The sequence below is a fragment of the Crateriforma spongiae genome (genome assembly GCF_012290005.1).
GTDB classification, from domain to species: Bacteria; Planctomycetota; Planctomycetia; order Pirellulales; family Pirellulaceae; genus Crateriforma; species Crateriforma spongiae.
Genome location: NZ_JAAXMS010000014.1, coordinates 1 through 47,419, shown reverse-complemented (window position 1 = coordinate 47,419; position 47,419 = coordinate 1). Strand labels below are relative to the sequence as shown.

The window sequence follows — 47,419 nt, the reverse complement described above, 5'->3', positions numbered from 1 at the left end:
GTCACAAGACTTTGCCGTGGATTAAGTGCCATTCGGGACGGGGGTATTTTTCGGCTTATTGATCGGACGGAGAATGATCGCGATCCTCGTGCATCTGGGCGCCGGTGGCCTTCCTGAGTAAGTGCATTCCTTCAGTCCAGTAGGTCATGCTCCGCATGATGGGGACACCCCGATCGCGGGCGCTGCTAGGCGACGTCGATTCCGTCGTGCACAGCGTGACCGACTGGTGTCTACGGTCGCGGCCGGTCGGTAGAACTTCACATCCGAAGTTTGAAGACTCCGATGACGATGGAGCGTTTGCGTTGCCAAAGTCCTGCGATGGTTCGCAAAGAAGTTCACTGTCACTTAGTTGGCGACAACCTGATCCGGGCGGTGATAATAGCGTCCGCACTGAAGTTCGGCCTTTCGCCGACGCGATTGAGCTTCGCCGGTGCAATGCAAGCACTGAAAGAGATCGCCGGGTCGCCAAGGTTCGGTGGCGGAGGTTCCCGACAGCAATGGGAGAACCTACTCGAATCCATTACCGAACTTCGTTTGGGAAACCGACCGGGGCGTCAGCACCCCAGGTAATGGAAACGTCGCGCCAAACAATACAAGCTCATGCAAAAGCTCCGTGATCCGGACCGAAACCGTTACGCCACGGTAGCTGAGGACCTAAGTCGACGTTATTTACCCCCGTCCCCTTTTTAGCGGCGGGACTTGGAGGACGGTGTGCGTGCGACGCGTTGGCCGCCGCGAGGTCGCAGGACGAACACCTTGGGATCGTCCACGATGAACGCCGTGCTCCAGTTGCGGCCGTTGTCCGCACTGCAAATATTGTAGAAGAACGTACGGAAACGCTCGGCCCGATAGTCGTAGGGGAACTGGCTGGTGATGTAATCGTCTTCGGTCAAATCATCCACGCCGGGCGACGCATAGTAATGCACCATTCCGTCGGGCGTAACACTCATCCCAAGCGTCCACCATCCGGTCGTGGTGACTTGCGGGCCACGGAAATCGGCGCCACGTCGGTTGCTGCGGATTCGCCAGTACGCATAGTCGTGCGGCTTGCCGGTTTGGCTCTTGTTTTCGAATTCCAAGAACATTCCGGGCCAGTAAATCTCGTTACCCATTTCTTCGCGTTTCATGCCGAAGAATCCGGTTTCCTTTTCGACCATGGCCGTGGTTTCCAAAGCCAAGCGGAAACCGAAGTGCGGACCACTGCGGTCTTCCCACTGGTCGACCGGCGGCAGAAAGACGCGTGTCGTCACGCTGGGAACTTCCGATACCGACAAGCGTCGCTTCAGGCGATACTGGACGTTGCAGATAAAATCGTCCTGGTGCATCTTGCCTTCCGGACGACCGGGGATGCCTGTCATCTTGGACTGCAGCAACAACGATCCCTTGCTGCCCGGCAAACCACCTTTGGGCGTGTCGACACGTTTGACGACATCGGGATGGCCGCGTTTGATGCCTTCGTACCACCGGCCATTGGTGCTTTTGCCCAACGGCTGGCGTTGATTTTCATCGATGTCTTCGGTGCTTTTCGGATTGTTCGGAACGTAGCCCCAGTTGGGGTCTTCGAAGTCATCCGCGACGCCAACGATTTCCGATCCCGTGCCCGGCAGAACCGGACGCTGAGCATTGGCGGAATTGCCAACCACGGTCATTCCCAGACCGATCGCAGCGACGATGGCGGCACGTCGGGCCGACCATTTGGCGGCGCGGCAGAAACTGTGTTGGACGCATAGAGTCAACGACATGGCGTTTGATCCGTAGGCTCGCGGGAATCTTCGGACGAATGATTCAGCGAAGAAGGCCTAGGAATCTGACCGGATCGTTCCGGCGTTTGCGTCGCGCCCGCTGTTGCCGGCGAAGCGTTCACAACCGGCGCACGGGCATCAATGCGTGAAACCCGCGCGGCGTCGGCAGTTTTGATTGTTCGAGGCCCCCCTCGGTTGAACAGGATCGGCAAACCAGGGCGTCAAAATCAAAACAATCGATCGAATCGTCAAAGATTACCGAATCGCGACGTTACGACACACATCCGCCACCGAATCGAAATCGGCCAAGTGGAACGTGGCGATCCGTGCCGCGATCATTGGACCGGCGATGGCGGAGTAGTCGTTGATGTCGTGCGTGTTGACGATAACCGCGACTTCCCATCCGCGGCGAGATAGCCCAATCAACGCCGACGCGGTGGCTTCGTCACACTGTTGCAGAATTACCAACACGGTCGTCTCGTTGGATAAACGGCCTTCGCATTCGGCCAATAATTCCGGCAAGGTCAGACCGTCGGTGGGTTCCAAACGCGCCAAGCGACGCATCACGTCTTTGAACTGAATCACACCTCGGTCCGGCTTCATGATCACCGGACGCATCCGATCGCTTTCGGCCAGCATCTGTCCCGCGCGTGTTGCCGAGTCGCGGACTCGATGATCCCCGCGCCATCCGTCGTGGCGGATCCGGTCGGCCGCATCACGTCCGTTGCTGATTAACCCGAAGGGCTCGTTCTGGTCATGCAGCATCGCGGCAATCGATGCCGCCGCGGTCACCGCCAAATCGCCACGAACCGGTTCGTGCTTGGTCGGGTTGGTTTGGCGGTGAAAGTCCAGCACCAAGGTCGCACCGGCAATCGATGACGGTTCATAGATTTTGCTGTGCAGCGTTCCCGTCCGCGCGGTCGCGGCCCAGTGGACACTGCGCATCGGATCGCCCGGCTGCCATTGCCGGATGCCGCGCAGACGTGTCGGGTCGTCCATCACGTTGTCACGCATGTGGATTTCACCGATCGGTCGACGTGACGCGATGTCGTACCCTGACAGCGGCACCACTCGCGGCAGCACAGTGATGTATTGCGGTTGGGTGCCGACGCGATAACGGCGAAACAATCCCAGAAAGTCCCCTGTTTCCAGCACCGTCGGACCGACTTGAAAATACCCGCGGCGTTTGACACGAATCGTGTAGTGCATCGATGTCGTCTTGCCGGGGGCCAACATCATGACGGCAATGCGGTCGCCGTCGACATCCAAACCAAGCTCCGAACCTCGCATCGCCCAGCGTGGCAACAAATCTTCGACCAACATCCATCCGACCGGGACCTTTGATCGATTGGTCACGGCCAATTCGATCGGCACATTGGAACCCACGGCGACTTCCAAATCGCCGCCGTGCCGAACCGCCGTCGTCGCGTGCGACCACAGACGTGCCAGGTATTGATTGATCGCCAACAACAGCCCGACGACCACGGCCGCCAACAACCACAGCGAAGCGCCGAACAGCCAGCCCAGCAAGACCAGTGCTGCGATGCCCGCCAACCAATCGATCCAGTGACCACGCATCACAGTGCCTAGGGACTTTCGATGGTGGGCACGGCGATCTGACCCAAGATGGATTCCAAGATCCCTTCGGCGGTTTGTTTACGCAGCCGGCTTTCCGGGCGAACGATCAAGCGGTGGCTGATCACCGGTGCGGTGATGCGTTTGACGTCATCGGGCATCACGAAAGCGCGTCCGCGGATCGCGGCCATCGCTTGGCTGCAACGAAACAGAGCGATGGTCGCACGGGGGCTGCCGCCCAGGGCCAAGTCGTCGTGGGAACGCGTTTGCGAAATGATCTGCATCATGTATTCTCGCAGCCGATCGTCGACGTAGACCTTACGGACCTCCGCCTGGGCTTCGACCAATTCTTCCGCCTTGGCGACCGGCTTCAACTTGTCGACCGGGTGGCCGTGCTGTAACAACGTCAGCATCCGCAGTTCTTCTTCCGCCGACGGATACCCCAGACTGAACTTCATCAGAAAGCGATCCAGCTGGGCTTCGGGCAATGGGAACGTCCCTTCGTGATCCACCGGGTTTTGTGTGGCGATGACCAAGAACGGTGGCTTCAACGCGTGCGTCGTCCCGTCGACGGTCACGGCCGATTCGGCCATCGCTTCCAGCAGCGAAGCCTGGGTCCGCGGCGTCGCGCGGTTGATCTCATCGGCCAGCAAGATCTGGGTGAACACCGGGCCGGGCCGAAATTCGAACTCGGCCGTTTTCTGGTTGAAGATCGACGTGCCCGTCACGTCGGTGGGCAACAAGTCGGGTGTGCACTGAACGCGTTTGAAACGACAGCCCACACTTCGCGCCAGCGCCCTTGCCAGCATGGTCTTGGCCACGCCGGGGACGTCTTCCAACAAGATGTGTCCGCCGCTTAGCCAAGCCACCAACGACAGAACCAATTGTTTTCGTTTGCCGACGATCGCTTGTTCGACGTTGGCAATCACGCGTTTGGACAATTCGCTGACCGCCGCGGTGCCGGGGGTCGATGCGGCGGGCGGATGCCCCGAAGCGGCGGACTTTTCGCGTCGGCCGGTCTTCGCCGCGTCGGTGACCGGTCCGGGGGACTGGGGCGGTTGGGGGGCGGACCCGGCGGGTGAATTCATGCGAGGGATTGCCTAAGGTGGTTATGGCACTGAAATTGCGGCTATTATGGTACAGTCACCGAGCCTGCCAGGGTGGCAGTGAATCGAGTGCTGGTTTGTTTGCGGTGTGATTCAAAGTGGTCCCCAACCTTTTGATCACCGACGACGACGCTGCGTTGCGTGGCGTCCTGTCGGATGCTCTGACACGCAGCGGTTTCTGCGTTCACCAAGCGGCCGATGGCCAACAGGCGCTACACGTCCTGGGCGACACGGAAATCCATTTCGCTCTGGTCGATGTGCACATGCCTCGCGTCACCGGACTGGAATTGTTGCGTCGTCTGGGTGACGTTCCGAAACGTCCGCCTTGTGCGTTGATGAGTGCCGATTGGAACGACGAAATCGAAGCCGAAGCCAGGCGGTTTGCCGCCTACAAAGTCGTTCACAAACCCGTGCGTCTGGGCCAAATCCGCGGGATCGTCGCCGACGCACTGCTGGACGTCTACGGCTGGAAACCCGCCTGATCGCTCCGCCTGGGTTGCATACGAAGGGCCGCGATCATCTTCTTCGCTCATTGGGGTTAGCGTTCCGCAGCACTGCGTTGACCGAGTAAAGCGCGACGATCGAGCCCTCATAATCGACAAAGGCCGCAAATTCTGTTTGTGCGGTCGCGGACCCCAGGCATCCCGCCGAACAAGGGCGTCTTTGTCCCCAGCGACCGTGCATTGGCAAGGTAGGAACCGGTACCGAGTTGACATTCTGTTCCCACCCGACGGCATCGCGCGTCGAAGCCTCCTGCACCGAATTCTGAACCCGAATTCCCAGCCGCTGATCCTTTGAGCCTTTTCAGACAAATCGCGATCGATGCCCGCGCCCATCTCATGGGACCGCTGCGACGACGACGCTTGAAGCGGTTGGCCCGCGACGGGGCGGCACCGCTGAATGTCCCCTTTTATCATCGCGTTGCGACCAGCCATCCGAACCCGTGGACGATCCACCCGGATCAATTCCGGCGGCACATCGACTACCTGGTCGACCACATGCAACCGGTCGACTTGGCCACCGTCCAGCACCGCGTTGACGCTGGCGTCAATCACCACCCGACATTCACGGTGACCTTTGACGACGGTTATGCGGACAACATGGACGACGCACTGCCCATGCTGGCCGAACGCCAAATCCCGACCACCTATTTCGTCACAACCGACCACATTTCAACCGGCCGTCCGTTCGCCCACGACGTCAAAGCCGGCCAACCGTTGCCGGTCAACACGGTCGGCCATGTCCGTGAAATCTGCGATGCGGGCATTGAAATCGGACTGCACACCAAACGACACGTCGACTTTGCCAAGATCAACACGACGGCTCAAGTCGATGACGAGATCATCGGCGGCAAAAAGGACTTGGAAGACATCATCGGGCGTCCGGTCCGCTACTTTGCCGTGCCATTTGGCATGCCACCACAGATCACCCGCGCTGTGGTCGACGCCGCCCATCGCGCCGGGCTGAAGGGCCTCTGCAGCGCGTTCGGTGCCTACAACTTGGTCGGTCGTGACAGCTATCACATCCGACGCTTTCATGGCGATCCCCAGTTCGGACGCTTCGTCAATTGGCTCAGCTTTGATCCACGCAAAGCTGCCGCCGAACCGATCGTCGACGTCAGCCCATCGGTTGCGGACGAACATCAATCGAACGACGCATCCGACATCACCCTTCCATTTTCCACGGCCATCGCGCCGGCTTCGCTGCCGCCGACCGCATTGCCCCAGTAAGCCATCGTTTCATGTTTCTTCGTCGACTGTTGACCCCATCGTCTCGATACCGCCCGCGGTGCAGCGGCAATCGCCATCGTCCGCTGCGGTGCCTGTTTGTCATCACCAGCATGCCGGTGGGTGGTGCCGAAACACTGTTGGTCAATCTGATGCGGCGGATGAATCCCGACGTGGTTTGTCCCGAAGTCGCGTGTTTGAAAGATCCGGGGCCATTGGGACAACAAATTGCATCGGAGTTCCCCGTTCACAGCAACCTGATCGGTGGCAAGTATGACATCGGCGTCATCCGTCGGCTGCGGCGTCTGATCATCGATCGAAACATTGATGCCGTGATCACCGTCGGCGCGGGCGACAAGATGTTTTGGGGCCGTTTGGCGGCCGCGGTCGCCGGTGTCCCGGTGATCGCGTCGGCTTTGCATTCAACCGGATGGCCCGACGGCGTCGGACGTGCGAACCGATGGCTGACGGGCATCACCGATGCCTTCATCGCGGTGGCAGACTCGCACGGAAAGTTCTTGCGAGAATTCGAACGGTTTCCCGATGAAAAGGTCCACGTGATCCGAAACGGCGTGGATTGTGAAAGATTCCGGCACGACGAATCGGCCGGTGCTTGGCTGCGGTCCGAACTGCGTCTGGACGAAACGAGTCGCTTGGTCGGGATCGTTGCGGCGCTGCGTGAGGAAAAGAACCACTGCATGTTGGTTCACGCCGCGGCACAGCTGCGCGAAAGCCACAGTGACCTGCACTGGGTCGTCGTCGGTGACGGTCCCCAACGTCCAGAAATCGAAAGCTTGGCGGATCAGTTGGGTGTTGCCGATCGCATTCACCTGATGGGCACGCGGCATGACACGCCACGGATCGTCGCGGGGCTGGATCTATTCACCCTGTGTTCGCTGAACGAAGCGTCACCGGTTTCGATCCTTGAAGCGCTGGCTTGCCAAGTCGCGGTGGTGTCCACCGACGTGGGATCGATCGGCGAAACCGTGATCGAAGGCGAAACCGGAATGCTGGTCCCCAGCGAAGACGTGGACGCTTATGCCGCTGCAATTGGTCGTTTGATCGACGACCCGGCGATGCGACAATCGATGGGCACTGCGGGACGTGAACGAGTCCTTGCGACGGGATCAGTCGATTCGATGGTGACCGGCTATCAAACGCTGATCACCGATGGCTACGACGCGGCGATTCGTCCGCAGAAGGCAACGGCCCGAAAACCGCGTGGGCTGCTTCGCGAGGTCGCGGCGTCTCGCTAGACTGCCGTCTATGACACTGACCAGCCAAGCCATTGTCATTCTGGCCAAACTGTTCAGCGGGTTCACCGTCCGCTGGGTTGATTGCCAGCCTGACACTTGCCAACGCATCTACTTTGCCAACCACACCAGCCACCTGGACGCGGTGGTGTTGTGGTCGGCGCTGCCACGCAACATCCGCGCGGTCACACGACCGGTCGCGGCCAAGGACTATTGGTCCAAAGGCTGGCTGAAGCCCCACATGGCACGCAGCTTCAATGCGCTGTTGATCGACCGAAAAAAGATCAAGGTGCACCACAGCCCGATCGACATCATGATCAAAGAGATCGGCGACATTTATTCGCTGATTGTGTTCCCCGAAGGCGGCCGATCGTCGGGCGAAGAGGTCGGTGAGTTCAAGAGCGGGCTGTATTACCTGGGCAAGAAGCGTCCGGATCTAGAATTGATGCCGGTGTACATCGACAACGTGAACCGAATTTTGCCACGCGGCGAATTCTTGCCCGTACCGCTGCTGAGCTGCATCACCGTCGGCCCGCCGATCTTCTTGGAAGCGGGAGAACCGAAAGCGGATTTCTTGGACCGGGCACGCAAAGCCGTGCTGAATCTGAAAGAGGATTAGTGCGGCGATCGCGAGGGGCTGCACGCCACCGTCGCGGTGCGAACGATGGCGACGGCGATGGCGGACGCAATTAGCGGCCGTCGCGAAGGCGATAACCCAGGAAATTGTCCAAGTCCGGTTCGGCTTCGATCAAACCGACGGTGCGTTCAACGTCATATTCGACTCGCCTGAACTCCACCGAGATCCCGTCAAAAACCACGTAGCAACCGCGTGGGTCACCATCACGAGGCTGTCCGACGCTGCCGACATTGATCATCAATCGACGCGACGGGTTGTCCGTCCCGTAGGGCGACATCAGCGCGGAACTGGCGATGAACTGCAGATCTTGCGTGAAGATGCCGGGAACGTGCGTGTGCCCTTGAAAACACAAGTGCGGAATCATCGAGAACAGCTTTTCCATCTTCTTGCTGTTCTGGGTGTCTTCGGGGAACACGTATTCGTTTGTCGGTCCACGAGGGGATCCGTGTACGAACAACACGTTGCCTTCGCGAACGGTACGCGGCAGGAAGCACAAAAACTCCATCCGTCGCCGCGCCGCTTCCGGATCCCCGTCGGATTCTTCCAATCGATCGCGAGTCCAAAAGATCGCCTGTTCCGCGGCCGCGTTGAAGCCTTCCGGGTCGAACAAGGCGCTGCTGTCGTGATTGCCCAGCACGCAAAATTCGAACTTGCTGACTTTGTCCAGACACTCACAGGGATTCGGGCCGTAACCGACCACGTCGCCCAAACAGACGATGCGATCACAATTCTGCGATTCGACGTCTTTCAGGACGGCTTCCAGCGCAGCCAGATTTCCGTGTATGTCGCTAAGGATCGCGGTGCGTGGCAACGGTTGAACCTAGTTTCGCTTTAACAAATGGAGCAGAGAGATCTGTGGGCGACGCGACGATGTGGGCGGCGACCAGCAGCCCGACACCTTCATCCATACCGCCGATGTGCTTTAACGTCCGTGTTTCAACCGATCGCCCAACGCATCGCTGAGATCCGGGGTGTTGTAAATCTTATTCGCCGTTTTATCGATGTCGTATTCGACACGACGAAACTCGATCGACTTGGCGTCTTTGTCCAAGACGACGTAACACGATTTGTTGTTGTCATCCCGCGGTTGGCCCACGCTGCCCACATTGACCAAGACTTTGGCCGGCCCAAGGGCGTAACGGTGATCGCAATCTTCGGGAGCGATAAATTCGCACTGTGTCGTGAACACGCCCGGCAAATGCGTGTGTCCCATGAAGCAATACTGTTCGACGCGTCCGAACAGGATCTCCATCTTGCGAGTGTCGAAAACGTATTCGGGGAACACGTATTCGTTGGTCGGGTCGCGCGGCGAACCGTGCACGAATTTGAATTCGCCCTCATCGACCAGCCGAGGCAGTTCGCCCAGAAAGTCCCAGCGTTTGTTGACTTGGGCCGCATTGCCGGGGCCATTGTCCAGTTGATCGCGAGTCCAATAGATCGCCTGCAATGCCATCGGGTTGAACCCGTCGGGATCAAACAGAGCGGCCTGATCATGGTTGCCCAAAATCGTCACCTTGGCGTGCCGCATCACCAAGTCCAGGCACTCGCACGGATTGGGTCCGTAGCCGATGATGTCGCCCAGACAATAAATTTCATCCACGCCGACCGTTTCGATGTCCGCCAACACCGCTTGCAGGCCCTCGAGGTTCCCGTGAATATCGCTGATCAACGCTCGCTTCACGGATGAAAACCTTGGCTGCAAATGAAACGGGATGCGGAAGAAAACGGAATGACGGCGGCAACGTTTGGGCGACTCCAAACGCTAGTTTGGAACCGTCTGCGGCGAATTATTTTGCCCCACTCGGCGTTAACGGTGTTGATTCATCGTCAAGCCGAATTGGTCCCCACCAGACGGACTGGCAGACCGTGCGATGCCCCCGGTCGTCGATCCGTCGCAGCGACGTCGAACAAACCAAAAGTGTAACGGATACCAAAATTTAACGGCAATCCCACACAGACTTGAGCATCCCCGAGTGCGACAACCCGGTTTCCGACGCCTACGATTGTCCGACGACCATAGCACCATAGTTCCGCACCATCGCCGCCGATAGAACGCGCTGCGGCAAAACGGCTGCCACGCGATCCAAACCATCTGCACGAACCAAGACGAAATGCCCCAGCGACCACCGCAGGCGGATCCCACGATGACCTTTGACGCATCCGTCCATCACCTGGCCATCGAAACGATCGGCACCACCGCCAGTCTGGCTTTACTGCGAGGCGACAAACCGATCCGCCTGGTCGACTGCAACGACGCCAATACGATGCCACCCGCACAGCCGGATGCACCGTCCCAACCAGCAACCGGCGACCCAACCGTCCCCATGCAGTCTGGCCCGGTCGTGCGACCGGCCGCGCGGCTGGCGGTGGATTTGAAAGATCTGATGGCATGGTGCCGCGAAAACGACGCGATGCCAAAATTCATATCCGTGGCCGTCGGCCCTGGATCATTCACGGGGCTGCGCGTCGGCGTCACCACGGCAAAGACACTGGCCTGGGCCTTGCAGTTGCCCGTCGTGGCCGTTCCGTCGCTGGCCGCGATCGCGGCGAATTTCTTGTCCGCTGAACCCGACGCCGCCGAAGTCCTGGTCGGTCTGAACGCCTATCGCAAGATGGTCTACGCCGGCCGGTACACTCGCGATGACCTGATCGCAAACGGATCGGAACTTCGTGACGGTTGGCCGCAACACATCACCGACCTGACCTCCGTCCTGCAACGTGACGCTTGGCACGAAACGCTTGCACAAACCGACGCTGTGACCCCGTGCATCGGCGATCGCATCGTCTTCAAGAATGCGGTTCTGAAAGATGCAGCGTCGCCAAGATACGTCACCACCACGCGACCGATTGCCGCCGGCGTCGGCATGATCGCATTCACGCTGGCATCGATGGGCTGTGTGTTGGATCCGATTCGCTTGGCGCCGAACTACTTCCGCGAAAGTGCAGCGGAAGAAAAAGCACGGGGCATCGTTTGACGCTGCGCTCGTCACCGACACATCGCGTGAACGTCACGTCGCTGACTCAGCCGGCCTTTTCCAACATGGAATCCGACAGCAGCGGTAATTCCACGGTGTCTTTGCGGATCCCGTCCGGGCCGTAATACAGGATCGACTTTCGCTTCAAGTCACAGATCGCCGTCAGCTTCACGCTACGAGGTCCGTGCAGACAGAAATAGAATCCACATCGGTTACCGCCGCGAATGACCTCTCGCATCGTCAACGGAAACTGTTGTGTCTCCAAATGCCCCAGTTCACACAGCCGGTGTTCCACCAGCATACGAAGCTTGTCGAGGTCGATCTTGGAGGGGGAGAAACCGATCATCAGCATCCGTTTCGAATAAGATTTTCAGCCGGGAAACCAACCCGCCACCATGGTGCCCCGAGGCCCCCGGCAAACGGTCCCGTATCAACGCGGCGTCACAATCCTTGCCGCCAGCAGCCTACGGTATCGGCGGGTCGGTGCCGGAAGATTAGCGTTGGAAAAAGGCTGAAGAACCACCGACGGGACTTTGACCCGACCGTGCCGATTGTGCGGTTTTGGTCCAGTGAACCAAAAAAGAGTAGGCATCAAAGTCGGCCTATTCGGTCCGCCTGGCCCAACGCAGTTTCCCGCCCCGGACCTGCCCCCCGAAGCCTGAGGGATCCTTATGGGTCGCGGATCGCAATTCCACCGCGCGTTGCACAAGGATGCCCTGTCGGTGGCTGTGGCAAATGGCCCCGAGCAATCCAAAAACACGCCATTTCGTCCGCGAGGATTTTCCGACGACTGCAAGATTTGGGTCTCACCCGACACGCCGATCATTTCGACCGACGAAAGCAACGTTTGCCGCTGCGCTAGTGAAGTAGGCCCTGGGGACGATCGGCCTTGGTGATCCGGCCATAGATGTCCGCGACCATACGTTGTTCCAACGCCGCATCGCGACCCAACGGAATCCAACCCAGTGTTTGCGGCCCATCTTGGACTTCCTCCGCGCCCGAAACCAGCGTGCCGTCATGTCGCACCCCGGCGGTCGTTTCGGTGGCATACTGAACGCGATCAGGATCTTCCAAATCTTTTTGAACGACCACTTCCAACCAGTACCCGTTGCCGCTGGGTCGCAACGTCACGATGGCACGACGTCGCACCGATTGAAACGTGCTTTGCCAGCGTTCAAATCCCGGCGTGCTGTCTTTCCGCCATGGTTCCAAGATGGAACTGCCGGTTCGGTACGCCGTTTCCACCTGTCCATCCAAAACAATTTGTCGATTGTTCTGGACCGGTTGTTCTTTGGCAATTCGAAAGTAATCGTCGACGACATCGACCACTTGCAGCCAAACGAAATCATCCGGCGAAGCGGGCAGTTCGATCGGGTTGGGCAACGGCTGGTCGGGCATCGGGTTGGTCAACCGATAGGCCAACTGGCCGCAACCGGCGAACCAACACGTCATGATGACTGGAACGATCCAAGCGGGGCGAACCATCTGTCGCACGGTTGCGATCCGGCTCACCGCAACATCCCCGTCGTCCCCGGCAGCGGCAACGCCCCCGGTGTGTCTTTGGGAAAGATCGACCAAACGGGAACACGCTGGGACAACTCTTTGATCAGTTGTTCCTGCTTTTCGGCGACAATTTTGTTTTGCAACTTCTTCTTGATGTCGTCTTGAACGTCGGCCAGCGGAGTCACACCGGCATCACGACGTTCCAAAACGCGAACGATATGCAGCCCCTCATCGTCTTCGATAATCGGGCTCATCTTGTTCAGCGGCAGTGAAAAGATCTGTTTGTCCAGAACCGACGAACGCAACGATCCCTGTGGGGTCCATTCGTGAACGCCACCATCGGCGGCAAACGGTTCCTGACTCTTCTCTCGCGCCACCGCCTGCATGCTGCCGCCATAATAGGCTTCGGTCCCCATCGCTCGAATGGCTTCGAGCGCCGCATCGCGATTGTCGAAACGATCAAACCGGACCGTCAGTTGTTCCCAACGTGCTTCGGCCGAACGCTCGTACTCGTCGCGATGCTGGTTATAGAAACGAACGATGTCGGCGATCGGGACGTTGGGGTCACGGTCCAGTTTGCTGCTGACGTACAGCTGGCCCAACATTTGGTCGATGAATTCTCGCCGCTGGGCCTTCAGCGAACTGCCCTGCTCGCCCAACTTGGCTTCCAATTCCGCCATGTCCTCGGTGCCGAATTGCTCCTTGAGCTTGGGCAACTGTTCTTCGAAAAAATACTGACGCGCTTTGGCGGCGAGCCGCTGCTGAGCTTCTTCGCGTTTGTCAGCCGCTTCGGTGCCGACTTGGTCCAGCACAAACGATTCACGCATCATCTTGAACTGAATTGCACGTGCCAATTCGCCGCGGACCAGATTCACGCGAGCGATCTTCAACTGCGGCTCGGGAATCGGCTGGCCCGTTTTTGCGGTGACCTCGCGAATCTTCGCGTCCACCTTTGGCAAGACTTCGCCGGCCAAGATGGGTGACTTTCCGACCACCGCCAACACGGCCGCCGGATCATCGGGCAACTGGATCGACGCCAATTCTCGCATTTGTTCGGGCGTCGGACCTTGGGCAGCCGCCGATGCGGCCAGCCAGCACAACAGAGTCGCTTGGCCGACGACGAACGATGCCGTCATCACGCTTCGTGCCGCAGGATTGCGTGAAAACACTGGACGTGAATCCTTCCGATGAATGGTCCAATTTTGCTGCGAAACCGCCGTCAACGCCTGGTCGCCTCGTTGTCAGCACCAGGTGACGCGATGGCGCCCGGTTCCTGACGGCAAAGGCCAGGGCTTCGGCGGGCTGATCGGCTTGTAAGCACTCGGTCCCGGCCGCCGCAAGATCGTTTTTGACCGCCCGCACCCCCAGGCGGCCGAATCGTTGGTGTCGCTATTGATTGCGCCGGCGCAATTTGGGTAAGCATGCCAGGGAACGTCGATCCCTGCTTCATCGACACGGGGTGTGCGTCGCACCCGAGCTTTTCGAACGAGTCCACCGACCCGCCCCGCCCGTTGATGCACACTTCGATCCGCCCGCACCGTCGCCCGCCAGTGATGATGATCGTCATCATGGTCACGCTTGGCTGCGCGTTGGCGATCGACTGGAAATCCGCGTCGGCACAGGACGTCGTCGAAGCGGCACAGGAAGCAGCGTCCGTGCCGGCCAACACGCTTGACGAATTGGCCCAAGTCCGGCGTCTGATCCAAAGCGATGAACTGAGCCAAGCGAGCGACCGCTTGGACAAAGTCGACCAAGCACTTGGTCCCGCCCAATCCGTCAGCCAGGCGGACCGACAACGGATCGGACCGGCCATGGTCCTGACCCATGCAATGCTGGGCCAAGCATTGACACAGAACGGCCAAAGTTCTGCCAAGACGTTTCGTCGTTGCCTGACGTGGTTGGATGACGCCGGAGCCGACTTACCATCATCACGGCGAAACGGCATTCGCATGGCCGCCGCATCCGCCCTGGCCGCCGACGGTGACTTCTCCGGTGCAACGCAGTGTCTCGCAAATGCGTTGGCAGACGCTGATGAATTGGACGAAACGCATCGCCAGTGGATCCACACGTTCCTGATGCGATCAGCCAAACGACAAATGCAAACCGATCCGGCCGCGGCGGCCAGCACCTTTGCCCTGGTATCAAGAACCGCTTCGGCAGAGGTCGCGGCCACCGCCGACCTGGGCGCTGCGTGGTGCGTGCTGTCCAATCCGGACGCTTCACCGGCCGAAATTGGCAAGGCGATGGCCGATTTCGTTCGTAAACACCCCGATCACGGTGATGCGTTGGTCGCAGCCAACCAAGCGATTCAACACTTCGTCCTAGCCGACGACTGGCGTTCCGCCGACACCATGTTGCCTTTTGCGATGACAAAAAAGGCGGACGCGGGGTCACCGCCCACGGATCCGACGGCCAGCCTGACTTCGATGCTTGTCTTGAAGGCAAAGTCGGACGATTGGGATCTCTTAGAACTGGCCGATAGTCACTGGCTGGAACATTTTCGCAGCCAAGCCGAAAGAGTCACGGACAGCGAAGCCTGCGCTTTACTTGTGCTGCTTGATGCGGCCCGCGATTTGCCCGATGCGTTCGATGTGGACGCCCAGCGTTTGATCCGCAACACCGACAACGCGGACACCATCCGCTGGGTCCAGACGAGGCTGTCGAGCATCGGCGACGGCACCTTTGCGACCATCTTATCCAGCAAAATCCTGACGGGCCTGACCGACACCGACATTTCGATCCCCGTCAAGCTGGCCGCTTGCCGGCGTTTGGCTGCGGCATCCGATTGGAGCTCCATTGCCGCTGCACTCAGTGACGCCACGGCCGATGACGTGGTCGGCCAAACAAATACCCCGGCGGACGCGGTGTCCCCCGAAGATCAAGCCTTTGCCGAAGACCAAGCCAACCAAGAATCCGCCGAACTTCTATCGATTCTTGCCGAATCGCTGGTCCAAGACGGACGCGGACAACAATCGCATGCATGGTGGATCCGAGCGGTTGATGATTTCGGCGACACCCGGATCACGTCGCTGCTGCGACTGGCGGAAATCGCTTGCCAACACGGGCAACGTGACGAGGCGGCGGCGCGAGTACTGGCCGCAAGACAGGCCGCCGGCAACGACACGGCCAAACTCGTTTTTGTTGACCTGCTGGACGCGGACCTTTCGATCCGAGCCCTACGGTTCGGGCATGCCCGCGACCTGCTGGAATCGGTCGTCCGGAACCCTCACGCGATCACCACCCTTCGCGGCCGCGCCCAGTGGCTAATCGGGGAAACGTATTTTCTGCAGCAAGATTACGCAGCAGCGATCGACGCCTACCGGCTGGTCGAAGGCATCGACCCGGAATCACCCTGGGTGGCGGCGTCGTTGGTCCAAGCGGGCAAATCGTTTGAACATTTGGGGAGGACACAATCGGCGTCGATGTGTTATGGCAACCTCGTACGTCGTTTCGGCGACAGTCCCCACAGCGAATTGGCACGACGCCGGCTCGCCAATCTACCAGCAGCATCCTCGCAAGCGGATTCGACGTTGAAGCGATGACGAACAAAGGCGGAACCAGAAAATTCGTTGCGGCCGACGATCGACGGGGCAGCCCGGCGTGGCGAGGCTTGGTGTCATTCCTGTTGCCACCGATGGTCCTGACCTTCGGCTTGGCCGCATGGACCGCATTGATGCCGGTCGCCACTGGTCAACAGATGCGTCCCCAGTCGCTGAACTTCCAGGGCGGCCAAACGGGATACAACGGCCAGGCGAATTTCAACAACGGCAACAACCAATTCTACAACACAGCGTCCGCCGGCCCGGATGCACGCATCGCGTCCGCGCCGTCGTCGATCCCGTCGCTGAACCAGGAATTGCCTCAACAACAAGGCGTTGCACCGGAGTCCGAAGACGAATCGGCCGCCTGGGAAATGCCGGCAATCGTCGACAAGATCTCGCAAGGTGGCGTGTTGATGATCCCGCTGGCGATCTGTTCGCTGGTGGTTCTGGCATTGTCGATGGAACGGCTAGTTTCACTGCGTCGCGGCCGCGTGATCCCGCGACCATTCGTACGCCGGTTCACCGAATGTGTCGAAGACGGACAACTGAGTTTCGACGAAGCGACCGAGTTGTGCGAAGAATTCAGTTGCCCTGTCGCGGAAGTCTTCCAAGCGGCCGTCCGTCGCTGGGGCCGCCCCATGTTCGAAGTCGAACAAGCGGTGATGGACGCGGGCGATCGCGTCGCCGACGGTCTGCGTCGATTCCTGCGGGTCTTTCACGCGATCAGCAATGTGGCCCCATTGATCGGATTGTTGGGCACGGTTTTGGGCATGATCGAAGCGTTTGAAACGATCAGCAGCCAAGAATCGATCGGCCACCCCGAACTGTTGGCCAGTGGAATCAGCCAAGCGTTGCTGACGACCGCAGGCGGGCTGTCCGTCGCCATTCCCGCCTACCTGGCCTACATGTACTTCAGTGCCAAATCGGACGGTTACCTGAACGAAATCGACAAGCTGTGCCAACGGGTTGTTGATTGCATCTCCGCCGAAGGCTTGGAAAGTGCCGGTGGCGGAACCAAGTCGCGCAAACGTCGCGCCGCCTAGTCACGCTGATTGCACCGCCGGAATACTCCGATGCCCAAACGCAGCCGATCCGAAGACGCTACGATCAACCTGACGCCCATGATTGATGTGGTGTTCTTGTTGGTGATTTTCTTCATGGTCGGCAGCAAGTTCAGCGAATCGGAAAGCCGGGTGAACGTCAACGTCGCCGGTGCCGCGGACATGCAAGCCATCAGCCGGTTGCCCGACAAACGAATCGTCGATGTCGCCGGCGACGGCAGCGTGACCTTGGACGGACAAATGGTTGCACCGGATCAGCTGTACCAGAGTTTGCAAGAACAGTTCGCCGTCTATCCCGGTTTGCGTGTGCTGGTTCGCGCCGAACGCAACGCGCCGTTTGACGTCGTCGACCAGATCCTGCGCACGATTCGCAATTCGGGGATCGCCAACATCAATTTGGCTGCCAAGGGTCCATCGGTCGCTTCGGTCTCTCCACAAGGCATGCGACGGTGATCGATCCGACGAACTTGTGGACCGATCCATGGGTGGTTTATCCCGTCGCCGTCGCCGCGATCGGGCTGCTGGTCGTTACGGTTTGGTTGTTCGGTCGTCGAAAACGCAGCGGTCGGCAAGCGGCGGTGGTTTGTCTGTTGATGTCGATCGCCCTGCACGCGGTGATCTTCTTTGCCGTCCCGTTGATCCAGAATCCCGGCGGCAGCACCAACGTGGACCCCGACAACGACGACGATCCTGGTGTTTCGGAAATCAACGTCGCCGTCTTTGATCCGGATCTTTTGACCGCGGACGTTGCCGGTGACGATCCGTCGGCAATGATTGCGCCGCTTCCGGTCGCCGAACTGACCGACCTGGTCGAAACGCCGACGGTACCGTCCGAATCACCCGATGAAGACGACTTGAGCGATGTTGCCGAGGTCGTGCCCGACGATCCGACGCCATCCGAGCCGGCCCCGATTCCCGATTCATTGGCGTCCGAACCGTTCGACGCCCCGCCGACAACCGAGGATGCAGCGGACCAAACGGAAAACACGGATCCCAGCGACCTAATCAACGATCAGCCGATCGCGATGGCCACGCAGGCGTTATTGGACGACTGGCTGAATGAAATCGACGCGACCAACGATATGGCCGCAGCCAGCCAGATCGACTCCACACAGTCCGTTGCACCGGAGCCCGCCGTCGCTTCATCAGCGGCTTCATCGTCCGATCCATCAAAGCAGCCCGCGACCACCGCACCGACGCCACGGCCTGCCGGCACACCTTCGGCCAGCGCACAGCAGGCCAATGTTCGGGCCACCGCATCACATCCGACGGCGACCGTCAGCAACGCCATCTCTAGTGCCCCGGAAGCCATGACCGCCGGTGCGCGCAAAGCCGACTTTGCCAATCGAGTCGGTTCCGCGAAACAGCTGGCACTGCAACAGACCGGTGGTGACCAGAACACCGAAGCTGCCGTGGGCCGCGCTCTAAAATTCCTGGCCATGCATCAACGATCTGACGGTGGTTTTGACAGCCGGTCGGCCGGATCCGGCCAAGAGCGACGACCGCTGGGTGAAGCCCGTTCCGACGCGCACGGCGTGGTCGCCGGATCTCGTTCGGATTCCGCATCCACCGGCATGGCTCTGCTGGCGATGGTCGGTTCGGGCAATACGCACGTCGAGGGCCCTTACAGCGAAAACGTTTATCGCGGGCTGGTCTATCTGATCCGTCAGCAAAAATCCAGCGGATCTCTGGCCGGCAACGCCACGCTTTACGCATCGAACTACTGCCACGGCATGGCCGCATTGGCCATGGGCGAGGCCGCCGCGATGTCATCCGACCCCAACGCGATCGAAGCCACCCGACGGGCGCTGATGTACACCCGGTCGATGCAACATCCGACCACCGGTGGGTTTCGCTACACGCCCGGCGATCCCGGTGACCTGAGCCAGCTGGGATGGCAGGCGATGGTCATGGATGCCGGGTTCCGCGCGGGGCTTCCCGCCGATCGTCAGGCGGTCGGCGGTGTACTGCGATTTTTGCGGACCGTTCGTGCCGGCCGCAGCGGCGGTTTGGCCAGCTATCGCCCCGGCGAAAAACCGACGCGAACGATGACAGCGGAGGCTTTGGCAACCCGATTGCTGATGGGTGACACGGTTCCGCCGGCTGAGATCTTCGAAGCCGAACAATTCTTGCTGGAACAGCCGCCCGGCGTGGGCCAAGACAATTACTACTACTGGTACTACGCGACGATCGCATTGCACCAGTTGCAGGATGCCGCGTGGCAGCGTTGGAACCAGGCGTTGAAGACACGCTTGCTGGCGACCCAGTTGCCCGACGGCAGTTGGCCGACTGATTCGGTTTGGGGCGGCTATGGCGGCAAGGTTTACACCACCGCGATGGCCACGCTGTGTTTGGAGGTCTACTACCGACACAGCCTTCGCGGATCATCCACCGACGTCGCCGGAAATGCAGCGACGCGTCGATAGCCGTTGACGATCACGTTGCAACATGGCGCTATGGCAACGTTTTGCGATAGACGTCCTTTCGCAAACCGATCTTGTCCACCGGAATCGGTTCCCAACCGTCGATCCCCATCCATCCGGATGCGTCTTGTTGTTTCAGATAAGCGTCCACTTTGTCGTCACCGGTCGCATCGATCTTGGCGTCTTGATTGGAAAAGCCTGTGATGTCTGCGATCTTGACCGTTGACGCAGACGATCCGGTGCTGCTGACTGCCACATTGTCGGCAACGTCTAACTTGCCAAGCAACTTCATCACGTTGCTATCGAATTGGCAGACACGCCGATCGCAATCGACAAACACATTTCGTGCGAACCGGTTGTGCAGCGGTTCCTTGGGTGAATCCGCCATGATCTTGGCAAGACTGGGATAACGCTGGGCCCAGATTGGTGACTGATAGTCCAAAGCCAACGCCTTTTCTTCCAACATCCAACTCGGGTGTTCCGGATTGTTCCACTGCGACCATGTCATCCCACGTGAATCCAGATGGATGCCGATCGGACAATCGATCACCAAGTTGTTGATGACCTTGTTGTCGCGGCCGCCACCCATCATCACCGCGCGACCGGCACGGACCATGATGTTGCCTTCCAACGTGTCGCCGCTGTCACAATCATCCAGATAGATCGCCATGGTGTTGACATGATCGGTGTTCCCAACGCCCAGATCATGAATGTAGTTGTGCCGCAACACATTTCCTTGACTGGTCCAATCACGCCCGGTGTAGAAAGCGCCCGCGTCACCCGTTTCCAACACGACATGATGAATCTCGTTGCGTTCAATGCGGTGTTCGTTGCCGCCGTATCGAATCGCGTTGTGCGGCGCGTCGTGAATCAGGTTGTTTGTGATGGTTTGCCCGCATCCGCCCGCTGAAATGCCGGCGGCATACGTCCGCTGAAACAATCCGTAATGGTGAACATGATTGTTGTCCGCCACGTTACCTGCCATGGTCAGTTGCTTGCGATCGCCACCGCTTAGCGAAATACCAAACGTCCCCAGCTGATACAGGTCACACGAACGCACTTGGTTTTCTGAACCGGTCACGCGGACACCACCGGCACCCATGTTTCGAATCGTACATCCGGCGATCTGAACATTGTGTCCATCACGAACATCGATGGCATCGCCGTGTCCGCATTCGATGGTGAAGCCTTCGAACCGCAGATGCTTTGCGTGTTCGATCTTCAAGATCGGCTCGGTCAGTGTGGCCAGCGTGATGGACGCATCCGCAAAACCGGTCGGCGGATCCAAGAACAGCCTTTGTTCTTGGCGATCCAGATACCATTCGCCCGGTGCATCAAGTTCGCTTAAGACATTGACGGCAAAGAAACGACGCTGGCTGTTGCCCCACGTCTTTCCTTTGATGCCATAGTGATGCGGCGCCGCCAACTTGATCGCCTTTTCGGCAAGATCGTATTGGGCGATCTGGATGACTTCATCGCTCCAGTCGTGTGTCCAATAACCGCACAACCAAACGCCACGCTGAATGTCCCAACGTTCGGGACGCGGATCGTCGAAACGAAACGATCCCGGACGCAACTGACGCTTGGCGGGGTCTTCGCTATCCGGATTCCCCAGCCCCGTGTCGATCGCTTCGTGGAACCTTGCCCATCCATCACCGTCACCGTGATTCGGCCACCGAGCCAACTCCATCGGCCGTCCATCCACGTACAACCAAGGTGCCGGCGGAACCGCACGATAGGATTTCGGAACCTTCGGAAACTCCATCCCTCGATCACTCAAGTCGCAGACAAGGACTCGATCCCAGACGCCCGGATTCATTCCCGTCGTTGCGGGATCATCCAAAGCTTTGCGAATCGGCCGAAAGTCCGACGCCTTCAGTGTGACGCCGCCCTGAAGCGTAGCGGCACCGGGCTGGGTGCTGCGATAGACCACCGGCGCGGATTCGGTTCCGCCATCGGCCGAACCGAAACGCAGCGACGAATCAGCCGCATAAACCCCGGGCGCGACGTTTACCACAACCGCACCGTCGACCGGCCAAGCCCCCGCGTCGCGTCGCTGACGAATGGTCCGTTTGGCGGCTTCCAAGTTGGGAAATGGATCGCTCGCCGTCCCGGTGCCCCCGTCGTCCGCATGAATGTCGACGAACAATTGATAGGGTGTCGCCTCTTCGTCCGCGCATACCCATCGCGATCCAGACGTACCGGACAAAATCATTGCGGCGACCGTGCCCAACGCAACCGAATGTTGAACCGGAGACAGATTCAGGAAACGAAAAATGCCCATGGGGTTTCCTAACGTGGGAAGGGGGGAGGGAAAGAATCTGGCGGGAAGATCGCCAAAGGCGGGGCGTCGACGAATGTTTTCCATTCAAACGCGGTTCCCCAATATGTCGAATCGGTCCACAATAGTCATCGTCTCGCACGTTCGATCCCCATCATCCCCGCCACGTGCGTCCATTGGCCACATGCAATCCGATCCCGTTCCAGACGATCTGAAAGCGGAAATTCGCGCCGTCGCCGGTCAGTTGGGCTTCCACTTGTGCGGATTTGCGCCGGCGGTTTCATCGCAGGGCCACAGTGACCTGTTGCGTTGGATCGATGAAGGCTATGCCGCTGAAATGGATTACTTTTCGCAGCGGATCGATGCGTACAAGCATCCCAGTGGGGTGTTGCCAGGCGTCCGATCGATCATCGCGTTGGCATATCCCTATCCCAGTGCATCCGAACGGATCGATGCAAGGGGCAAGCACATCCCGAGCGACGGCCAAACGCCCAGTGGCCGCGGAAAGGTCGCCCGATACGTGTGGACCGGCGACGATTATCACGATTGGATTCACCCTAAGCTGAAGACGCTTTGCCGAACGTTACAATCGTGTGCACCGGAGTCACGATCGCGTGGCGTGGTCGATACCGCACCGTTGATGGAACGCGAAGTTGCGCAATTGGCCGGTTTGGGTTGGCGCGGAAAGAACACACTGCTGTTGCGGCCCCTTGTCGGCAGCTATTTCTTTCTGGCATGCGTCCTGACCACGGTGGAATTGCAACCTGATCCACCGTTCGATCGTTTTCACTGTGGCACCTGCACCGCTTGCTTGGATGCCTGTCCCACCGATGCCTTTCCACAGCCGGGCGTCATGGATGCGTCGCGATGCATCAGCTATCTGACCATCGAACATCGCGGCAGCATTCCCCGGCCCCTACGTCCGCAAATCGGCGACTGGGTTTTCGGTTGCGACGTTTGCCAAGAAGTCTGTCCCTGGAATCGACAATCGTCACGCGAGAACACGCGACCGAACAACGAATCGGTGTCACCGTCGGAACCGACGATGACGGATTTGGACTTGCACGATCTGTTCACGTTGGATGATGAACAGTTCCGAAAACGCTATCGCAAGACCGCGTTGTGGCGGACCCGACGTCGGGGCATCTTGCGAAACGCCGCGATCGTCTTGGGAAACCAAGGCACCACGGAAAGCCTTGGACCGCTGACCACCGGTTTGTCTGATCACGAACCCTTGGTCCGATCCGCTTCGGCATGGGCCTTGGGCCGGATCGGTGGCAAAGCACGGTCGGTCTTGATGCAGCGTCTGGCGACCGAAGACGATCCCGAAGTGATCGCAGAGATCCAGTCCGCGATCGACCACTTGGCTTGATCGCCGGCGATCGCTTGACGCCAAATTTGCGCGACCGCGGTTCGCTGCCGTCTGGTCATCGCTTGGATCGCGGACTATCAATTCCGGCTTGCCTCGTCGGCCGCGAATCCGTGCCGTCGACCTTTGCCCCACCTTTGATCAACCGCATCACCATTGCAGGAGTTCCACCGGCATGACAGGAAAGTTGAAACCATCCGTATGTATCGACGCGGTGTTCGGCGACCTATCGGTGACCGATGCCGTCAAGCGAGTTCATGACACCGGCATCGACGCGTTCGAGTTTTGGGGGTGGTGGGACAAGGACTTGGCGGAGATCAAACGTGCCCGCGACGATCACAACATGGCGATTTCGGCGTGTTGTACTAAGTTCGTCAGCGTGGTGGATCCCGCCGTGCGCTCGGACTATCTGAATGGTTTAGAAGAATCGATCGCCGCCGTGAAAGATCTAGATTGTCACACGCTGATTTCCCAAGTCGGCGACTTTCGCAAAGGCGTTCCTCGAGCCGAACAGCACGATGCTTTGGTTGACGGTTTGACCGCGGCGGCGGCGCTTTTGGCGGGGACCGATATCACGTTGGTCATCGAACCGCTGAATGAATTGGTCGATCATGCGGGGTACTACCTGATCCACAGCGACGAAGCGTTTCAAATCGTCGACAAGGTCAACAGCCCTAACGTGCGCGTGGTCTTTGACATCTACCATCAGCAAATTAGCGAAGGGCATTTGATCGAACGCATCACATCGGGCATTGACCGCATCGGTCACTTTCATGCCGCGGGAAATCCAGGACGGCACGAACTGGACCGAGGCGAAATCCACTACCCCAGCGTTTTTGCCGCGATCGCCGAGACCAATTATCAAGGCTATGTCGGTCTGGAGTACTGGCCGGTTGAGCCCGCAGAGGTGGGGCTGAATCGAATCAAAACATGGTTCGAGTGATCGTCCGATCCCGGCCCAACTTCGCACCGCAGAAGTTTTTGCCAATGGTGATTTCTCGGTGCGCGTTCGATGCATTTGCCACGCGTGTTTCTAGCAACCGATATCATTGAGCGTCCCGCGGGCTGGCTTCGTAATTTCTCTCCCCGAGCCCGCGGGACGCTTTTTTCGTTTTTGGAACTGCCTTTCGCAACAAAGGTCGCCGCGATGCGCAAGATGATTTCGTCCGCAATGTTTCTCGGTTGGATTCCTGTCGTCGGTTTGATGGCCGCAATGACTGGGTGCGATTCACAAGAGGCGACGAAAGCTCTGGAGTCCGCGGAGCAGAATGTCGCACAGGCCGGCGAAAAGATCTCCGAGGGCACCGCGGAGATGGTGGAGAAAGGGAGGGATGCGGCGGCAAATCTTTCTGACGAAGCCATGGCGATGATGACGCCGCTGAAGGAGAAGTTCGGCGATCTGGATCAACTGAAAGACAAGCCGGAAGAGCTGAAAGCAAGAGTCAGCGAATTGATCGAATGGATGGAAACCAAAGCGGAATCGATCGAATTACCCGAAAGCGTTTCCACCGCGCTCGCATCGACCAAGGACAAGTTGGTGCAGTTGAAAGCGTACCTTCAGGGCGAATACGAAGACGCGCAGGTGGAAAAGTACATCCAGGAGATCAAAGAATCCGCCGCATCGATATTCGACTTTTCCTAACAGCATCTTCTCCCAGCGGTGGCTTCAACGACTAGCGGTGGATGCGATGTGGTCGAATTGAGCGGCGGGTGTCAACAATCTACAATTGGCGGCGTCCCCTTTTCCGCCCCGCCTGGACCCCACATCCCGCCCCGCCCGCCATGCTATCGCCGCATCGTGTCATTGGACGCCGTTTTTCGGTTGTCACAGCCATTGTCTTGTTCGCCGCGTGCGTGCCGCCGATCACCACCGCGGCGGACAACGTCGAGACGTCTTCGCGGTCAAACCCGTCACCAAACGTTCTGCTGATCGTCACCGACGATCAAGGCTACGGGGACATGGGGTGCCACGGGAATCCGTGGCTGAAAACACCCAACTTGGACACATTGGCGACCCAGAGTGTGCGGCTGACCGACTATCACGTCGATCCGATCTGTACGCCGACGCGATCGGCACTGATGACCGGCCGGTACTGCACTCGCGTCGGTGCTTGGGATGTCGTGATCGGTCGGCAAATGCTGCGGCACGATGAAACCACGATGGCCCAGGTGTTTCGGGATTCGGGCTATCGCACCGCGATGTTCGGCAAATGGCACTTGGGCGACACTTACCCCTATGCGCCGCGTTTCCGCGGATTCGATGATGTCTTTTGTCATCGTGCCGGCGGAGTGGACGAGATCGGCAACCCGCCGGAAAACGATTACTTCGACGACACGTATTTTCGCAACGGTGTCTCCGAATCCACGACGGGATACTGCACCGACGTTTGGTTCGACAACCTGCTTGGCTATCTGGACGACCACCAAGCATCCGGCACCGGTGCAACGCCCCGTCGTCCCTTCTTTGTCTACCTGCCACTCAATGCCATGCATTCCCCGTTTCGTGCTCCGGAAGAAGCTTGGCGTCCGTACGCTGAAATGGGCATTGAAACGGAACGGGCCAAATTCTATGGCATGATCGCAAACTTTGATGCCAACCTTGGTCGTCTGATGGCGGCATTTGAAAAGCACGACATGGCCGACGACACCATCGTCATTTTCATGTCGGACAACGGCACGGCAATGGGATCGACCGGCACCGAAGACGACGACGGTTACAACGCGGGAATGCGTGGTAAGAAAGGATCTGTCTATGACGGCGGTCATCGCGTTGCTTGCTTCGTCCGCTGGCCCGATGGATTGCCGTCCGACGTGGACGTGAATCATTTGACGTGCCACCGCGATTGGATGCCCACGCTGATCGATCTGTGCGACCTGTCACCGCCAAAGGACGTTTCCTTTGACGGACGAAGCATGGCAGCCATTTTGAAAGACCCCGACGCCGCTTGGCCTGACCGCAAATTGTTTGTTCAGCGACAGAGCGATCAACCGGTTTGCATGCTGCAACCGGGAACCAAACGCCGAAAGCCAAACTATGCGGTGATGACCGAACAGTTCCGCCTAGTCAACGGACAATTGTTTGATATTGAATCGGACCCTGGTCAACGCATCGACGTTGCCGATCGCTATCCCGACATTGTGGAGGAACTGTCCGCGTCGTATCGCGAACATTTCGAAGACGTTTACGGCATCGATCCGACCGAGGGCGAAGGACGCCGCCCGACCGAACCCACCGACGACGGCGGCGTTCCATTTACGAGATTCATGGTCGGCCCCGGCCCGTATGCGTCGACACTGATGACCGTACGTGACTGGCACCCGACCAAGGGCGGTGTGATTTGGCAGCAGCCTCAGTTGGCCGACAACGATCTGTGGATTCAAGGCTTCTGGGCCTTGAACGTGAAGAAGGCGGGGCGTTATCGGGTCAAGCTGTCTCGTTATCCGGACCAACTGAATCGTTCCATGCAATATGATCGAGTGGAGCTGACGATCGGTCCGCGAACTTGGTCACAATCGCTGGATCGCGACGATTCCGCAGCCGAGTTTTCAGTGACGCTTCCGGCGGGCGATTCTCTGGTCAAAACACGCTGCATTGATTCACAGGCCGGCAGGGAACGTGGTGCTTACTACGTCCGGTTCGAGCATCTGGCGGATTAGTGCGTCGTTTTGGTGGACATTCGGTTTCCGAGCCCGAGACGCCGACTTTTGCCACGGCGGCCACACCGACGATTGTGTCTGGGCTACCTTAGGCCCTGCATCGAACGGCATCGGTGAATGCCGAATCAACCGTGCGCCCCCCCATTTCGCCCCGCCGTTTTTTCGTCGAACTCCATGAACCATCACGTCGCCGTATCGTCGATTTCATCGGCATCCCCGCCCTTTCGATTGTCGTGCATCGGTCCGGTGTGGTTGCTGGGTTTCGTTTGTCTGCACGCTTTCGGCATCGGGCTTCGCAGTGCGAACGCCGATGAAACCTCCGCACCGCGTCCAAACGTCATCTTATGCATGGCCGACGACATGGGCTGGGGTGACGTCGCCTACAACGGTCACCCGGATCTGCGCACCCCGCACCTGGACGCGATGTCCCGCGAAGGCATTCGGTTTGATCGCTTTTACTCCGGTTCATCGGTTTGTTCGCCAACACGCGGCAGTTGTTACACGGGCCGCAATTCGATCCGCTTCGGCATCAACACGGCCAATCACGGTCGATTGCTGGAACGCGAACTGGTCTTGCCCGAAATCATGAAGCAGCACGGTTACCGCACGGGCCATTTCGGCAAATGGCATTTGGGAACCTTGACGACCAAAGTGAAGGATGCGAATCGCGGCCGACCGGGCAACACTGACGATTACAGCCCACCGTGGGAACACTCGGTCGACGTCTCGTTCGTCACCGAATCGAAAGTCCCCACTTGGAATCCGCTGCAGGTTCCCGCCGAAGGTTATGGACATTCCGCCGGCGCTGCGGGGAAAGAACCTGGCCAGTTTTATGGAACGCACTACTGGATCGGGCCCGACCAAAGTGTCACCGAAAACGTCAGCGGCGATGACAGTCGCGTCGTGATGGACCGCGCGTTGAAGTTCATTTCCGACAGCGTGGAAAACGACCAGCCGTTCATGGCTGTCATTTGGTTCCACACCCCACACAAGCCGACGATTGCGGGTGGCAAGTATCTGCAGATGTATAATGATTTTCCGATCGATCGCCGGCACTACTATGGGTCGATCACGGCGCTGGATGATCAGGTCGGCCGGTTGCGTCAAACGCTGGCCGACTTGGGCGTCGATCGCGATACCATGCTGTGGTATTGCAGCGACAACGGCCCGGAAGGCAAGAAGGGTAAAGATCCGGGAACGGCCGGCCACCTGCGTGGACGTAAACGTGACCTTTTGGAAGGCGGCATTCGCGTTCCCGGTATTCTGGTCTGGCCCCAGCGTATCAGTGAACCTCGAACGCTGTCGATTCCTTGCTTCACCAGTGACTATGTGCCGACGATCGCCGATGTGCTGGGTTTTGATCTGCCCGACGACCGGCCTTACGACGGCATCAGTTTGCTGCCGTGGATTGACGGCGGTGATTCCAAGCGACCGAGTCCGCTGATGTTCGAATACGGCCAATCGGTGGCATTGATTGACCAGCGTTACAAGCTTTACCGCCCGAAAGGCAAGAACACGCGTTTCCAGTTGTTCGACTTGATCGATGACCCGGGTGAAGCTCAGGACCTTGCATCGGAGCATCCCGTGTTGGTGCGTCGTTACGCCCAGCAACTTCAAGACTGGCGCGAATCCTGTCACCAAAGCCAGGAAAAATCTGGACTTCGTTGACGTTTGCCCGCCGGTATCATGCCCCCCAAGGCCAGCCCCGATGGTTGACCGGCCGGTGATATCGATCGCACCGGCCATCACGGATGCAGCAATTGCACCTGTCTGTCCGCCTGGTGGCCTTTTTCGGGCGTCCGATTTGCCCAATCGTTGTCCGTGCCGGCATGTCGGACAATAGACGTATTGTAGGGTTCAGTAAGTGGGGACCAGCAGATCCTCCATCTCGGAACCAAACTACAATGCGGGGACACGGGGCCATGGCCGATCTAATGGACGCACCGACGGAAACGGAAACGATTTCTCACGAAGCAGTGATCGACGCCTTGCGTCAAGAAAACGACATGCTGCGTCATGATCTGAAGCGTGTCCAAGAAAACTTGTTGGAATCGGTGCGTGCCAACGAGCGGAATTCACGGTCGCTAGACCAGATTCGCCGCGATTGTCAGGGGCTGGCCGAAGAATCATCGTCGATCCGAGACGACACGTCTGACTTTTCCAACGCGATGTCCGAGATGCGTCGGCTGGCCGAGGAAACCGACCGGCAACTGGAATCGATGCATCAGTTCGTGGACGTGGTCAGCCGAATTTCGGAGCAAACGAATCTGTTGGCTCTCAACGCCACCATCGAAGCGGCACGAGCGGGCGAAGCAGGCCGCGGTTTCAGTGTCGTGGCGACAGAAGTCAAAAACCTGTCTCAACAGTCCAAGGAAGCCGTGGAAAACATCGGCGAATCGATTGCCGGAGCGCTGAAGAAGTCATCGGAAGTCGCCGAGACCATCCGCCGAATGGATGAACGCAGCGAACAAATCCAGCAAACCGTATCCGCGTTCACCACGCAAATTGGTGTCACATCCGATGAAATTGCGGCGGCTGAATCCGAGATCCAGAAATCCAACGCCGGCGTCTTCATGAGCCTGGCGAAGATGGATCACGTGATCTGGAAAGTGAACGCATATTCCAGCTTCTTCGAATCGCGACCGATGATGGACGCGGTGGATCATCACCAATGCCGACTGGGCCTTTGGTATGACGAAGGCGACGGTAAGAAGGCGTTCGGACACACCAGCGCGTTCACCCGATTGCCCGGACCACACGCCGCCGTTCATGACAACGTCAACGAACTGTTGAACTGTCTGCGAACCGGACATCTGAGCGAATCGGTCGCCAAGGACTGCTTGTCCAAGATGGAAAGCGCCAGCCAACGCGTGTTCGATTGCCTGGATCAAATGCTACACGAAGCACTCGACTGATCCACGGCCCTTGGATCACTGTAGCGGCCAATCACAGGGGCAGCACCGTTTCCTCGGTGACCGCCCAGACTTGGTCGCCCGCGCGTCTGCGAATGCGATGGCCTCCGGTGAAGTCGCCGACCGCGGGCAAGACCAAACGATTTCCGTCGCGCCAAAAACACCTCAAACGGATCCGATCGTTCTGGTCACCCACCGTGATGCACGGATGCAAATGGCCGCAAAGCCCAAGATCGATTTCGTTGGGGATCTCATCGGGTTGATGAGCACAGAATAGACCCGATGCATCCATCGTCGGACCGACGACCTTCACCGAAAGATCGGCCGGCAGGATCCCCACCGCGCGGTCATGGTTTCCCAATATCAATGTGGAATGCAGCGCCCGATGCCGCTGGAAAAAGGGTCTGGCGGCGTTCAACGAATCGCGCGACAGCGACGACCGACTGTGGAACAGATCGCCCAACAAAACCAGCCGCCGTGCGTCGGTGGTGCGGATCATCTTTTCAACCCGGCACAACGTTCCCGCGGTGCTGCCCGTCGGCACCGGCACACCATGCCGACGGAAGGTCGAATCTTTACCCAGATGCAAGTCGGCAACGAACAGCGTCGACGTGGCGATGTGGAACAACCCGCGATCGGGCAGCAGGATGACGTCGTGACCACCAACACGGGTCGCAACACCACCATCCATAGAACCAGCCTGCCCTTCGATTTCAACCACTCCTAATCCTCGCCTCTCTCTCCGTCCCATCGTCGCCTTTCGCTCCACGAAAGTAGCGTCCTACTCACAGCACCCTTTCACTCCGCCCCCGCAGCCTTTTCCAACTGCTGTTGCATCCGCTGAATCCTTTGCGCCAATGTCTCGCTGCTGACGCGTTCCCGAAGCTTATCGACCAACAGCGGAAACGAAAGCGGCGTCACCCGATCCGGGGCCGTGACCACCACGTTGCTATTTTCGATCCGATCCAACGCGGTCGACATTCGGTCGGTTTCCAACTGAAATTCCAATACCTCTTGTTCCGCTTGTCTCAACAGCATGTTGTCTGGATCGTATTGCCGAAAGACGTCAAAGAACAAATTGCTGCTGGCCTGCAGATGGCCCGCGGATTTTTGACGCCCCGGATAGCCTTGTTGGATCAGCCCCGCGACCCGCGCGATTTGGCGAAACTGTCGCTTCGCCATTTCCGTGGAATTCATGCTGTCCAGAATGTCCGCAACCAACTGTTCCGACGCGAACAGGCCGTGATCGATCGCGTCGGCCACATCCACGGGGTGTGGTGATTGCAACACGATCCCGTAATCGTTGCACGCCATTGTGAACGTCGTCTTGATGCGGCGTGTCATCCGATACGCCAATAGCGCAGCCATGCCTTCGTGGACCAAACGGCCTTCGAACGGAAAGACAAACAACTGATAACCACCTCGGGTCTTGATCGATTCGATCAGCAATTCGTCCACCCGTGGCAGCCGGCTCCAACGCTGTTGCAATTCCAACAGACCTTTCAACGACTTCATTTCGCGGCCGATCAAGACGCCGTCCGCCGCCTGGTGCAGTTTTTCACGCAACTGTCGACTCAGTTCGCTGGACAGCGGCATCCGACCACCCATCCAACGCGGCACCGAATCGGGTTCACCCTTGGCACGGCGGACATAGGCGACGTTGTCTTTGACACGAACCAAAGCGACCAAGCGTCCGGCGAACAAAAACTTTTCACCCGGATTCAGTTTTGACAGAAAGGATTCCTCCGCTGTTCCCAACGTGTTTCCCTTCAGAAACTTCACCTTCATCGCCGCGTCGCTGACGATCGTGCCGATGTTCATCCGATGCATCGTCGCAATCCGCCGCTCGGTGACCTGATAACGATTACCCTGGCGCTGAACACGATGAAACTCGGGATAAGCATGAAGCGACGCGCCGCCTTGGACGACGAAGTCCAGGATCCAACGCCACTCACCATCGGTCAGATTTTGATAGCTGGCCGTGGATCGAACTTCATCCAACAGCGTCTTGTCATCGAAACCGCCGCCGATCGCAACGGTGACGACATGCTGGGCCAGGACGTCCAGCGGTTTGGACAGCAACGGACGTGACTCCAATGCCCCATCGGCGATCGCTTGCTGTGCCGCGGCCAATTCGATCAACTCGATCGCGTTGGTCGGAACGAACACCAGTCGGCTGGCGGCATCGGGCTGATGTCCGCTGCGGCCGGCACGCTGCAGCAACCGCGCCGCACCCTTGGGACTGCCGATCTGTACAACCAGATCCACGGCGGTGAAATCAACGCCCAAGTCCAGGCTGCTGGTGCACACGACGGCTTTCAAACTGCCGTCGCGCAATCCGTCTTCGACCCAACGCCGGACGCTGCCATCCAGCGAACCGTGATGCAGTGCGATCCGTCCCGCCCAGTCCGGACGATGCTTCAACAAACTTTGGTACCAGATCTCCGTTTGCGACCGCGTGTTGGCAAACACCAGCGCACTGTTGACTGCGTCCAAGCACTCGGCCACCTGGGGCACCATCCGAGTCCCGATGTGACCGGACCAGGGGAAACGATCGATCCGCTTGGGAATGATCGATTCCAATTGGATCTTTTTCTTGGTGTAGCCTTGGATCAAACGTCCCGTATCGGCGGACGTGGGACCCAACAGCGACTCCATCGCGTCATCCAAGTTCCCGAGCGTCGCCGACACACCCCAAACCCGTAGCCCCGGTTGCAAACGACGCAGTCGTGCGAGTGCCAATTCGGTCTGCACACCGCGTTTGGTGCCCAAAAGCTCGTGCCATTCATCAACCACGACTGCTTGTAGCCCGGCAAAGGCCGAATGCAACTTTTCATGGGTCAGCATCAGGCACAAGCTTTCCGGCGTTGTGACGAGCGCCGTCGGCAAGCGCCGCAGTTGCCGTGACTTTTGGCTGGTCGAACTGTCGCCGGTGCGTGATTGCAACGACCACGGCAACCCGAGTGCATCGATCGGTTGCCGCAACGCGTTTTCGGTGTCTTGTGCGAGCGCCCGCAGCGGAGTGATCCACAGAACGCGTGCCGCCGGCGGACGTTTCGCATCCCATCTTTCGCGGTCCGGATTTTGATCCAGCCACTGCAAGATCGGCCCCATCCAAACGGCCAACGTCTTTCCGGTCCCGGTCGCGGAATGGACCAGACCGCTTTCACCGTTTCGGTAAGCCCGCCACGCCGAGCGTTGGAAACGAAACGGCTTCCATCCCTGTGAGGCAAACATCGCGTCGACCGTTGCGGTGGCGGTCGCCTTGGAAGGCTTTGCTGCGTTCACTTCCTGGACGGTCTCCGGTGCATCCAATCGTTTTCCTCGATCCGTCCTCAGCTGTTCACGAACCATCGGGCATCATCGCTTTCAGTTCGTCCAGCGAATTAGCGTCCTGGGGACCTTTATCATGACGCCAGCGAACGATACGAGGAAACCGAGTCGCGATGCCGCTCTTGTGCCGTGTGCTGACCTGCAAACCTTCGAAAGCCAATTCCATCACCAACGACGGGGTCACACGTCGCACCGGCCCGAACGCTTCGTCGGTATGGTCACGCACGAATCGATCGACCTTGCGGATCTCCGCGTCGTCCAGCCCGCTGTACGCCTTTGCGAACGGGACCAGTTCGCCATCGTTCCACAACGCGAACGTGTAATCGGTAAACAAACTCGCTCGTTTACCGTGACCTTTTTGCGCATAAATCAGCACGGCGTCGATCGTGAACGGATCGACTTTCCATTTCCACCAAGTACCGCGGACACGTCCAACGTCGTATTTCGAATCGATCCGCTTCAACATCAATCCTTCGCTACGACGCTGGCGACTGGTTTGCCGAATCGTCGCCAGATCATCCCAACTGGGTTCGCTCAAGATCTCTGTCGGCCTCAGATGCGGATGGTCGATTTGGGCCAACGTCTGGTCCAACCGCTGTCGGCGAACTTCCAGCGGCTGGTCACGCAAATCCACACCGTCGATCTCCAGCAAATCAAAGACGTGAAAAACCACCGGGACCTCGGCCAATAATTTTTTCCCGACCGTTTTGCGATTGATGCGTCGTTGCAGTTGTGCAAACGGCATCACCGTTCCGTCGGCCGCCGTCGCCAAGATTTCACCATCCAGCACGGTGCCGTCGGGCAACCACTGCGCAGCCGATTCGATTTCGGGCCAACGGTTTTCCATCAGCTCTTCGCCCCGCGACCACAAGAACGACTTGCCGTCACGGCGGATCAGTTGTCCGCGAATTCCATCCCATTTCCATTCGGCCAGGTAGTCTTCTCGCGGCCCTAGGGTCGACACATCACTTGCGGAATCGATCGGATGGGCCAAGCAGAACGGATACGGCTGGCTGCTGATTCGATCCGGCGTGGTGGGATCGGTCCAACGCCGATAAGCTTCCTCGCTCGGCTGCCACTGACCCATCAAACGATCAGCCACCACGTCGACCGGAACGCCGGAATGCTTCGCCAAGGCTCGTGTGACCAAACGTTTGCTGACCCCCACGCGAAACGCACCGGTGATCAGCTTCATGGCCACCAACCGAGTCGGCATGTTGGTTTCGTTCCAGATCCGCAGCACCGCCTGACGCTGTGCCGTTTCGTCCATCGATGCCAAAGGATCCAAACGCTGACTGACCCACTGGGCCAACGTCAAATCACTGATCTCGTCACCGGGCGGGACGATCAACGAAATGGTTTCGGCAAGATCGCCGACGGCGTGATACGACTCATCGACCAACCAGTCGGACAACCCCGCGACTGCCCCCGCCCATTGACGCAATGATTTCGTCGGAACGCTGCGTCGACGGCGTTGACCGGACAAGAAGTACACGGCCCATGCTGCATCGGCCGGGCTCGCGTCGTCCAGGTATTCGGCGATGGCATCAATTTTTTCGTTCGTCTTGGTGGTTTCGTCCAGCCGGGCGAACAACTGTGCAAATCGGATCACGACGGGGCCTCCTGGTCATCGCCGTCATGATCGTCCGCCGATTCCACGTCGTCATCGGATCCCACCGATCGGCCGCCTTCCAACGGGATCGCGTGCACACCTGTTTCGTTCAAATACCTGGCCACCACGGCGCTGTATCCGTGTGTCACCCAAACCGATTCCGGGCGACACTGATCAACGGCAAGCAGCAACGAAGGCCAATCGACGTGATCGCTGATGACGAAACCTCGGTCCACCGAACGTCGCCGCCGAGCACCGCGAACGGCCATCCATCCGCTAGCCATCGCCGTGCTGATCCGTCCGAACCGGCGCAGCCAAGGGGTGCCGTGAGCGGAAGGGACCGCAACAACCATCGCGCCCCGATAATCGGGTTTCTGTGACAGTGAGGCGACCGCTTGAGTGTCCGGCAACGACACACCGCTGGCCCGATACGCTTCGTTGCCTTTCTCTACGGCACCGTGGGTGTAGATCGGTCCGATGCTGTTATCCAATCCGGCGATCAGCCGTTGGCTTTTCCCGACCGCATAGCCGTACAGGACCGCACACTTGCCCGCATCACGGCATTGCCGCCACCACGCGTTGATCGATGCAAACTCGTCGGTCGAATCGGGCCATCGATAGACAGGCAATCCGAACGTCGACTCGGTCACCAGAACATGACACTGCACCGGAGTCCAAGGTTGGCACGTCGGGTCATCGTCGATTTTGTAATCACCGGTGACCACCACCACTTGCCCACGGTACTCCATCCGCACCTGAGCGGCCCCCAGCATGTGGCCCGACGGATGAAAGCTGACCGTCACCCCGCCCGCCGTGATCGTTTGGCCATAGGGCAACCACTGCAGATCCGCGTCTGCAGCCATCCGGCCACTGAGCACGTGACGCGACGGTTCGGCGGCCAGATAGTGCCGACTGCCCACACGAGCATGATCGCTGTGCGCGTGCGTGACCACCGCGCGATCGACCGGCCGCATGGGATCAACGTAAAATCCGCCCGGGTCACAATACAGGCCCGCAGGCGTTTGCCGGACAAAACAGTCCGTCGGTCGGCTGGTGGAATCGTCGATCATCGGTCCATTGTTGCCGCAGGCCAACCGCGTGGCCCTACCAGCGTCAGGGCATGACCCAACGGCTGGTGGCCCGGCCATTTGCGGAATAGTTCACCGACGCACGAACGTGCCCGCCCCGGCGCAGATACAACCAATCCGCCGCGGTGACGGTGGTCCGCACCACGCAAAACCAGCGCCGCCCGGCATCCAAATCCTCGGAATCCGAATCCTCGGACGGTTGCACCAAGCGCTCGTCGTCGGGCGGCGGATGGTCGCCCGCATGGATCGTCCCCGGCGCGGCGACCGATCGATAATTGTCCCGTGCCGGTTCGGGAACCGATTCCCACGCCGCCTGGGCCGCTTCACCGCTGATCACCGTGGCCGCGCCGGTCAAACGCAACTGGATTTTGGAAGCTGAGTCGTAAAACAGCCAACTGATCGACGAAGGGTCGCCCGCCTGTCGAATTTGATCCACCTTGGGCGATCGCAGGTCGGTATGAAAATCGATTGTGCGTGGCCCTTCATCGACGCGACGCAAAATGATCGTGCGAATCTCGGGGCACGGATTTTGCGAACCCTGCGATGGAATTCGCAACGTTGCCACAGCGGCTTCTTTCCAAGGATGCCCCGCTTGATCCGCCGCGGAAGTCAGCGTTTTCCAGATCAGCGAATCCAATGATTCCAGCGGCCGCGGGGTCGAGAGCAAATCGTCAAAGTCGGCCTTCAAGTCAATTTCATTCATGCGATCGGTCTCGGACGCATCCGACCGATGCGCTGCGGTGTGTTAGGTTCATTTCTTCCGTGTTGTTCCGTCGCCCGGAATCGACGACATCGTAGCGGAATGTCATCTTAGGAATCCGCCCCCCGGTCGTTACCGGCTCAGCCTGCCCCCCCCAACATCGTCTCACAAGAACATCTTCGCCCCCAACAATTGAAAGGTTGTGGTTTTGAATCGAATGCGTGCCGTCGTCGTCGGATCGGGTTTCATCGGCCCCGTCCATGTGGAAGCCCTGCTGCGTGCCGGACAAGACGTCTTGGGCATCGTCGCATCCAGCCCCCAGAAAACCGCTCAAGCCTGCGAAGCGTTGAGCCTGCGGCAAGTCTACGACAGCTACGAAGCCGTCCTGGCGGATCCACAAGTCGACGTGGTTCACATCACCACGCCCAACCGGCTGCACTATGACATGGCCAAATCCGCGATCGCCGCGGGCAAACACGTGATGTGTGAAAAACCGCTGGCCATGGACTCGCGCCAATCGGCCGAACTGGTTCATCTGGCTCAACAGTCCGATGTCGTGACGGGGGTGAACTACAACATCCGCTATTACCCGCTGTGTCGCGAAGCGGCGCGGCGAAATGCTGACGGCGAACTGGGCAAGGTCCACCACATCACCGGCGGTTACGTCCAAGACTGGTTGTTTCATCCGACCGATTTCAATTGGCGCGTTTTGGCATCCGAAGGCGGCCCCCTGCGTGCGGTCGCTGACATCGGCACGCATTGGCTGGATTTGATTCACTTCATCACGAAAACGCCCGTTCGTTCGGTATGCGCTGACCTGCAAACCGTTTATCCGGTTCGCAGACGCCCCACCGGCAACGTGGAAACCTACAGCGGTTCGTCATCCCAACCCCAATCGACACAACCGATCGATATCGATACCGAGGACGCCGGCAGTATCCTGGTCCGATTCGAAGGCGGCGCACACGGTTGCATGACCGTGTCCCAAGTCACCGCGGGCCGAAAAAATTGTTGTCGCTTTGAATTGGCCGCGTCCGAACAAACTCTGGCTTGGAACAGCGAATCGCCCAACGAGATGTTCGTCGGGCACCGCGACCGTCCCAACGAGATGCTATTGCGTGACCCGGCATTGGTCGGCGGATCGGTGGCCGAGGGGATCAGCTATCCCGGTGGCCACAACGAAGGGTTTCCCGACACGTTCAAGCATTGCTTTATCGATTTCTATCGGGCGATCGAAGCGAAACAGAATGGCGAAACCGCTCCGACCCCGGGCCACCCCAGTTTTGCCGACGGCCACCGCGAAGTCGTGCTGTGCGAAGCGATCTTGAAAAGTCATCACGACCGCCGCTGGATCGACATCGGTGAATCGGGCGAGCCAGGCTAGACCAGCAAATCAATCGCCGGTGCGCTGCAGCACAAACAGTGCGTCGGTCAAATCGTCGTCGAACTTTCGTGGCGAATCGATGTCGTAGTCGAAGTCAAAAATCTCGCGGATCGTCCACACGTCGGCGACCTTTGCCAACAAGCGCTTCGCTTGTGACGCGGTGTACAACCGCAGCGGAAATTCGCTGCGGACCCGATGCACCGCCCCACTTCGCCGCGTGGCCTTGATCGACACCCGCAGCGTTTCGCGACGCTGTTTCCGATCAAAATCGATCACCTTCAACGTCACGTGAACTTTGGTGCCGCCCGCGGACGCTTGCCAGCGTTCGGTACATTCCGGATCGGCGTCCATCGGGATGATGTGGAAACCCAACAAGTACAAACCGCCCACGCGAACATGGTCGGCGACACGGCGCAGGTGCTTCACCGCGTCGCCGTCGTTGGACAAATGGCGGAACGTATTGAACGTGCAAAAGGCGGCGTCAAAGATTTGATCGCCCACCGGCATGTCGATCATGTCGCCTTGGATGACCTGGGCGCTCAACCCGCGACGACGCAGCCGGCTGCGAAGATAACGCAGCATCGGTTCGCTCAGGTCCAGCCCACAGCACTGGTAGCCTTCGGCGGCCAATGCCGCGACCAGACGACCGCTGCCGCACCCAGGTTCAACAAGCCGTTGCACCGGAGCGTCACAATAGCGTTTGAAAGCTTCCTTAAAAAAGGCCACCTCCGCAGGCGTTTCATCGCGAAACACCATGTCGAAATACTGCGGATGGTCGTACCAGTCGTCCAACTTGGTCACTGAAAGATGTATCCCGTTGCTTCATCCGGCCGGTGGCGTGTCTTGTCCCACGCCGCGTGGGCCCACAATGTGTCGTATTCCCGCCCCATCGCCTAGTTGACGGGCCGAGTCGATCGGCCAAGGCGACGGGCGGGGCCGATCGGATGAGCCGACACGCACGTTTCCCTTTCACGTCGCCGCCCCTGTGCCAACCGCCCATCCCCCGCCCACAAACAACGCAGCAACTGCGTGAATCATCAGCAGATTCGCCGACGCCAGATCGGCTAGGCCCACATTGGGCAGAGCCTTGCGTTCGTCGTTCAATGTGAAGATCACGCTGATTGTGAAGATCCGGGACGGCCCGATGGTCGGTCTGGCCGGAAACCGGGGACGTCCGCGGGGAACCGGGGAATCCAGGCAAAATGCCGTGTGACTTTCGGGGGTTCACAAAAAAATACCGGCGGGATTGGCGGAAATCCGGCGCGTCCTTTGCATTGATAGATTGGCCGAGCCACGAGGATCGCATCGGTCGCACTTTTGAGTGTGTCCGATGAGACAAGTCCGTCGGCTCGGTGTACATTGTGCGGGCGGTTGGCCGCCCGCATAGAATCGGAAGGCTGTCGCGTCGATTTCAACCTTCATCGATGCATCGCCGAATCCCAATCCAATCGTCACCTTTACCACCACGCACGTCTCACGGGGAACAAGCGAGACCGTCATGGAAAACGCCACGGAAAGTCAGACGATCGCGGACGCCGATGCCGCATCGAAAGGTGAAAACGTCGCCCAAGCGACCACCACATCAGCCGAGCGTCGGGTCAAGATTTTGACCCGCATTCGTATCGACGCGACCGTGGAGCCGCGGCAGTACGTGCTGCGAAGCGACGTCGCGCAGGCGGGTGAATGAACAGCTCGGCCACCAAGCTTCGTCGCCGGTCGCAAACCACCGATTCTTTTCAATGCGACATGTTGGCGTCGCGTTTGATGGGAATGGAGACGGAATATGCGTCGTTGGTGCACGACCAGTTGACCGATTTGGATCGCATGTTGCCGTCGGCCAAGTCGGTCTATCGGTCCATCGTCTCGGCAATGCGTCAATCGCGTCCCTCGGCGATCGGCCTGCACGACGGCGACCAGGTGTTCTTCAGCAACGGCAGTTCGGTCACCTTCGAAGCTCATCCGTTGCTGCAGGACGTCCCCGGCGGGCTGGTCGAAATGGCGACACCGGAAGTCCGTTCGCCCAGCGATCTGTTGGCTAGCCAGCGTGTGGTCGATGACATGGTCCGCGACGCGGCATCAAGATGCGATGTTGCGTCCGACTTACGCATCTTGAAGAACAACGCGGACGGGCTTGGGCACGTTTACGGATGTCAAGAAAACTACGAAGCCGACGTTGCCGAAGGCGTGTGGTTGTGGGTCTATCGGATCTGCATCGCTGCACTGTGGATGACACAAATCGCCGCCGCCATCGCCGCATCACCGCTGATTGCTTTGTTGTTGTTTGCCACCGTCATTCAAATTTGGACGCTACGCCGCCGCGGAAACGATGATCCCAGTACCACCCAAGCATTCTTGGCGATCCCACGTTTGATTCGGTCCCCTTGTATGGGGCTCATCCAAGCGACGCATTATCCGATCGCCTGGGGTTTGCGTTTTGTCGGTCGACACGTCGCGTTTCGACGCCAACGGCAATACCTGACGACGTTGCTGATCACCCGAATCACGTATGGCGGGGCGGGTGAATTGGACGCCAAAGGACGTTTCTATTTGTCCGCCAAAGCGTCGGTGATCAATCGATTGGCCGACATCGGCGGATTCAGCGGCGAGCGTCCCGTGTTCGTTTATGGCCACTGGTTCAGCCAACTGTGTGGCAAGTCGATTGATTCGTGGAAGCGAACGCTGCGGTTGTTCCGTAAGCGCCAGCGGCTGCAGATCGGGCTATCCGATTCGAACATGTCGGAAATGGCGGAATACGTCAAAGTCGGATCCGTCTCCTTGCTGATGGACATGATCGATCAAGGCAAAACGGATTCGTTGCCTCGTTTGCGCCGTCCGATCGCCGCGTTGCGCCAGATTAGCCGTGACTGGCATCTGGTACAGCGGGTTGCGACGGACCGTGGTGAAATGTCGGCGCTGGAGATCCAACAAGCCTACCTTTCGGCGGTCCAAAAGTTCGTCGACCAAACGCCGGCCAACGTCCGTGGCGAAGCGATGCGAATCACATCGTCCTGGCAAACTCTGCTGGACGCCCTGGTGAACTACCGGCACGACGCAGACGATTTTGCCGCCGCCATTTGCAAGATCGATTGGCTGACCAAACGCTGGCTGATCGAACGCCAAGGTGCGGGGGCCAGCTGGTCCCAAAAGAAAAAGATTGATCTTAGGTACCACGAACTGTCCGACGACGGCTATTTCCGCCAGCTGACCGAAGGTGCGATCGACGAATCGCTGGCCAACCGCGAGAAACGGCTCCAGCGTGCCGCCGCGCCGCCGTCAAACACGCCGGCCGCCCGACGTGGATGGACGATTCGCGAATTTTCCGGCGGCGAAGTCCGGATGAACGTCGGCTGGGACCATGCGGAAGTCGCCGTGGGCCGCCGCGTACGGCGGATCGATTTCGGCAATCACGTTTACTGACGTCAAATCCCTTCGATTGTCACCAACGGAACGCGGCCTCGGATTTCCCGCCACTTCGTCGATCCACGGACATCGCTGGCGTTGACGCAACGGCGGAATCTGCCAAACTCTTGATCGATTTGCTGCCCCCACGAATCATTTGCGGCCGTGGCGGAACTGGCAGACGCGCCAGACTAAGGATCTGGTGCCCGTTTCAGGGCGTGGAGGTTCGAGTCCTCTCGGCCGCATTGATTTCTTTCACCTGTGGATTCGCGGCGTATCCTGGCTGACCCCTCGGTTCGGCTGGCGTGGTCGTTCCGGTTGTCGACCCCGGCTGTGTTCTCTTCGCCCCCGCGGTGCTGCGGTCGTCTACCATACAGCGATGAAGATTGCCGACCCAACAACAGGTGTGTCTCCTCGCCATCGGATGCTGTCACGGTGTTGCGTGCTGGCTGGACTCATTTTCTTTGCCATGGCCGTGCCCGCCTGGGCCCAGCATCCGGCCGCCAAGACGACTGCTGTTCGTCCCACGGTCCGCGTGATCCTGTTCGTCCCCTCCGATCGCCGACCTCCCGACGACTCGCTGGTCGGCTTAAACAAGGTCGCCGACCTGACCGATCGGCTGATCCTGGGCGGCATCCGAAAATGGGGATTTCGCACCGGCGAGCCTTCGTTGTTCCAGCGGGTCAACGGTATGGTTCGTCCGATCATCGTGGCAGGAAAGATGCCAGCGAAGCATTACACCAAGCCCAGCGTACACAAGGAAGCGATCCGATCCGCGTTGCAACAAAATGGTGTGATCGCCCAACCACACGACGTTTGGTGGGTGTTCGTTTACGTCGGCGAACCGCCTGAAAGGTACTCCGATTTTCGCGGCGGGTTTTCGGAAGAATTTGGCGGCTGGTCCGTCGCCAACTATGACTCACGAATGTCTCGCATCAATATCGATGCACCACTGGCATCCGGCTTGAACGACACGATCGCGTTGAAAGGCACGATCCACGAATTGGGCCATGGTTTTGGATTGCCCCACATCGGTCCAAAATCCAGGCTGAAGCGGGGCAACACACTGATGGGTCCGATCAACGCGATCTACCGTCGCATCAGCGGCGATCAATCGGGAAAGGCTTACATCAGCCAAGCATCCGCCGCCATGCTGGCGATCCACCCGATCATCCGCGGCAAAACACCTAGTGACACGAGATTGATTCCGACGAAGGTGTCGAACGCTCGACTGATTTCCAGCCCCGGTGCAACGGCCGGTTTTCAGTTGTCCGGACGCGTCGCCGCAGAGACGAGACCATTGGTCGCCGTCGTCGGTGATCATCATGAAAAACGGCCGGGCGAATACTGGACCAAGCATTACATCGGGCCGGTTGGACGCGACGGACGATTTCAAGTTCACGTCAACGAGGCGGTTCCCGTCGATGGCGAAATCAAGCTGTGGTTCCTGTTTGACAACGGCACCATGACAGCTGACGGGCAACTAAGAGGCGCTCGAGGTGCGATCACCCTGCCCTATCGTTTCACTGCTCAGCAATGGCAACTGACCTCACCCTAAACATCTCACCCCTAAACATCTCACCCCTAAACATCTCACCCCACAACCTCCCAACACGCCCCTCCCTCCGAACAGTGCGCGCGGTTCTCCCGCACGCAGTTCTCCAGTCAGTAGGTGCCCCGAAGAGATCGTGCGAAACTCAGGTGGGCCTCTCTCAGATTGTAGAGACTCGACTCAGTACAGTAGGCGTTTCGCCAACGCTGTTTCCGCGTCAGCCGATTGGGATCATTCTTGCGACGCTACAAAAGAAGACGCCGCAAGCAGACTCGCGTCCGCGCAAACAGTAGTGCGTTATTCGTGTTTGAACAGCGTCGAACAGCTCTGCCGACACAATGGAAAGAACGACGTTGAAGCTCTGCTCGCTCACGTCGGTAGGGGGCCGTTAGCGAAACCAGTCACTGGAGCAACTGGACAATCCGCTCGGCAACCAACTGATGTCCTTTTCGATTGGGATGATTGGGTTGGGAAAGATAATCGCTGACATCTGCCCCTTCGGCCACTAGCTGACGAAAAAGCTCATACGAATCGACCACAGGTAGACCGTATTCCTTGCCCAGACTTCGCACGGATTCCGAGTGTTTCGCCAGCTTGGTTTCGGGATCAAGAATGTCTTCGTGCGAATCGGGCGTTGGGGTCAGCAACACGACTTTGACACTGTTATTGAGTGCTTGCTCGATCATCGTTCGCCAATACTGGTGGGCGGCTTCGACTCCGATCGCTCGATCGTTCAAGCAATAGTCGATGAAGATGACGTCTGGATTGAGCGTTAAAACCTCATCGGCGAAACGTCTCGATCCACGCTTTGAATTTTCACCACCGATCGCGGTGGTGCACACGTCGATCACCGCGGTGGGATAAAGTTCACAAAGCTGTTGGTGAAACAAAATCGGATAAGAATCGAATCTTCGGACTTGGCCACCGCGAAAATAGCCAGCGGGGACCGAGTGGCCATGGAAAACGAAACGGACCAAACGATTGTTGGGCCATTTCAAGAGCATCTCGCGTTTGAGCTCGTCAAAGTTTTGTTGACCTGCGTTCTGTCGCACCGAGGTTGACCCAAGCGTTGACTGGTCCGAACCGGAATTGTTGACCTCTTGGGCCGCAACATTGAAACCGATCGTTGACCAGCACGCAGCGAAAAACGCTGAAATGACGATAATGTTCATTTTCCTGTTCATGAGTTGATCACAAAATTCGAAGTCGGGATTGGGAGTTGGAAAATCGACGCCGGCGGACTGTTGCCGCTGCTGCGGCCTGCTCGTCATCGCCTCAACACGCTCCGTTTCCTGGCTGGCAAGATTCGTTGTTTCACCTGGGTCGTTTTTCAGGTTGTACAGTTCTGTGCCGCCCTCGAATCATTCCAAAACCTTCCAGTCACCTTCGCGGACAATGCCTCCCGGAAAACCAATCTGGTTTCCGTAGTGCGGGCAGTGCCAGAACAGTCGCTTGCCGCCGCACTGACCGATTTTGAAGCTGGCGGTGTAGACCGTGTTCTTAGCTAACGCGCGGTCAAACAAAAAGCCAACACTGGACTTTTCGTCCTCCCAAACAAGCCGAGTGTCCGTTGTACCTTCGACCGGATTCTGTACCGTCGAAGTTGAACCGGAACATTGAACGCGAACCGGATCAGCCAAGCCCGCAAATGAAACCAAAGCGGAGAACAGCCCCGCAACCAATCGAGCGGAGTTGAAAAGTGGGGAGTTCATCTTGGGTGCCTAAAGCATGACTGTTCTGGTTTGCGGGTGTTGTCGCTGATTGCTACGCGGCTCGTGATTCCGCGGGCATCTTTATTCCGCGGGTGTATTGAAGCCTTCGATCAATCCGAGCTCATCGACACCGGTATTTCCGGAATCAAACACGGGCGACAGTTCGGCGATTGCGCAGTCTTCTTTGCCGTTTTGTTCCGACAATGCCTCGAAGCGAACAGCTTTGGCGACCACGGAGCGGTCAAACACGATCTTGCCCGATGGCTTGGATCCTTGGTGGATCGTTTTCCAATTTTCTCCGTCTTCGCTGATCGAAATTTGATAGTCGTCGATCACGCCGTTGGAGCTATCGTTTCGCTGATGAATCTGAATTCCGTTAACACCGATCGGCCCGTCAAAACCGATGATGATGTGATACGGGTACTGGTTATTCGCATCTCGCCAATCGGTGTGCCAAATCGTTTTGACATCGTTGTCATCACAATTGGTCAGTGCGTAATTCGGGTGGCTGGTGCCTTTGGCAAGACGAATCCGGTACGGACGAGCGCGAAATAGATCGAGCAGTTTCTTGGGAGAGATCGAAATCGCTGGCGAGAATTTTTCGCTACTTAGATAACTGAGGATGGAACGCTTGAGTTGTTTCGCAACGAGCCGTCGCTGGGGATCGCTTTCGATATCGAGTGAGCAAACCATCAGCAAACCCTGCCCGACCTTGGCTTCCCACAAGATCGAGGGCAATGCGTTGCGGTTGTATTTGTCGATGAATTGCACGATCGGGAAATCAGCCGTGCTGTCAGCGTCCGGATCCATCCAGCTCATGTCCACCGATGTCGAGGTCGCCAGCAGTTCCCACCATTGCCAGTCGGTGTGCGGCGACGTTGGGAAGTCATCGAACACCGGATGATTCGATTGAATGACCGTGCCGAGCGCCCCAGGTTGGTTGGGGAAGTGCAGCGGACTCCAGAACACGGGAATGAACCGACCGTCGAGCGGCTGGCATATCTCTTCCCGTTTGGGCAAGTACAGCACTCGTCGCCCGGCGGCAAGTGCATCGAACAGCGGCTTCCCAAACGCCCTGACAATCTCAACGTCATCCGAGTTGGCTTGTGAATCGGATTCTGGATAGACCCAGAATTTCCAATCGTTGGCGTACTCTGTGCCGTCGAGCGAAACGCTCAATCGCATTTGCGACGCCCGGTCGACGTTTTTCAGCGGAACTTCGATTGTGACGATTTGATTTCCATTTCCGACAGGAATGGTCGCTTTTGAAACCGTGTCACTGACCAGGACCTCACCCTCTTCGTTTTCAACCTGCCACTGCACCTGTTGGTTTTCCAGTGCTGCATTTCCGAAGTTGGCGACTTCGATTTTGGCTTTGAACGTTTCTTGATCGCTCCAAGTCAGCTTTTCAATCCTGACTAGCGGCACGACCGGCGAGCAAAACCGGCGGAATTCTGTCGGCGAAATCAAACCTTTGGAATCCCAGAAAGCGTCCAGCAGACCAACGGTCGCCGTGCTTTGGCCGGGGAAATCGTGCAAGTCCAACAATTGAATCCCCGACAACCCCTTGGTTCGCAGTGCGCGTTCGATGTCTTCCTTGTAAAGCAATCGTGCCAACGCGCCGGAGTTCGCGGTATAGTCCTCGGCATCGTCCAATCGCCCTTTGGCTCGCAGGTCGTTCTGAATCGCCTCCATGTTCAAGGCCCGCAGGTTGCCATCGTATTTTGGCAGCTCCTTTAAGTTGGGATACACGTTGTACTGCCCCACTTCGTGACTGATCAGCGGAATGTCCAAACACTTCAGCCCCTCGGCATAATCGCTGTCGGTGTTGGGTACCGTCTGGTTAAGGAATCCTTGGCCGCGTACCCAACCGGTTTTCGTGCGTTGTGATATATAGAAGTCGTCTTCGGGGCCGGGTAGCAACCCACGTGGCGAAAATGAATAGCTCGTGCTTGTGTAAAGGATGTGAGGAGCCAGCTTGCGGAGCTGAGCCACCATTTTGTCGACGAACTGAAAGTCGCCTGACAGTTCGTTGCCAATGCTGAAGAACACAAACGAAGGGTGGTGCGAATAGGCTTCCATGATGCGTTTGCCTTCTTCCATCAGATAAGCATCCGTTTCAGGAAGCTTGCCCATCTTGAAGGTCCAGTTGGGCAGTTCGGCTTGAACGTAGATGCCGTGGCGATCGGCCGACGCAAAAGCCGCCTCGGGTGGACAATATGAATGGAACCGTAAATGGTTCAGGCCATACTTCTTCAGTGTGCCAAAGACCTTATCCCACCCCACTTCGTCGGTTGGCGGATACCCGGTTTTCGGAAAGATGCAGCATTCCAGGGTGCCGCGCATGAAGGCCTTTTGACCATTGATGCGCAGCTCCGTACCCTCAGTGCTGACACTGCGAAAACCGGTCACCAGACTCGCCTGGTGATCGGTGTCACCGGCTTGAAGTGTGCAATCGACTTGATAGAGGGCCGGGTTGAACTCTGACCAAGCGACCGTGGCATCCGATGGAATTGGAACCTCGTAAGTCCCCGGTGTCGACACCTGTTTGGTCCACCATGGCAACTCCTTTGCATCGCCGTTGATGGGTTTGATGCGGACATCCAAATCACCGGGTGTCGAGACGACAACCCGCAGCGGGTTCGCCAAAATCTTTACGGCTGACTTGGGCACCAATGCGATTTTGCCGATCAACCCGTTCCAAATGCTCTGAGTCTCCTCGGTGTACGCATGCCCGAGTTTTCCGATGTCGACTTTCATGCGATTGTCGACGCGAACGACGATCGTGTTTTTTCCCGGCTTCAATACGGCGGCGACCGGGTAACGGTGAGCGGTCGAAAGCGAATCGCGTGAACCGATTTTCTGTCCGTTGACCC

Annotated in this window: 37 protein-coding genes and 1 tRNA gene; 20 read left to right on the top strand and 18 right to left on the bottom strand. The window is 58.5% G+C overall.

The genetic code is table 11. The features are described from left to right. Window positions 1–686 precede the first annotated feature (686 nt). The 3 genes from HFP54_RS24590 to HFP54_RS24580 all read right to left on the bottom strand — a co-directional run bounded on the left by HFP54_RS24590 (window position 687) and on the right by HFP54_RS24580 (window position 4,405). Window positions 687–1,742, bottom strand: coding sequence for a hypothetical protein (locus tag HFP54_RS24590; protein WP_235952357.1), 1,056 nt, complete (start codon window positions 1,740–1,742; stop codon window positions 687–689). Between the two features lie 255 nt (window positions 1,743–1,997). Further along, window positions 1,998–3,320 (bottom strand): DUF58 domain-containing protein, encoded by a 1,323-nt coding sequence (locus tag HFP54_RS24585; protein WP_168567207.1) that lies wholly within the window; start codon window positions 3,318–3,320, stop codon window positions 1,998–2,000. A gap of 8 nt (window positions 3,321–3,328) precedes the next feature. Beyond that, on the bottom strand, window positions 3,329–4,405 hold the full coding sequence (locus tag HFP54_RS24580) for an AAA family ATPase (RefSeq protein ID WP_168567206.1): 1,077 nt from the start codon (window positions 4,403–4,405) through the stop codon (window positions 3,329–3,331). A gap of 116 nt (window positions 4,406–4,521) precedes the next feature. On the opposite strand from HFP54_RS24580, the gene HFP54_RS24575 reads away from it, so the two are divergent. The 4 genes from HFP54_RS24575 to HFP54_RS24560 all read left to right on the top strand — a co-directional run bounded on the left by HFP54_RS24575 (window position 4,522) and on the right by HFP54_RS24560 (window position 8,022). After that, window positions 4,522–4,905, top strand: a complete 384-nt coding sequence (locus HFP54_RS24575) for a response regulator (RefSeq protein WP_145298306.1) — start codon at window positions 4,522–4,524, stop codon at window positions 4,903–4,905. Window positions 4,906–5,217: 312 nt separating this feature from the next. Next, a complete protein-coding gene (locus HFP54_RS24570; protein ID WP_235952355.1) occupies window positions 5,218–6,153 on the top strand; it encodes a polysaccharide deacetylase family protein in 936 nt (311 codons plus the stop codon). Between the two features lie 92 nt (window positions 6,154–6,245). Beyond that, the gene (locus HFP54_RS24565) at window positions 6,246–7,406 is read left to right on the top strand and encodes a glycosyltransferase (protein WP_168567212.1); all 1,161 of its coding nucleotides are present in this window, start codon (window positions 6,246–6,248) and stop codon (window positions 7,404–7,406) included. Between the two features lie 10 nt (window positions 7,407–7,416). Next, entirely contained in the window at window positions 7,417–8,022 is a 606-nt protein-coding gene (locus HFP54_RS24560; protein ID WP_146413550.1) for a lysophospholipid acyltransferase family protein, read from the top strand. Window positions 8,023–8,092: 70 nt separating this feature from the next. Here HFP54_RS24560 and HFP54_RS24555 read toward each other — a convergent pair whose 3' ends face one another. Together HFP54_RS24555 and HFP54_RS24550 are read right to left on the bottom strand one after the other, a co-directional pair. Further along, the gene (locus HFP54_RS24555; RefSeq protein WP_146413551.1) at window positions 8,093–8,851 is read right to left on the bottom strand and encodes a metallophosphoesterase family protein; all 759 of its coding nucleotides are present in this window, start codon (window positions 8,849–8,851) and stop codon (window positions 8,093–8,095) included. A 111-nt stretch (window positions 8,852–8,962) separates the two neighbouring features. Beyond that, a complete protein-coding gene (locus tag HFP54_RS24550) occupies window positions 8,963–9,721 on the bottom strand; it encodes a metallophosphoesterase family protein (protein ID WP_146413552.1) in 759 nt (252 codons plus the stop codon). Window positions 9,722–10,151: 430 nt separating this feature from the next. Here HFP54_RS24550 and tsaB point away from each other — a divergent pair, with 430 nt between their 5' ends. Then, window positions 10,152–11,015 carry a tRNA (adenosine(37)-N6)-threonylcarbamoyltransferase complex dimerization subunit type 1 TsaB gene (gene tsaB / locus HFP54_RS24545; protein ID WP_206036393.1) on the top strand — a complete coding sequence of 288 codons (864 nt, stop codon included), beginning with the start codon at window positions 10,152–10,154 and terminating at the stop codon, window positions 11,013–11,015. Between the two features lie 46 nt (window positions 11,016–11,061). Here the strand turns inward: tsaB and HFP54_RS24540 are convergent, their stop codons facing one another. From HFP54_RS24540 to HFP54_RS26285, 3 genes are all read right to left on the bottom strand, one after another. After that, window positions 11,062–11,361: a hypothetical protein gene (locus tag HFP54_RS24540; RefSeq protein WP_235952351.1), complete on the bottom strand. Its 300-nt coding sequence runs from the start codon at window positions 11,359–11,361 to the stop codon at window positions 11,062–11,064. 512 nt (window positions 11,362–11,873) lie between these two features. Continuing rightward, window positions 11,874–12,527 carry a hypothetical protein gene (locus HFP54_RS24535; RefSeq protein ID WP_197137141.1) on the bottom strand — a complete coding sequence of 218 codons (654 nt, stop codon included), beginning with the start codon at window positions 12,525–12,527 and terminating at the stop codon, window positions 11,874–11,876. Then, window positions 12,524–13,687, bottom strand: coding sequence for a peptidylprolyl isomerase (locus HFP54_RS26285; RefSeq protein WP_197137143.1), 1,164 nt, complete (start codon window positions 13,685–13,687; stop codon window positions 12,524–12,526). Before HFP54_RS26285 ends, HFP54_RS24535 begins: the two co-directional genes overlap by 4 nt. A 345-nt stretch (window positions 13,688–14,032) precedes the next feature. On the opposite strand from HFP54_RS26285, the gene HFP54_RS24525 reads away from it, so the two are divergent. The 4 genes from HFP54_RS24525 to HFP54_RS24510 are packed head-to-tail and all read left to right on the top strand — an operon-like array spanning window position 14,033 to window position 19,547. Further along, window positions 14,033–16,060 carry a tetratricopeptide repeat protein gene (locus HFP54_RS24525; RefSeq protein WP_168567204.1) on the top strand — a complete coding sequence of 676 codons (2,028 nt, stop codon included), beginning with the start codon at window positions 14,033–14,035 and terminating at the stop codon, window positions 16,058–16,060. Next, the gene (locus HFP54_RS24520) at window positions 16,057–17,103 is read left to right on the top strand and encodes a MotA/TolQ/ExbB proton channel family protein (protein ID WP_168567203.1); all 1,047 of its coding nucleotides are present in this window, start codon (window positions 16,057–16,059) and stop codon (window positions 17,101–17,103) included. Before HFP54_RS24525 ends, HFP54_RS24520 begins: the two co-directional genes overlap by 4 nt. A 30-nt stretch (window positions 17,104–17,133) precedes the next feature. Then, a complete protein-coding gene (locus tag HFP54_RS24515; RefSeq protein WP_145298278.1) occupies window positions 17,134–17,574 on the top strand; it encodes an ExbD/TolR family protein in 441 nt (146 codons plus the stop codon). Next, on the top strand, window positions 17,571–19,547 hold the full coding sequence (locus tag HFP54_RS24510; RefSeq protein WP_235952349.1) for a prenyltransferase/squalene oxidase repeat-containing protein: 1,977 nt from the start codon (window positions 17,571–17,573) through the stop codon (window positions 19,545–19,547). Before HFP54_RS24515 ends, HFP54_RS24510 begins: the two co-directional genes overlap by 4 nt. Window positions 19,548–19,575: 28 nt before the next feature. Here HFP54_RS24510 and HFP54_RS24505 read toward each other — a convergent pair whose 3' ends face one another. Next, on the bottom strand, window positions 19,576–21,828 hold the full coding sequence (locus tag HFP54_RS24505) for a right-handed parallel beta-helix repeat-containing protein (RefSeq protein WP_168567202.1): 2,253 nt from the start codon (window positions 21,826–21,828) through the stop codon (window positions 19,576–19,578). Window positions 21,829–22,009: 181 nt separating this feature from the next. On the opposite strand from HFP54_RS24505, the gene queG reads away from it, so the two are divergent. The 6 genes from queG (at window position 22,010) to HFP54_RS24475 (ending at window position 29,766) form a co-directional block, all read left to right on the top strand. After that, on the top strand, window positions 22,010–23,197 hold the full coding sequence (queG, locus tag HFP54_RS24500) for a tRNA epoxyqueuosine(34) reductase QueG (RefSeq protein ID WP_168567201.1): 1,188 nt from the start codon (window positions 22,010–22,012) through the stop codon (window positions 23,195–23,197). Between the two features lie 172 nt (window positions 23,198–23,369). Then, window positions 23,370–24,137 (top strand): TIM barrel protein, encoded by a 768-nt coding sequence (locus HFP54_RS24495; RefSeq protein WP_168567200.1) that lies wholly within the window; start codon window positions 23,370–23,372, stop codon window positions 24,135–24,137. A 204-nt stretch (window positions 24,138–24,341) separates the two neighbouring features. Further along, window positions 24,342–24,836, top strand: a complete 495-nt coding sequence (locus HFP54_RS24490) for a hypothetical protein (RefSeq protein ID WP_168567199.1) — start codon at window positions 24,342–24,344, stop codon at window positions 24,834–24,836. A 140-nt stretch (window positions 24,837–24,976) separates the two neighbouring features. Beyond that, window positions 24,977–26,851: an arylsulfatase gene (locus HFP54_RS24485; RefSeq protein WP_168567198.1), complete on the top strand. Its 1,875-nt coding sequence runs from the start codon at window positions 24,977–24,979 to the stop codon at window positions 26,849–26,851. 174 nt (window positions 26,852–27,025) lie between these two features. After that, window positions 27,026–28,519 carry a sulfatase family protein gene (locus HFP54_RS24480; protein WP_168567197.1) on the top strand — a complete coding sequence of 498 codons (1,494 nt, stop codon included), beginning with the start codon at window positions 27,026–27,028 and terminating at the stop codon, window positions 28,517–28,519. Between the two features lie 254 nt (window positions 28,520–28,773). After that, window positions 28,774–29,766: a methyl-accepting chemotaxis protein gene (locus HFP54_RS24475; RefSeq protein WP_168567196.1), complete on the top strand. Its 993-nt coding sequence runs from the start codon at window positions 28,774–28,776 to the stop codon at window positions 29,764–29,766. A gap of 31 nt (window positions 29,767–29,797) precedes the next feature. Here HFP54_RS24475 and pdeM read toward each other — a convergent pair whose 3' ends face one another. From pdeM to HFP54_RS24450, 5 genes are all read right to left on the bottom strand, one after another. Then, complete coding sequence (pdeM, locus tag HFP54_RS24470; RefSeq protein ID WP_168567195.1) at window positions 29,798–30,454, bottom strand: ligase-associated DNA damage response endonuclease PdeM; 657 nt, start codon at window positions 30,452–30,454, stop codon at window positions 29,798–29,800. Window positions 30,455–30,561: 107 nt separating this feature from the next. Next, window positions 30,562–33,000: a ligase-associated DNA damage response DEXH box helicase gene (locus HFP54_RS24465; protein WP_168567209.1), complete on the bottom strand. Its 2,439-nt coding sequence runs from the start codon at window positions 32,998–33,000 to the stop codon at window positions 30,562–30,564. A 106-nt stretch (window positions 33,001–33,106) separates the two neighbouring features. After that, window positions 33,107–34,708, bottom strand: a complete 1,602-nt coding sequence (locus HFP54_RS24460; protein WP_168567194.1) for an ATP-dependent DNA ligase — start codon at window positions 34,706–34,708, stop codon at window positions 33,107–33,109. Beyond that, window positions 34,705–35,778 (bottom strand): ligase-associated DNA damage response exonuclease, encoded by a 1,074-nt coding sequence (locus HFP54_RS24455; RefSeq protein WP_168567193.1) that lies wholly within the window; start codon window positions 35,776–35,778, stop codon window positions 34,705–34,707. Before HFP54_RS24455 ends, HFP54_RS24460 begins: the two co-directional genes overlap by 4 nt. A gap of 43 nt (window positions 35,779–35,821) precedes the next feature. Continuing rightward, window positions 35,822–36,499, bottom strand: a complete 678-nt coding sequence (locus HFP54_RS24450) for a PNPOx family protein (protein WP_168567192.1) — start codon at window positions 36,497–36,499, stop codon at window positions 35,822–35,824. A gap of 214 nt (window positions 36,500–36,713) precedes the next feature. Between HFP54_RS24450 and HFP54_RS24445 the strand changes: the two genes are divergently transcribed. Then, entirely contained in the window at window positions 36,714–37,880 is a 1,167-nt protein-coding gene (locus tag HFP54_RS24445) for a Gfo/Idh/MocA family protein (protein ID WP_168567191.1), read from the top strand. 9 nt (window positions 37,881–37,889) lie between these two features. Here HFP54_RS24445 and HFP54_RS24440 read toward each other — a convergent pair whose 3' ends face one another. Beyond that, a complete protein-coding gene (locus tag HFP54_RS24440; RefSeq protein ID WP_315853976.1) occupies window positions 37,890–38,681 on the bottom strand; it encodes a class I SAM-dependent methyltransferase in 792 nt (263 codons plus the stop codon). Window positions 38,682–39,378: 697 nt separating this feature from the next. Here HFP54_RS24440 and HFP54_RS24435 point away from each other — a divergent pair. From HFP54_RS24435 to HFP54_RS24420, 4 genes are all read left to right on the top strand, one after another. Further along, on the top strand, window positions 39,379–39,567 hold the full coding sequence (locus HFP54_RS24435) for a hypothetical protein (protein WP_168567190.1): 189 nt from the start codon (window positions 39,379–39,381) through the stop codon (window positions 39,565–39,567). After that, window positions 39,564–41,297, top strand: coding sequence for a proteasome accessory factor PafA2 family protein (locus tag HFP54_RS24430; protein ID WP_168567189.1), 1,734 nt, complete (start codon window positions 39,564–39,566; stop codon window positions 41,295–41,297). The genes HFP54_RS24435 and HFP54_RS24430 overlap by 4 nt, the downstream gene beginning before the upstream one ends. A gap of 141 nt (window positions 41,298–41,438) precedes the next feature. Then, window positions 41,439–41,524: transfer RNA gene (locus HFP54_RS24425), tRNA-Leu, on the top strand. Between the two features lie 134 nt (window positions 41,525–41,658). Next, the gene (locus tag HFP54_RS24420; RefSeq protein ID WP_206036392.1) at window positions 41,659–42,837 is read left to right on the top strand and encodes a zinc metalloprotease; all 1,179 of its coding nucleotides are present in this window, start codon (window positions 41,659–41,661) and stop codon (window positions 42,835–42,837) included. Between the two features lie 395 nt (window positions 42,838–43,232). Here the strand turns inward: HFP54_RS24420 and HFP54_RS24415 are convergent, their stop codons facing one another. The 3 genes from HFP54_RS24415 to HFP54_RS24405 all read right to left on the bottom strand — a co-directional run. Further along, the gene (locus HFP54_RS24415; RefSeq protein WP_235952345.1) at window positions 43,233–43,835 is read right to left on the bottom strand and encodes an SGNH/GDSL hydrolase family protein; all 603 of its coding nucleotides are present in this window, start codon (window positions 43,833–43,835) and stop codon (window positions 43,233–43,235) included. Between the two features lie 357 nt (window positions 43,836–44,192). Continuing rightward, complete coding sequence (locus HFP54_RS24410; protein ID WP_168567187.1) at window positions 44,193–44,543, bottom strand: globin family protein; 351 nt, start codon at window positions 44,541–44,543, stop codon at window positions 44,193–44,195. Window positions 44,544–44,624: 81 nt separating this feature from the next. Then, on the bottom strand, window positions 44,625–47,419 hold a 2,795-nt coding region (locus tag HFP54_RS24405; RefSeq protein ID WP_168567186.1), incomplete at its 5' end, for a DUF8487 domain-containing protein.

Excerpts from the sequence above, each read along its gene's own strand:
- HFP54_RS24495 (WP_168567200.1), top strand. The coding sequence starts at position 23,370 with ATGACAGGAAAGTTGAAACCATCCGTATGTATCGACGCGGTGTTCGGC.
- HFP54_RS24430 (WP_168567189.1), top strand. The coding sequence starts at position 39,564 with ATGAACAGCTCGGCCACCAAGCTTCGTCGCCGGTCGCAAACCACCGAT.
- HFP54_RS24560 (WP_146413550.1), top strand. The coding sequence starts at position 7,417 with ATGACACTGACCAGCCAAGCCATTGTCATTCTGGCCAAACTGTTCAGC.
- HFP54_RS24590 (WP_235952357.1), bottom strand. The coding sequence starts at position 1,742 with ATGTCGTTGACTCTATGCGTCCAACACAGTTTCTGCCGCGCCGCCAAA.
- HFP54_RS24485 (WP_168567198.1), top strand. The coding sequence starts at position 24,977 with ATGCTATCGCCGCATCGTGTCATTGGACGCCGTTTTTCGGTTGTCACA.
- HFP54_RS24410 (WP_168567187.1), bottom strand. The coding sequence starts at position 44,543 with ATGAACTCCCCACTTTTCAACTCCGCTCGATTGGTTGCGGGGCTGTTC.
- HFP54_RS24540 (WP_235952351.1), bottom strand. The coding sequence starts at position 11,361 with ATGATCGGTTTCTCCCCCTCCAAGATCGACCTCGACAAGCTTCGTATG.
- HFP54_RS24505 (WP_168567202.1), bottom strand. The coding sequence starts at position 21,828 with ATGGGCATTTTTCGTTTCCTGAATCTGTCTCCGGTTCAACATTCGGTT.
- tsaB (WP_206036393.1), top strand. The coding sequence starts at position 10,152 with ATGCCCCAGCGACCACCGCAGGCGGATCCCACGATGACCTTTGACGCA.
- HFP54_RS24445 (WP_168567191.1), top strand. The coding sequence starts at position 36,714 with ATGCGTGCCGTCGTCGTCGGATCGGGTTTCATCGGCCCCGTCCATGTG.
- HFP54_RS24515 (WP_145298278.1), top strand. The coding sequence starts at position 17,134 with ATGCCCAAACGCAGCCGATCCGAAGACGCTACGATCAACCTGACGCCC.
- HFP54_RS24580 (WP_168567206.1), bottom strand. The coding sequence starts at position 4,405 with ATGAATTCACCCGCCGGGTCCGCCCCCCAACCGCCCCAGTCCCCCGGA.
- HFP54_RS24415 (WP_235952345.1), bottom strand. The coding sequence starts at position 43,835 with ATGCTCTTGAAATGGCCCAACAATCGTTTGGTCCGTTTCGTTTTCCAT.
- HFP54_RS24490 (WP_168567199.1), top strand. The coding sequence starts at position 24,342 with ATGCGCAAGATGATTTCGTCCGCAATGTTTCTCGGTTGGATTCCTGTC.
- HFP54_RS24465 (WP_168567209.1), bottom strand. The coding sequence starts at position 33,000 with ATGTTTGCCTCACAGGGATGGAAGCCGTTTCGTTTCCAACGCTCGGCG.
- pdeM (WP_168567195.1), bottom strand. The coding sequence starts at position 30,454 with ATGGATGGTGGTGTTGCGACCCGTGTTGGTGGTCACGACGTCATCCTG.
- HFP54_RS24480 (WP_168567197.1), top strand. The coding sequence starts at position 27,026 with ATGAACCATCACGTCGCCGTATCGTCGATTTCATCGGCATCCCCGCCC.
- HFP54_RS24520 (WP_168567203.1), top strand. The coding sequence starts at position 16,057 with ATGACGAACAAAGGCGGAACCAGAAAATTCGTTGCGGCCGACGATCGA.
- HFP54_RS24475 (WP_168567196.1), top strand. The coding sequence starts at position 28,774 with ATGGCCGATCTAATGGACGCACCGACGGAAACGGAAACGATTTCTCAC.
- HFP54_RS24435 (WP_168567190.1), top strand. The coding sequence starts at position 39,379 with ATGGAAAACGCCACGGAAAGTCAGACGATCGCGGACGCCGATGCCGCA.
- HFP54_RS24525 (WP_168567204.1), top strand. The coding sequence starts at position 14,033 with ATGCACACTTCGATCCGCCCGCACCGTCGCCCGCCAGTGATGATGATC.
- HFP54_RS24420 (WP_206036392.1), top strand. The coding sequence starts at position 41,659 with ATGAAGATTGCCGACCCAACAACAGGTGTGTCTCCTCGCCATCGGATG.
- queG (WP_168567201.1), top strand. The coding sequence starts at position 22,010 with ATGCAATCCGATCCCGTTCCAGACGATCTGAAAGCGGAAATTCGCGCC.
- HFP54_RS24450 (WP_168567192.1), bottom strand. The coding sequence starts at position 36,499 with ATGAATGAAATTGACTTGAAGGCCGACTTTGACGATTTGCTCTCGACC.
- HFP54_RS24585 (WP_168567207.1), bottom strand. The coding sequence starts at position 3,320 with ATGCGTGGTCACTGGATCGATTGGTTGGCGGGCATCGCAGCACTGGTC.
- HFP54_RS24455 (WP_168567193.1), bottom strand. The coding sequence starts at position 35,778 with ATGATCGACGATTCCACCAGCCGACCGACGGACTGTTTTGTCCGGCAA.